54 protein-coding genes and 1 riboswitch (1 of these 55 running past the window's edge) are annotated in these 57,671 nt (G+C 53.4%); of the genes, 46 read left to right on the top strand and 8 right to left on the bottom strand.

Features of this window, described 5'->3' with window-relative positions; genetic code table 11:
* The 3 genes in view from ACFSX3_RS01605 to ACFSX3_RS01595 are tightly spaced (at most 2 nt apart) and all read left to right on the top strand, a layout consistent with a single transcriptional unit that may run on beyond the window.
* Window positions 1-874 carry the end of an ABC transporter ATP-binding protein gene (locus ACFSX3_RS01605; RefSeq protein ID WP_209989122.1) on the top strand. Its footprint begins 992 nt before the window's first position, so only the last 874 of its 1,866 coding nucleotides appear in the window; its start codon lies beyond the left edge, outside the window; it ends in the stop codon at window positions 872-874.
* Complete coding sequence (locus tag ACFSX3_RS01600; protein ID WP_209989119.1) at window positions 804-1,475, top strand: response regulator transcription factor; 672 nt, start codon at window positions 804-806, stop codon at window positions 1,473-1,475. The genes ACFSX3_RS01605 and ACFSX3_RS01600 overlap by 71 nt, the downstream gene beginning before the upstream one ends.
* 2 nt (window positions 1,476-1,477) lie before the next feature.
* On the top strand, window positions 1,478-2,545 hold the full coding sequence (locus ACFSX3_RS01595; RefSeq protein ID WP_339220803.1) for a sensor histidine kinase: 1,068 nt from the start codon (window positions 1,478-1,480) through the stop codon (window positions 2,543-2,545).
* 137 nt (window positions 2,546-2,682) lie between these two features.
* Here the strand turns inward: ACFSX3_RS01595 and ACFSX3_RS01590 are convergent, their stop codons facing one another.
* On the bottom strand, window positions 2,683-4,128 hold the full coding sequence (locus tag ACFSX3_RS01590; protein ID WP_379258547.1) for an aminotransferase-like domain-containing protein: 1,446 nt from the start codon (window positions 4,126-4,128) through the stop codon (window positions 2,683-2,685).
* 522 nt (window positions 4,129-4,650) lie between these two features.
* Here ACFSX3_RS01590 and ACFSX3_RS01585 point away from each other — a divergent pair.
* Window positions 4,651-5,268 (top strand): LysE/ArgO family amino acid transporter, encoded by a 618-nt coding sequence (locus ACFSX3_RS01585; RefSeq protein WP_209989113.1) that lies wholly within the window; start codon window positions 4,651-4,653, stop codon window positions 5,266-5,268.
* A gap of 25 nt (window positions 5,269-5,293) precedes the next feature.
* On the opposite strand, the gene ACFSX3_RS01580 is transcribed toward ACFSX3_RS01585, so the two are convergent.
* Together ACFSX3_RS01580 and ACFSX3_RS01575 are read right to left on the bottom strand one after the other, a co-directional pair.
* The gene (locus tag ACFSX3_RS01580) at window positions 5,294-5,677 is read right to left on the bottom strand and encodes a hypothetical protein (protein ID WP_209989110.1); all 384 of its coding nucleotides are present in this window, start codon (window positions 5,675-5,677) and stop codon (window positions 5,294-5,296) included.
* A complete protein-coding gene (locus ACFSX3_RS01575) occupies window positions 5,674-5,946 on the bottom strand; it encodes a hypothetical protein (protein ID WP_209989108.1) in 273 nt (90 codons plus the stop codon). The genes ACFSX3_RS01580 and ACFSX3_RS01575 overlap by 4 nt, the downstream gene beginning before the upstream one ends.
* Between ACFSX3_RS01575 and ACFSX3_RS01570 the strand changes: the two genes are divergently transcribed.
* The 4 genes from ACFSX3_RS01570 to ACFSX3_RS01555 all read left to right on the top strand — a co-directional run bounded on the left by ACFSX3_RS01570 (window position 5,930) and on the right by ACFSX3_RS01555 (window position 10,558).
* Complete coding sequence (locus ACFSX3_RS01570) at window positions 5,930-7,324, top strand: helix-turn-helix domain-containing protein (protein WP_379254600.1); 1,395 nt, start codon at window positions 5,930-5,932, stop codon at window positions 7,322-7,324. The two genes, ACFSX3_RS01575 and ACFSX3_RS01570, sit on opposite strands and share 17 nt — an antisense overlap.
* 331 nt (window positions 7,325-7,655) lie before the next feature.
* A complete protein-coding gene (locus ACFSX3_RS01565; protein WP_209989105.1) occupies window positions 7,656-7,835 on the top strand; it encodes an aspartyl-phosphate phosphatase Spo0E family protein in 180 nt (59 codons plus the stop codon).
* Window positions 7,836-7,910: 75 nt separating this feature from the next.
* Window positions 7,911-9,230, top strand: a complete 1,320-nt coding sequence (locus tag ACFSX3_RS01560; RefSeq protein WP_209989103.1) for a helix-turn-helix domain-containing protein — start codon at window positions 7,911-7,913, stop codon at window positions 9,228-9,230.
* A 5-nt stretch (window positions 9,231-9,235) separates the two neighbouring features.
* Complete coding sequence (locus ACFSX3_RS01555; RefSeq protein WP_209989101.1) at window positions 9,236-10,558, top strand: tetratricopeptide repeat protein; 1,323 nt, start codon at window positions 9,236-9,238, stop codon at window positions 10,556-10,558.
* A gap of 358 nt (window positions 10,559-10,916) precedes the next feature.
* On the opposite strand, the gene ACFSX3_RS01550 is transcribed toward ACFSX3_RS01555, so the two are convergent.
* Window positions 10,917-11,246 (bottom strand): hypothetical protein, encoded by a 330-nt coding sequence (locus tag ACFSX3_RS01550; RefSeq protein ID WP_209989094.1) that lies wholly within the window; start codon window positions 11,244-11,246, stop codon window positions 10,917-10,919.
* Between the two features lie 150 nt (window positions 11,247-11,396).
* On the opposite strand from ACFSX3_RS01550, the gene ACFSX3_RS01545 reads away from it, so the two are divergent.
* Entirely contained in the window at window positions 11,397-11,636 is a 240-nt protein-coding gene (locus ACFSX3_RS01545; protein WP_379312530.1) for a hypothetical protein, read from the top strand.
* Between the two features lie 412 nt (window positions 11,637-12,048).
* On the opposite strand, the gene moaA is transcribed toward ACFSX3_RS01545, so the two are convergent.
* Entirely contained in the window at window positions 12,049-13,050 is a 1,002-nt protein-coding gene (gene moaA / locus ACFSX3_RS01540; RefSeq protein ID WP_209989088.1) for a GTP 3',8-cyclase MoaA, read from the bottom strand.
* Window positions 13,051-13,375: 325 nt separating this feature from the next.
* Here moaA and ACFSX3_RS01535 point away from each other — a divergent pair, with 325 nt between their 5' ends.
* Window positions 13,376-14,071, top strand: a complete 696-nt coding sequence (locus tag ACFSX3_RS01535) for a TorD/DmsD family molecular chaperone (RefSeq protein WP_209989085.1) — start codon at window positions 13,376-13,378, stop codon at window positions 14,069-14,071.
* Between the two features lie 332 nt (window positions 14,072-14,403).
* Here ACFSX3_RS01535 and ACFSX3_RS01530 read toward each other — a convergent pair whose 3' ends face one another.
* Both ACFSX3_RS01530 and ACFSX3_RS01525 read right to left on the bottom strand, forming a co-directional pair.
* On the bottom strand, window positions 14,404-17,574 hold the full coding sequence (locus ACFSX3_RS01530; RefSeq protein ID WP_209989083.1) for an efflux RND transporter permease subunit: 3,171 nt from the start codon (window positions 17,572-17,574) through the stop codon (window positions 14,404-14,406).
* Between the two features lie 35 nt (window positions 17,575-17,609).
* On the bottom strand, window positions 17,610-18,548 hold the full coding sequence (locus tag ACFSX3_RS01525) for a TetR/AcrR family transcriptional regulator (protein ID WP_379254609.1): 939 nt from the start codon (window positions 18,546-18,548) through the stop codon (window positions 17,610-17,612).
* A 183-nt stretch (window positions 18,549-18,731) separates the two neighbouring features.
* Here ACFSX3_RS01525 and cls point away from each other — a divergent pair, with 183 nt between their 5' ends.
* The gene (cls, locus tag ACFSX3_RS01520; protein ID WP_209989078.1) at window positions 18,732-20,240 is read left to right on the top strand and encodes a cardiolipin synthase; all 1,509 of its coding nucleotides are present in this window, start codon (window positions 18,732-18,734) and stop codon (window positions 20,238-20,240) included.
* 60 nt (window positions 20,241-20,300) lie between these two features.
* On the opposite strand, the gene ACFSX3_RS01515 is transcribed toward cls, so the two are convergent.
* Window positions 20,301-21,848, bottom strand: coding sequence for a phospholipase D family protein (locus ACFSX3_RS01515; protein ID WP_209989075.1), 1,548 nt, complete (start codon window positions 21,846-21,848; stop codon window positions 20,301-20,303).
* Between the two features lie 288 nt (window positions 21,849-22,136).
* Here ACFSX3_RS01515 and ACFSX3_RS01510 point away from each other — a divergent pair, with 288 nt between their 5' ends.
* The 35 genes from ACFSX3_RS01510 to murA all read left to right on the top strand — a co-directional run bounded on the left by ACFSX3_RS01510 (window position 22,137) and on the right by murA (window position 57,219).
* Window positions 22,137-23,054 (top strand): MerR family transcriptional regulator, encoded by a 918-nt coding sequence (locus tag ACFSX3_RS01510; RefSeq protein WP_209989072.1) that lies wholly within the window; start codon window positions 22,137-22,139, stop codon window positions 23,052-23,054.
* 213 nt (window positions 23,055-23,267) lie between these two features.
* Complete coding sequence (locus tag ACFSX3_RS01505; RefSeq protein WP_379254611.1) at window positions 23,268-24,824, top strand: phytoene desaturase family protein; 1,557 nt, start codon at window positions 23,268-23,270, stop codon at window positions 24,822-24,824.
* On the top strand, window positions 24,821-26,341 hold the full coding sequence (locus tag ACFSX3_RS01500; protein ID WP_209989068.1) for a phytoene desaturase family protein: 1,521 nt from the start codon (window positions 24,821-24,823) through the stop codon (window positions 26,339-26,341). The genes ACFSX3_RS01505 and ACFSX3_RS01500 overlap by 4 nt, the downstream gene beginning before the upstream one ends.
* A complete protein-coding gene (locus tag ACFSX3_RS01495; RefSeq protein ID WP_209989063.1) occupies window positions 26,334-27,191 on the top strand; it encodes a phytoene/squalene synthase family protein in 858 nt (285 codons plus the stop codon). The genes ACFSX3_RS01500 and ACFSX3_RS01495 overlap by 8 nt, the downstream gene beginning before the upstream one ends.
* 2 nt (window positions 27,192-27,193) lie before the next feature.
* Entirely contained in the window at window positions 27,194-27,979 is a 786-nt protein-coding gene (locus tag ACFSX3_RS01490; protein WP_209989059.1) for a carotenoid biosynthesis protein, read from the top strand.
* Complete coding sequence (locus ACFSX3_RS01485) at window positions 27,948-28,688, top strand: lysophospholipid acyltransferase family protein (protein WP_209989056.1); 741 nt, start codon at window positions 27,948-27,950, stop codon at window positions 28,686-28,688. Before ACFSX3_RS01490 ends, ACFSX3_RS01485 begins: the two co-directional genes overlap by 32 nt.
* On the top strand, window positions 28,685-29,842 hold the full coding sequence (locus tag ACFSX3_RS01480) for a glycosyltransferase (protein ID WP_209989053.1): 1,158 nt from the start codon (window positions 28,685-28,687) through the stop codon (window positions 29,840-29,842). Before ACFSX3_RS01485 ends, ACFSX3_RS01480 begins: the two co-directional genes overlap by 4 nt.
* Complete coding sequence (locus ACFSX3_RS01475) at window positions 29,839-31,314, top strand: phytoene desaturase family protein (protein WP_209989050.1); 1,476 nt, start codon at window positions 29,839-29,841, stop codon at window positions 31,312-31,314. The genes ACFSX3_RS01480 and ACFSX3_RS01475 overlap by 4 nt, the downstream gene beginning before the upstream one ends.
* A gap of 125 nt (window positions 31,315-31,439) precedes the next feature.
* The gene (gene fni, locus ACFSX3_RS01470; protein ID WP_379258549.1) at window positions 31,440-32,576 is read left to right on the top strand and encodes a type 2 isopentenyl-diphosphate Delta-isomerase; all 1,137 of its coding nucleotides are present in this window, start codon (window positions 31,440-31,442) and stop codon (window positions 32,574-32,576) included.
* Between the two features lie 40 nt (window positions 32,577-32,616).
* Window positions 32,617-33,087 carry a GNAT family N-acetyltransferase gene (locus ACFSX3_RS01465; protein WP_379312528.1) on the top strand — a complete coding sequence of 157 codons (471 nt, stop codon included), beginning with the start codon at window positions 32,617-32,619 and terminating at the stop codon, window positions 33,085-33,087.
* A gap of 235 nt (window positions 33,088-33,322) precedes the next feature.
* Complete coding sequence (ychF, locus tag ACFSX3_RS01460) at window positions 33,323-34,423, top strand: redox-regulated ATPase YchF (RefSeq protein WP_209989044.1); 1,101 nt, start codon at window positions 33,323-33,325, stop codon at window positions 34,421-34,423.
* A gap of 288 nt (window positions 34,424-34,711) precedes the next feature.
* Window positions 34,712-35,779 (top strand): peptide chain release factor 1, encoded by a 1,068-nt coding sequence (prfA, locus tag ACFSX3_RS01455; RefSeq protein WP_209989026.1) that lies wholly within the window; start codon window positions 34,712-34,714, stop codon window positions 35,777-35,779.
* Window positions 35,780-35,783: 4 nt separating this feature from the next.
* Complete coding sequence (locus ACFSX3_RS01450; RefSeq protein WP_209989023.1) at window positions 35,784-36,869, top strand: N5-glutamine methyltransferase family protein; 1,086 nt, start codon at window positions 35,784-35,786, stop codon at window positions 36,867-36,869.
* A 181-nt stretch (window positions 36,870-37,050) separates the two neighbouring features.
* On the top strand, window positions 37,051-38,244 hold the full coding sequence (locus tag ACFSX3_RS01445) for an FtsW/RodA/SpoVE family cell cycle protein (RefSeq protein ID WP_209989021.1): 1,194 nt from the start codon (window positions 37,051-37,053) through the stop codon (window positions 38,242-38,244).
* Between the two features lie 229 nt (window positions 38,245-38,473).
* Window positions 38,474-39,640, top strand: coding sequence for an FtsW/RodA/SpoVE family cell cycle protein (locus tag ACFSX3_RS01440; RefSeq protein WP_209989018.1), 1,167 nt, complete (start codon window positions 38,474-38,476; stop codon window positions 39,638-39,640).
* A gap of 109 nt (window positions 39,641-39,749) precedes the next feature.
* Window positions 39,750-40,508 (top strand): stage II sporulation protein R, encoded by a 759-nt coding sequence (gene spoIIR, locus ACFSX3_RS01435; RefSeq protein ID WP_379312535.1) that lies wholly within the window; start codon window positions 39,750-39,752, stop codon window positions 40,506-40,508.
* 151 nt (window positions 40,509-40,659) lie between these two features.
* On the top strand, window positions 40,660-41,832 hold the full coding sequence (locus ACFSX3_RS01430) for an L-threonylcarbamoyladenylate synthase (RefSeq protein ID WP_209989012.1): 1,173 nt from the start codon (window positions 40,660-40,662) through the stop codon (window positions 41,830-41,832).
* 124 nt (window positions 41,833-41,956) lie between these two features.
* Window positions 41,957-42,550, top strand: a complete 594-nt coding sequence (locus tag ACFSX3_RS01425) for a manganese efflux pump MntP (RefSeq protein ID WP_209989009.1) — start codon at window positions 41,957-41,959, stop codon at window positions 42,548-42,550.
* Window positions 42,551-42,625: 75 nt separating this feature from the next.
* Window positions 42,626-43,213: a low molecular weight protein arginine phosphatase gene (locus tag ACFSX3_RS01420; RefSeq protein WP_209989006.1), complete on the top strand. Its 588-nt coding sequence runs from the start codon at window positions 42,626-42,628 to the stop codon at window positions 43,211-43,213.
* Window positions 43,214-43,262: 49 nt separating this feature from the next.
* Window positions 43,263-43,346: riboswitch (ZMP/ZTP riboswitch) on the top strand.
* A 137-nt stretch (window positions 43,347-43,483) separates the two neighbouring features.
* A complete protein-coding gene (locus tag ACFSX3_RS01415) occupies window positions 43,484-44,089 on the top strand; it encodes a TIGR01440 family protein (protein ID WP_379258551.1) in 606 nt (201 codons plus the stop codon).
* A 168-nt stretch (window positions 44,090-44,257) separates the two neighbouring features.
* Window positions 44,258-45,505 carry a serine hydroxymethyltransferase gene (locus ACFSX3_RS01410; RefSeq protein WP_209988999.1) on the top strand — a complete coding sequence of 416 codons (1,248 nt, stop codon included), beginning with the start codon at window positions 44,258-44,260 and terminating at the stop codon, window positions 45,503-45,505.
* 414 nt (window positions 45,506-45,919) lie between these two features.
* Complete coding sequence (gene upp / locus ACFSX3_RS01405; protein ID WP_209988995.1) at window positions 45,920-46,549, top strand: uracil phosphoribosyltransferase; 630 nt, start codon at window positions 45,920-45,922, stop codon at window positions 46,547-46,549.
* Between the two features lie 61 nt (window positions 46,550-46,610).
* Entirely contained in the window at window positions 46,611-47,786 is a 1,176-nt protein-coding gene (gene wecB, locus ACFSX3_RS01400; RefSeq protein ID WP_209988987.1) for a non-hydrolyzing UDP-N-acetylglucosamine 2-epimerase, read from the top strand.
* A 164-nt stretch (window positions 47,787-47,950) separates the two neighbouring features.
* Window positions 47,951-48,184 (top strand): ATPase F0F1, encoded by a 234-nt coding sequence (locus tag ACFSX3_RS01395; protein WP_209868447.1) that lies wholly within the window; start codon window positions 47,951-47,953, stop codon window positions 48,182-48,184.
* Complete coding sequence (locus ACFSX3_RS01390) at window positions 48,177-48,554, top strand: ATP synthase subunit I (RefSeq protein WP_209988983.1); 378 nt, start codon at window positions 48,177-48,179, stop codon at window positions 48,552-48,554. Before ACFSX3_RS01395 ends, ACFSX3_RS01390 begins: the two co-directional genes overlap by 8 nt.
* A gap of 29 nt (window positions 48,555-48,583) precedes the next feature.
* Entirely contained in the window at window positions 48,584-49,351 is a 768-nt protein-coding gene (atpB, locus tag ACFSX3_RS01385; protein WP_209988979.1) for a F0F1 ATP synthase subunit A, read from the top strand.
* Window positions 49,352-49,455: 104 nt separating this feature from the next.
* A complete protein-coding gene (gene atpE, locus ACFSX3_RS01380) occupies window positions 49,456-49,668 on the top strand; it encodes a F0F1 ATP synthase subunit C (RefSeq protein WP_036699216.1) in 213 nt (70 codons plus the stop codon).
* A 97-nt stretch (window positions 49,669-49,765) separates the two neighbouring features.
* Window positions 49,766-50,254 (top strand): F0F1 ATP synthase subunit B, encoded by a 489-nt coding sequence (atpF, locus tag ACFSX3_RS01375; protein WP_209988977.1) that lies wholly within the window; start codon window positions 49,766-49,768, stop codon window positions 50,252-50,254.
* Window positions 50,251-50,802 (top strand): F0F1 ATP synthase subunit delta, encoded by a 552-nt coding sequence (locus ACFSX3_RS01370; RefSeq protein WP_209988974.1) that lies wholly within the window; start codon window positions 50,251-50,253, stop codon window positions 50,800-50,802. The genes atpF and ACFSX3_RS01370 overlap by 4 nt, the downstream gene beginning before the upstream one ends.
* 11 nt (window positions 50,803-50,813) lie before the next feature.
* The gene (gene atpA / locus ACFSX3_RS01365) at window positions 50,814-52,325 is read left to right on the top strand and encodes a F0F1 ATP synthase subunit alpha (protein ID WP_209988970.1); all 1,512 of its coding nucleotides are present in this window, start codon (window positions 50,814-50,816) and stop codon (window positions 52,323-52,325) included.
* 70 nt (window positions 52,326-52,395) lie between these two features.
* Window positions 52,396-53,265, top strand: a complete 870-nt coding sequence (atpG, locus tag ACFSX3_RS01360; protein WP_209988967.1) for an ATP synthase F1 subunit gamma — start codon at window positions 52,396-52,398, stop codon at window positions 53,263-53,265.
* 52 nt (window positions 53,266-53,317) lie between these two features.
* A complete protein-coding gene (gene atpD / locus ACFSX3_RS01355) occupies window positions 53,318-54,715 on the top strand; it encodes a F0F1 ATP synthase subunit beta (RefSeq protein WP_036699208.1) in 1,398 nt (465 codons plus the stop codon).
* Between the two features lie 62 nt (window positions 54,716-54,777).
* On the top strand, window positions 54,778-55,194 hold the full coding sequence (locus tag ACFSX3_RS01350; RefSeq protein ID WP_209988964.1) for a F0F1 ATP synthase subunit epsilon: 417 nt from the start codon (window positions 54,778-54,780) through the stop codon (window positions 55,192-55,194).
* 193 nt (window positions 55,195-55,387) lie between these two features.
* Window positions 55,388-55,645: a DUF1146 family protein gene (locus ACFSX3_RS01345; protein WP_209988961.1), complete on the top strand. Its 258-nt coding sequence runs from the start codon at window positions 55,388-55,390 to the stop codon at window positions 55,643-55,645.
* 197 nt (window positions 55,646-55,842) lie between these two features.
* The gene (murA, locus tag ACFSX3_RS01340; RefSeq protein ID WP_036699206.1) at window positions 55,843-57,219 is read left to right on the top strand and encodes a UDP-N-acetylglucosamine 1-carboxyvinyltransferase; all 1,377 of its coding nucleotides are present in this window, start codon (window positions 55,843-55,845) and stop codon (window positions 57,217-57,219) included.
* Window positions 57,220-57,671: the final 452 nt, after the last annotated feature.

The raw sequence follows: 57,671 nt of genomic DNA, 5'->3' as shown, positions 1-57,671 counted from the left end.
AGGCGTGGAAGAGGCTGAAGGCACAGAGGGGCCAATCGCTGTGGAAGACCTCAGCTTCGGATACAAGACAGGAGAGAAGGTGCTCAGCAAGGTAAGCTTCACTATGCAGCCTGGGCAGGTGACTGCCATAGTCGGCCCGAGCGGCGGCGGTAAAACAACCCTGTTCTCACTGCTGGAACGGTTTTATGAGCCGCAGAGCGGAGTCATCCGGCTGGATGGCAAACCGGCGTCGATGTTCTCCCTGAAATCCTGGCGGAAGCAGATCGGTTATGTCTCACAGGAAAGTCCGCTGCTGGCCGGTACCATTGCCGAGAATCTCGGATACGGACTGGAACGCGAGGTCAGCAAGGAGGAGCTGAAGCGGGCTGCGTCCATGGCCTACGCTGACGGCTTCATTGAGGAGCTCCCGGACGGCTACAACACAGATGTCGGTGAACGCGGGGTGAAGCTGTCCGGCGGACAGCGGCAGCGGATTGCCATCGCCAGAGCGCTGCTGCGCGATCCGAAGATCCTCATGCTGGATGAGGCTACTTCAAGCCTCGACAGCCAGTCGGAGGCCGTGGTACAGAAGGCGCTGGGCAATCTGATGCAGGGCCGGACCACGATTGTAATCGCCCATAGATTAGCTACGGTGGTGAACGCGGACCAGATTATTTTTATGGAGAAGGGCCGGATTACCGGCAAGGGCACGCATGAGGAGCTGCTGAGGGACCATGAGCTGTACCGTGAATTCGCCGAGCAGCAGCTGCAGCTGAACACACCTGAGCTTCTGAGCCAAGGGATAGAGGAGGGTTCTACAGACTATGGTCAAAATACTGGTAGTGGACGACGATCCGCACATCCGCGAATTGGTGGGAGTGTTCCTGAGAGCTGAAGGGATGGCAGAGGTGCTGAGCGCTTCTGACGGACTGGAGGCGTTGCAGCTGCTCGAAGAGACTGCGGCGGATATGGCGATCATTGATATTATGATGCCGAATATGGACGGCTGGGAGCTGTGCCGGGAGCTGCGGGGGCAGTACGATTTTCCGATACTGATGCTGACGGCCAAGGGGGAGACCTCGCAGATTGTCAAAGGCTTCGAGCTGGGCACAGACGACTATCTGGTCAAGCCGTTCGAGCCGCCGGTGCTGATCGCCAGGGTCAAGGCGCTGCTGAAGCGTTACCAGATTTCGGCTGCCCAGAGTGTTACCGTTGGCAATCTGCGGATGAACCGCGCCACCTATGAGGTGCTGTCCGAGCATGGCGAGTTCACGCTGCCACTGAAGGAATTCGAGCTGCTCTTCAAGCTGGCCAGTTACCGGGGGCAGACGCTGACCCGTGACCGGCTCATTGAGGAGATCTGGGGATACGATTACGAAGGCAATGAGCGGACGCTGGATGTACATGTGGGCCGTCTGCGCGAGCGTTTTCCGCAGGAGAGATTCGGATTCTCCATTCGTACGATCCGGGGGCTTGGCTACCGGCTGGAGGGATAGGCATGAAGCGTAGAATCATGAAGATATGGGATAAAATGGATATCGCCGGACCTATCGCCGGAATGCTGATTATGCTCTATATCTCCTGGAACGGGAGCTATTTCGGATCAAGACTGCTGGTCCGTCATTTCGGCTGGTCCTTCTCTGAATACGGGTATCACCTGTTTGTTATGGCTATGCAGATTATCATCTTTTTCGTCTGCGGGGCCACTATTGCCTACGCTACACGCGGAAAGGATCAGAACTTCTATAGGCCGATCCTTACGGCTATGCGGCAGATCTCCCAAGGCGATTTCAAGGTTGAACTGGAGAACAGCGGCCAATACCGGCAGTTCGGAGGGATTGTGGAAGGGATCAACGAAATGGCGAGTGAGCTGAGCCGGATGGAGTTGATGCGGCAGGACTTCATCGCAAGCGTATCCCATGAGATCCAGTCCCCGCTGACCTCGATCCGCGGGTTCGCTGCCGCGCTGCAAGAGGAGAACCTCAGTCCGGATATCCGCAAGCATTACCTGGATATTATTGAAGCGGAGAGCCGCCGTCTGTCCGGTCTGAGCGACAATCTGCTGAAGCTGTCCGTGCTGGAGGCGGAGAGCTTCCCGTTCGAGCGGAAGCCTTATAGGCTGGATAAGCAAGTGCAGGTGATGATCCTGGCCGCAGAGCCGCAGTGGCTCGGCAAGGAGATTGAGGTAGAGGCTGAGCTTCAGGAGACCACCGTAACTGCGGTACAGGATCTGCTGAGCCAGGTATGGACCAACCTGCTGCATAACAGTATTAAGTTCACCCCGCAGGGCGGACGGATCATCGTCACTGTGCGCAGCATGGGGGAGTGGGTGGAGGTGGAGGTCAGGGACAGCGGGATCGGCATGACCGAAGAGGAGCTGGAGCGGATCTTCGAACGGTTCTATAAGGCGGATAAGTCCAGAAGCGTCAACAGCGGCAGCGGAAGCGGGCTGGGACTCCCGCTCGTGAAGAAGATCGTGGAGCTCCACGAAGGCAGCGTACACGTAACGAGCCGTCCCGGAGAGGGGACGGCATTCGTCGTGCGTCTGCCGCAGCAGAGCGGATGAATTCGCCGTTGATGTGAATGACCTGTCCCGGTAATGCAGTCCGAGCTTTCAACGGCCAGGCGTCCGACAGTATAGCCCCGAACCATGACACACAGATGATGTTGTCAGGGGTTCGGGGCTATTTGTGCCGCCTCCAATCACAGTCCCCGCCGGATCAGCTCAGCCAGCAGGGGAATGCTGCGCTCCAGTTCTGCCGCAGAGGCATAAGCGTAGGACAGTCTGAGATGCCTGACGTCGCTGCGGTCATACAGATCGCCTGTATTCAGCAGCAGTCCGGCACTTAGCGCTGCACTGAACAGCTTGCGCGGAGGAACAGCCTGATGGAGAGAAAGCCAGATATAGAAGCCTCCTGCTGGCACATTCCAGGTTGCCAGTCCGGTGCAATGGAGCTGCAGCAGCTCAAGCATATAGTCACGGCGCGTGCGTAGTCTGCCGCGCAGCACATACAGATGCTCCTCATGATAGCCGCCCGTAAGCCAGCTTGCGGCCGCCAGCTGGGACAGGGAGCTTGCGCCATAATCGCTCTGCATCTTGATGTCGGCCAGCCGCCGGACGACCGGCTCCGGTCCGGCAATCCAGCCGATGCGCAGGCCAGGGCTGGCTGCCTTGGACAGGGTGCCCAGATGCAGGACCCGTCCCTCCTGATCCAGCGCCTTCAGCGGTGGTGGAGGCGGTGTGTCCAGCCATAATTCCTGGTAGGCCCCATCTTCCAGAATGGGCAGCCCAAGTCTGCCTGTGACCTCCATCAGCTCCTGGCGGCGCCCCTTATCCATGAGGATTCCGGTCGGATTGTGAAAGGAAGGGATGCTGTAGAGCATCGCCGCCTTAGTGCGGATCGCCTCAGCCGTGAGGTATTCCGGGATCAGGCCACGCCCGTCCATAGGCAGGCCGCTGAATTTCACCCCCGCAGACTGAAAGGCATGAATCGAATACAGATAAGACGGCTTCTCCAGCAGAATAGACGAGCCGCGCGGCAGCAGCCCGAGGGCAATGAGCTGCAGCCCCTGAAGGGCACCGGAGGTAATCAGAATGGAGTCCGGTCCAGCGGTAATGCCGCTCCGGGCTAGTAACCGGCTAACCGCCGCCCGCAGCGCCGGACTACCGAGCGGCTCCTCATAGGAGAGTGGAGGAAGAACGCGCTGCGCGAGTCCGGCCAGCACCTGGTTCATTGCTGCCCCGGGCAGCAGCTCGGGCGCTGGCTCACCCGTTCCAAGGCGGATCAGGCCCGGTTCGTATTCGAGCCGGTTAATCTCCTGGATGGTGGGCAGGTTGGGATAGTGAATCCCCTCCTCCACATAATCATTCCAGTTGCCGGAGCGTTCAGGCCCAGCTGGAGCCGCTGCGGCTGACGTATCTGTATGGCCGATAGGCAGCCGCGTACCTGTAACTATCGTTCCGCCGCCGCGTCTGCCTTCAATCAGGCCCATGGCGGTAAGCTGACCCAGCGCTGTAACCACCGTACTGCGGTTCACTCCAAGCTGGCGGGACAGCTCCCGCTGCGGGGCCAGCCGCATACCGGGAGGCCAGGCTCCGGTGCTGATCTTGGTCAGGAAGTAGCCGGAGATCTGACCATGCAGCGGCAGCGGAGAAGCCGGGTCCGGCTTCCAGTTCTCCGGTAGGCCGGAGCCAGCATCAGCTTGCTGCGCTCCAGGAGCTGCGGGCCGGGAAGCCTTCGTATGTACGGATGGGCCGGGCGTTCTTAAGTCTGCATGGTTGGAGCGTTGTGGATGTGTCAAGGGCAGGCCCCTTCCGGACGAATTATTGTACAAAAGCGAAAACCGAGCACATTATCCACTGCGTAGGTAATCGGACCAATTGTATGCGGAAAACCGAATACATTATGTTACTGCGAAGGCAACTGAGCGAATGCCCCCATAGCCGCTATTGACTAGCATTAGCTCTCCTCTCTCTCCCTCTCGTTCCTTCTTTCTTCCAGTCTACCATGATTCCTCCTCTTTCATTCGTCTTGGTTGGTGTGTGTCGAAGAACTTGGATGGTTACGGCAGCCGCTATGGCAGGGTACGATCAGTAGGTTATAACCGGAGGAAGCCTGAGAGGTTTGTTTATCGCGAAGCATCATAAGGAAGATCAAAGGGGGAAAAGAAATGGTGCAAGCCATTTTACATGGAATTATCCTGGCCTTCGGGCTGATTTTGCCGCTGGGCGTACAGAATATATTCGTCTTCAATCAAGGGGCACAGCATGCCAGATTCCGCAGTACGCTGCCTGTCGTTCTAACAGCGGCAGTCTGCGATACACTGCTGATCTCTGCGGCAGTCGGCGGAGTTTCCTTGGTCATTTTATCGCTGCGCTGGGTCACGCCTGTTATATATGGGGCGGGCATTCTGTTCCTCACCTTCATGGGGTGGAGAATCTGGCGCTCCGCTCCCGCGAAGGATGAGTCGGGCCGACTCTCACCGAAGGGGCAGATACTCTATGCGCTGTCTGTGTCCCTCCTGAACCCGCATGCCCTTCTGGATACGGTGGGCGTGATCGGGACCAGCTCGCTGCAATACGATGGGGTGGTGCGCTGGGCCTTCGCGGCGGCGACAGTGACCGTCTCCTGGCTCTGGTTCCTGGGTCTTGCTGCAGCGGGCCGACAGCTTGGCAGGCTGGATGCGTCCGGCAAGGTCATGAAGGGGCTGAATACCGTTTCGGCCCTGCTGATCTGGGCAATCGCCGTTTACATGGGAGTTCAGTTGTGGTGGCTGTTGTATGGCTAAAGCAATCCTCATTTAACTGACTATTTTAGTTTGTACTTACTTTACTCAATAGATCTGTTAATTCTCTAGAACTGCGATCTTTTAATTTCAACATTTTTTCGCTATTACTATCCTTAATCAAAAATCCACTTTTGGTCTCAAAATCTAAATAAAGGCTGAATTTCACAACTTCGGTATCCGCGTAAGTAACATTCATTCGATACGTTGGTGGACCCACATCAACAGCCCCGCGTACTTTTTTCACAGTTCTTATAGCATCTTTGAATATTCGAATGCTATCGTTATCAGTGTAAGCAGTTTCAGCTGTTTCGGAAATAAGACTGACGCTAACAATCTCAGGATTTGGTCTGACTAAAATATATATAAAAACAAGTAATATCATCAATGAAATGATGCCGATTTTTCTCATAAACTATCCCTCCTTACAGAAATGTTCCTGGCCTTTATCTTTTGTTCACCAAAATCGACTAAACCATTTGATTCAATAACTTCACCTCCTATGGTTCGGCAAGCAGGTTGCCAAACTGTTTCTATTTCTTCACACTTTCGAGCTATAGTTGTTTTATTTGACTCTATTCTATTGACGGTTGAAATCCCATCCTCTACCATACAGATATAAACATAATGTTCTAAATTATGGAATGTGGGAGGTGGTGTTGCTTTGAAGCCTGCAGTCATGATTCGAGACCAGCTTGCAGATTATTTAACCCAGCATGGGCTGTCCATTAATCAGTTCGCCATAAGCTCCGGTATTAATTCCGGGACACTGAGCCGGATTATTAATGGCCATCAGCCCATTGCCATGAGCCATCTGGAGTTAATCACTGCAGGAATGGGGCTCAGTGAGGATTTTTTTTACAGCTTGTATGTGGAGGAATGTTTCTATTATTCGGCACCGACCTGGCGGCGGCTTCGCCCGTTCATTGTGAAGTGTGCGGAACTGGGGCGAACGGATTGTATTGAGCGTCTGGTGGAGAACCTGCTTGATAATCTGACCTATGTTCCCATGTTGTATGAAGTTGCGGAAGGCTTGTTCCAGCAGGGCCACTGGCCGGCGGCTGCACTGCTCTATGAGAATGTAAGCGCCAGTGAGAAATACCAGTATTCCGAACGTCTGGCCACCTGCCAATACCGCCTGTTCCAGATTGCCCTGGGTGATGACCAGAGCACGAACCTGCGCGCGGCCACTTTGTTTGAGAGTTACGTTCCGCGGCTGAATGAGGCGGATCAGTTGGATGGGTTGAAGGATTTGTTGGAAGTCTATTATTCCTTGCAGCAGTGGCCTAAAGTTGATGAACTCGCAGAGAAGATGCTTGGACTGGCTACACTACGGTATAATCTCCAGCTCCAGTCAAGCCTTAATCGAGGTAACATTAAAACTTCTAAAACTCCACTATATCTCTATATTTTGCGCGCTCATCTCTTTCTCTCTAGTATTTGCATGGAATACGGGGATTATAAATCTGCTATAGAACTTGTGCCGCGCTATATGGACGGAAGCTGGATAAAGGAAGATGATGAAGAAGCGAGACGGACGTTAGTTCAGTTTAGAGAATGGGGTACTGCGAATATTTATTTATACCGCATGCTGGACGGACAAATAGAAGTGCTAGACGAGTATGTCGAATATATATCTGCACAAACTGACGAGATATTTACGGCGATGTACAATATTATCCGATGTGCAAATTGGTATAATTGGAATGTTGATCACATTCTGGAGCGCTTCTCTGCCTATATCCCATATCGAACTTATAAATCAGAATTTGGTCAATACAACTCACAGATTATGGCAGACAAACACGCCAGATTTCTCGCTGAATTGGCAAACTATTATTTACATAATAAGAGAAACAGAGGGATAGAATTCTTACTAGAAAGTTTGGAATCTTCATCTATTATAAATAACGAGAGTGTAGTAATCACTTGTGTCAATTTGTTTGAACAATACAGGGATGCTGCCAGTGGAGAAGAGATGGAAAGATACAAACTTTTAATCAGAGAGGTGTGCAAACCAAATGAAACAACAATTTATCAAGCTTCTGGTTCTATGTAGCTTATCTGTCGTAATTTTGTCTACAATTTCAACTAGTGGAATTGTAAAAAATAGCAGCATTCAGTCTTTAATCCAAACTAATTCACATGGTATTGGTGGTTAACTGACCCCTCAACTAACGTTCCCGTTTATTCCGGGAACGTTTTTTATTTGCTGATTTTTAAAGGGAATATATTCATAACCTAGCCTGTCGTGTAGACGGTTTAGTTTGGCTGCGCCATGGTTTTGAAATTATTGTATCTATAACCAATATAGTAGACAATGCAAAGAGACCTGTTTTGTGTAATTTTACATAAAAATCTATAATGTTGCATAAGGAGGCGGGATTCCCATGCATAGTCCAGCAATCGTTAGAATTCGTATTGAGCGAGCCAGAAGCAAGCTTTATAAATTACATAGTCAATATGGCGGTTTTGATCATCCTGTGGTCTTGCAGCAATCCATAGTACTGGATGAACTGCTCAATGCTTACGACAATGCCTACCGGATGATGACAATGCCGCCTGCTTAAGCATTGATCTAGAAAATACTGCAAATTCAAATATAAAATCCATTGGACACGTGTATAAAAAAGGTGGTAAATGCTGTGGAGCATACAGTCAAAATCAGGGATGAAATAGCAGCGTATCTCACAAAACATAAACTATCTATTAATCAGTTTGCAATTGCCAGCGGAATCCATTCCGGTACACTCAGCCGGGTGATGAAAGGGCAGCAAGCCTTGGCGATGAATCATTTGATTCGCGTGACAAGCGGGATGGGGCTGCCGGAGGACTACTTTTACAGTAAGTATGTGGATGAATGTCTATATGATTCGACACCGACTTGGCGGCGTCTGCGGCCGTTCCTGCTGCAATGCGCAGCGTTATCGCGTCTGGATTGTATTGAGCGGGTGGCACAGAATTTACTGGATAATCTGCTGTATGCACCGCTGCTGTTCGAGGTTGCCGAGGAGTTATTTGAGCAGAAGAACTGGCAGGCCGCAGCATTAATCTATGAAAATGTGGGAGCCAGCGAGAAATATCAGCATTCCGAACGTTTGGCGCTCTGTCAATATCGGCTCTTCCTGATTAATTTGGGCGATGATCCGCAGCAAAATTTAATTGCAGCCTCATTATTTGAGAATTATGTAGATAAGCTGGATGAAATCAATCAGTTGGATGCGTTGAAGCAGTTGGCCCACACTTATTCGTCCTTGCGGAAGTGGGATAAGGTAGGTAAATTAGCAGAGGAAATTCTGAGGGTCGCTGCAAATCTGTATGATCTTCATAAAGAATCAAATCGTAAGCCAAATAATGGACAGGTACACAAAAGGCCGCTGTACGCCTATGTTCTTTACGCCCAGCTTCTTCGTGCGTATGTGCTCGAGGAGTGCGGAGATCACAAGGCTGCGCTAGAAATAATACCTTTATATATGGATGGAAACTGGATACGGGAAGATAATGAAGAAGTGAGGCGGATTATTGCCCAATACCAGGATTGGGGTAGAGCCAATACTTATCTCAACCGTCTAATGGATGGACAGTTCGAGGTGCTTGGTGAATATGTAGAATATATTTCGACCCGTGAGAATGAAATATTTATAGCATTATTTAGGATTGTCCAGGCGGCCAATCGCTACAATTGGAATGTGGATAATGTTCTTCAAAGGTTTTCTGGGTATATTCGTCATCGTAAATATTCAAGTATTTTTGGAGAGCGTAACAACCAGATGATGAGTGATCAGCATAAGCAGTTCTGCAGCGAACTGGCGACATACTATCTGTCCCGCAATCGGTATAAAGGCGATGAGGTGTCTATGCAAGGAGTAGACTTATCCGCCAAATTAGACAGCGAGCATCATGTGATTCGGGGGACGATATCCGTGGATTTCGAGATTGCGATCTCGGATGAAAAAAGGTGGTAAATGCTGTGGTACATACAGTCAAAATTCGAGACGAGATAGCGGCGTATCTTACAAAACATAAACTGTCTATTAATCAATTTGCAATTTCCAGTGGAATTCATTCTGGTACACTCAGCCGGGTGATGAAGGGACAGCAGGCCTTGGCGATGAATCATTTGACTCGCGTGACAAGCGGGATGGGACTGTCGGAGGACTACTTTTATAGTAAGTATGTGGATGAATGTCTATATGATTCGACACCTACTTGGCGGCGTTTACGGCCTTTTCTGCTGCAATGCGCAGCGTTATCGCGTCTGGATTGTATTGAGCGGGTGGCACAGAATTTACTGGATAATCTGCTGTATGCACCACTGCTGTTCGAGATTGCCGAGGAGTTATTTGAACAGAAGAACTGGCAGGCCGCAGCATTAATCTATGAAAATGTAGGAGCCAGCGAGAAATATCAGCATTCCGAACGCTTGGCGCTCTGTCAATATCGGTTATTCCTAATTCATTTGGGCGATGATCCGCAGAAAAATTTAATCGCCGCTATTTTGCTGGAGAATTATGTCGATAAGCTGGATGAAATTAATCAGCTGGATGCGCTGAAGCAGTTGGCGGATATCTATCACGCGCTTCAGGAATGGGATAAGGTATCTGAGGTTGTAGAAGAAATGCTCCGAGTGGCCTCCTTCCATTATGACCTTCATGATGAATCATGCCGTAGGCATAGAGATCATAAGTTATATAAAAGGCCGCTTTATACCTATATATTACATGCTCAGCTTATGAGGTCCTGTAATTATGAAGAGATGGGGGATTACAAAACTGCACTGGACACGTTACCTCAGTATATGGATCATAGCTGGATAAGGGAAGATGACGAAGAAGCAAGGCGTATTAAGGCTCAATATATAGAATGGGGAACGGCTAATACGTACCTGTACCGCGTAATGGATGGACAGATTGAGGTCCTTGACACATATGTGGAATACATCTCAAATCACGAAAATGAAATATTCATGGCGCTGTTTAAGATCGTTCAATTGGCTAATCAGTATAAGTGGGACGTGGATCATGTGATACAGAGATTTGCGGACTACATTCCTTACCGGAAGGTTTACAGTATCTTTGGTGAACACAACAAATTCATTCATGAAAAAAACTACACACAATTCTGCAGCGAGCTGGCGACTTACTATCTGTCCCGCAATCGGTATAAAGGCGATGATGTAATTATGCAAAGCGTAGACTTATCTGCCAAATTAGACAGTGAGCAACAAGTGATCCGGGGGACGATATCCGTCGATTTCGAAATTGCGATTTCCAATATTCCGAAGTCGTGCTGAATTATACACATACACAATCCTTGTACAACGGCTGAGAATCCTTCTGGAATCTCGGCCGTTGTACGTTTGACCAAGATAGAATAATATAACTAATTTCCAAAAAAAAATGAAATATATTTGATGCCTTTATGTGAACTTTCCCACTTTAACAATAAGCATCGAACGTAACGAAAGTTAAATAAGCTACCTCCGGTTGGGTACCGGGAGCAGCTTATAGCCTAGAGTCTTTTTTTCGCACATCCAAAATTGGTTATGGTAAAGAGCGAATTTGTAATTACAATCTTGCGAGTAACATCAAAGTCCACACTTCCGTCTCGTCTTGCTTTGTGCCACTGAATGCGTCACGAAAAAGCCGAACTTATTTCTTCTTGATTTCTGCTTTTGACAAAATCCTTTTGTCGCCAACGAAAGCAATAATAACATTTAAGATTATGAGCACACACAACATGACTCCGATATTAATTCCTACGAGATAGAGCACTCCGATGGTAACCATGCATAGTAAATAACATACCGTTGGAACGAGCTTTTGCTTAAGAAGTACGATGCGTTCCACACTTTCATCAGTTGAATCCTTATGGGCTTGTTTTAATATAGCCCTTGCTTGTGCCAATAGATATGTGTAGTATACAACAACTAAAGATATTAATGTAACTAAAACTATTCTAACGTAAGTTTCTACCATCATTTAAAATATCCTTATTATTCTATTATTTTGATTTATTTACCTATACTAGTCTTAAATAAATATTTCGTCAATGCAAATTACTTTCTCTTCTCTGTGACCTTAAGAGCCTATACTTTTAAAATAGAGACAATAATAAACGCTGGAGGAACAATGATGAACTTCTTCCACTGCTCCAGCATTTCCGAAATGGAAAAAGAAAATACTGGTGTTGTAACTGAAGACAAACTCACCAAATTGACGTATACCTATCAACAGAAGAAGGATATTTTGGCAGCAGCTGAAAAGGAGGATAAGCTTTATAATAAAGCGGAAGGTAAAAAAACAGTTATACTTAACGATGAGACTACGGGTAAATGGATTCCAGAGGCCTTTCTTCGAAGAACGATTTGAAGCTTCAGCACGATTAATGACACCTATAGAAATAGCTGTAAACCAAGCTGTAGCAGCTGGACAACCAACGGGAACGGCTATCTATTTTCAGTTGACTATGATGCAACTGCTAGTGACTTGAACAACATCCTTATTCCTTACTTTAAGACCGTGAAAACCTACCTGGATAGCGGAGGCTGGAAACTTTAATTGTTAGCATAATAATATTTGGGCTACTGATTGAAGGTAGGATAAAACCTTCAATTCAGTAGCCCATCTTTTTGTTTAAGTTTGTGCCAAGTCTAGCATAAACGTATCCTCTTTCTAAAAGATTGGTACGTTCAGCAGGCTATTTCCATTCGTCTACTTCGTGAGGATTAAAGCCTAATGCTCACATTATTCTAGCAAGCTCCCATCCTTAACTACCAGCGCCCTACCCGCCAATCTGCGACATGCGGCGGGCGGTTGGCGTGTGACTCTGGGTTTTGTGCTCCAGGGCCAGTGCCATTTCGTGGTTATGCGGCTTGTTGCCGAGCGCCTGGCGGAACAGAGCCTGCACCGCAGCGGGGTCGCTGATCAGCGGGCGGACATTATATTCGTCCTGCCAGTACAAGCAGGCTTTGATGTTGCCGTCGGCGGTCAGGCGCAGCCGGTTGCAATTGTCGCAGAAATGCTCGCTGACCGGGTGGATCAGCCCGAAGGTTCCCTTCGCGCCGGTGACACGCCGGTTCTGGGAAGGGCCATTCCCGGAGGGCATGTCGGCCTCTTCGGTGGTCCAGCCAGCTTCCTTACAGGCCTCTACTACAGTCTCCAGCGGCAGATAGGTCTGCCGCCAGGCATCGCTGGCGCTGCCAATCGGCATGTATTCAATGAAGCGCACATTGAGCGGGCTGTTCAGGGTCAAGGCGATGAAATCCTTGATCTCGTCATCGTTAATGCCTTTCATCAGCACGACATTCAGCTTGATCGGGGACAGGCCAGCAGCTTCTGCGGCTTCAATTCCCTTCAACACCTTGGCGACATCGCCGCCGCGGGTAATCATCGAGAAGCGCTCCGGCCGCAGCGAATCCAGGCTGATGTTCACCCGTGACAGCCCGGCCTGCTTCAGGATAGCCGCTTTGGCTGGCAGCATCAGGCCATTCGTAGTCAATGATATATCATCGATGCCGGGTATGACGGCGATCATAGAGACCAGCTTCTCCAGATCCTTGCGCACCAGCGGTTCTCCCCCGGTCAGCCTGACTTTCCGCAAGCCCAGCGGTGCAAGAGACTCCACCACAGCGGTAATTTCCTCATAACTCATAATCTCGTCCTGCGGCTGGAATTGCATTCCTTCTGCGGGCATACAATAGATACAGCGCAGGTTGCAGCGGTCTGTAACCGAGATACGGAGGTAATCATGTATGCGTCCAAAAGGATCAGTTAGCGGCTCCATAACGTTGCTCCTTCACCTGTTCATTTTAGTTTAAATTTTAAAGAAAGCAGTCCGCTGCGTCAATGCACAAGCGAATAACCTAAAGCATAGGGGGACAGAAGGCCAAAGCAGCATCCTAATTATGACAAAAGTGCGACAATTAACGGGAATGGTCATAGAATGCTCACCGAAAGCGTTTAACATATTCGATATAATTTAGGTGCGGAAGATTCAAACTTTAGATACTTTAACTTTTGCGAAGCACAGCTATGATTCCGGAAGGCTCAGGCGGCAATCCCAAGGATACCCCGGGCATCCGGCAAACTAAGTAGGGAGGATTTGCAAAATGACTATACCAACTGTTCCATCGCTTGTCGTGCCGGAGGCTTGCAGCCGCTGGCTGGAGAGTCGGGGATTAATATATCAGCTTCTGGTGGACTTCTATGGAAGAAAACCATCCCTCTCACTGGTCGCCCAATGGAGCCGTAACCGTGAGATGAGTGTTGCTGCGGAGATGACCGAAGGCGGCCGTGAGTTGAAGCGTTACCTGTGCAGCCAGGAGCCATCGATGCTCCCGGCCATCTGTGAGAAAGAGAAGCTCGAATACAAACGTCTGATGAACGAGCGCGCGGTCAGCTCCTTCGTAGCCCGTGAAGCCGCTCAACTCGGCCGTGAGGAAGAATTCTGCAACGTGCTGTCGGATGTGTACGCATCGGCGGGCATTGTCTTCAAGAAGTGCAGCGGCGAAGCCGACGACCATATTGCCATTGAGCTGGAATTCATGGCGGTGATGCACGAGCGGATGTTGTACAACAGCTTCTCGGTCCGCAGTGCCATGGAGCTTCTGGAGATTCAGGAGAAGTTCCTCGAAGAGCATCTGCTGAAGTGGACTCCACAATTCTGTGCGAGAATGAACGCTGCCACCGACAGCCCGCTGTATCTGGGACTCAGCCATATGCTGGAGGAATTCCTGCCGCAGGATCTGCACATGCTGCGTGCCTGGAAGGCTTCGCTGGAGAGCAGCGCAGCAGCCATGGCTTAATTATGCATCCATACTCAATTAATAAGGCGCCCTTCCATCAATCGGAAGGGCGCCTTATTTCTGCTCCGGGGGTCTTGAACTTAAGCTTTCACTTTATATGTTTTGATCTGGAGAATCTCCTTCAGGGAGAGTGGCGGAGGAGAAGTTTGGAACTGTAGGAGCGATAGCGTTCGCCTTTAGGTTGGAAATTCTACCGCGAAGAGCGGTTCGAATCAGGAATTTCCAACCTAACAGCGACCGGAAGTCCAAACATTCTCTGCAGTCACGGTCCTGCCTGAAGCGGAGGTGCCCCAGTTCACTCTATATAACTGAAACTGAAGTTCATCCCCTATTTATTCGTAAGTCTTCTTACCCCGAAACTTCATCAGGAACTCATACACCACCGGTACAACGACCAGGGTCAGCAGTGTGGAGCTGACGAGACCGCCGATGACGGTTACGCCAAGTCCCTTGGAGATGATCCCGGCGCTGTTCTCAAGGCCGGTAACCAGTGGCAACAGGGCGCCAATGGTTGCGAGCGCAGTCATGAGAATCGGGCGAAGGCGGGTAGCGCCGGCCTCAAGCAGCGCCTTGCGGGTAGACATTCCCTCTTGTTCCTTATGGATTACGCGGTCAATTAAGACAATCGCATTGGTGACCACGATCCCGATCAGCATCAGTGCGCCCATCAGTGCGGACACGTTCAAGGTCTCGCCAGCCAGGAGCAGGGCGACAAGAGCGCCGATGACTGTGAACGGCAGGGAGAACAGGATGGCGAACGGAGCCAGACCGCCGCCGAAGGTGACTACAAGCACGAAGTATACAATGGCTATAGCCGCCAGCATGGCGATGCCAAGCTGTCCGAAGGTCTCATTAATCTGCTCGGTGACTCCGCCGAAGGTGATGGTCACGCCGTCCGGGAGATCAAGGGCATCTATTTTGTCCTGAACAGCATTTGCGGCACTATTAATGTCACTGGAGATAATGTCGGCGGTTACCCCGACTTTCATTTTGCCGTCTTCACGGGTAATGGAATCCGGGGACTGGCCCTGTTCAATGCTTGCTACCTCGCCAATCGGTACGGTAATGCCCAGCGGCGAAGTGAGCGTGGCCGCCTTCATTTCTTCAATACTGCTGTAGGAATCCTTGTCCGTCTCAATGTAGACCTTGTAATTCTTGCCGTCCAGCTCTACCTCAGTGAGCACAGGCCGGGTTCCGGCAGGGCTCAGCTTCATCGCAAGCTGTCCGGCCGTTAAGCCCAGTGAGCTAAGCTTGGCTTGGTCAGCTACGATGGTGTATTGATCATAGGCTTCAGAGAGGCTGGTCTTCCCGTCTTTGAAGTTCTTGGTGTCTGCCTGAACGATCCCGGCAATTTCATCGGCTACCGGTTTGAGCTGCTCCAGCGTATCGCCGTAGATATTGACAGTAAGTGTACTGCCGCCGAGTCCGCCTCCGGCCATGCCGGACAGATCGCCCCACACGCCATCCGGTACCTCTTGGGTTAAGCCTTCAATTAACTTCTCCTTCACGGTATCAAAATCAGGCGTGTTGCTGTCATACGTGACATAGAACAGCCCGGAATTGCCTGAGCTAAGTCCGAACGGGCTGCTGCCGCCGATGGAATACTGCATTTTATCCAGATGCTTCTGCGCCAGAATAAACTTCTCAGCCTTCAGGCCCAGCGCCTTCACATCCTCCAGCGTCTGACCGGCCTTCGGGGAGAAGGTCAGCGTAACATTCTTCTCTTCCTGGGAAGGCAGGAAGCTGACGCCGATCGGCTTGATCAGGAACAGACTGCCTGCCAGCAGCAGGACAGCAACACCCAAGGTGATCAGCTTATGCGAGAGACACCAGTCCAGGATACGGACATACCCGCCCGCCAATGCGCCGGGCTTGTCTTCGTGCCCCTTTTTCCCCTTCTTCAGTCCATTACGGAACAGGGTGTGGGCCAATGCAGGCACCAGGGTAATGGCAACCACCAGTGAAGCCAGCAGCGCGAATACCATTGTGAGGGCGAACGGCAGGAACAGCTCACCGACCATACCGCTGACAAAAGCGAGCGGCAGGAAGACGGCAATCGTCACAATGGTTGAGGACATAATCGGCACAAACATCTCACGAGTAGCGGCGCTGATCAGCTCTCTGCCGCGCAGCTTCTCCCCGGACAGCGTAAGCCGCCGGAAAATGTTCTCAATGACGACGATGGAGTCATCGACTACCCGCCCGATGGCCACGGTCATGGCGCCGAGCGTCATCATATTCAGTGTAATATCCATTTGCCGCAGGCATAATATCGCAATCAGCAGTGATAATGGAATCGAGATAATGGAAATAATGGTAGAACGGATATTGCGCAGGAACAGCAGAATGATAAGCACGGCGAACAGGGCGCCGAAGGCAGCCTTGGATAGCATCGTGTTCACGGAATCCTCAATCGGCTTGCCTTGATCCAGCAGCACGGTGAGGTCCATCGACTTGTATTGCTGCTTCAGTTCTTCGGTCTTATCCTTGACCCCGTTCACGACATCGACGGTGTTGGCATCATTGGCCTTCACAATCTGAATCCCGATCGACTCTTTGCCGTTGGTGCGGGAGATCGATTCCGATTTGCCGACCACTTCAATAGTAGCAAGCTCGCTCAGCCTCACGGTCGGCAGCCCGGTCATGGCACCCGCGCCAGCGCCGGTATTGCCAGCCGCAGCTCCGGTACCGCCCGCAGCAGCACCTTCACCGCCTGAAGCTGCGCCGCCAGCCGCGCCCGCAGCGCCTGCGGCAGAGGGAACCAGCGGAATGCTGACATTCTGCAAGTCCTCCACCGTAGTGATGTTGCCGTCAACGACAACAGCCTTCTGTGCTTTGTCCATCTCGAACAATCCGAGCGGCACCCGCAGGGAGGAGGCCTGGATGATGCCTTTGATCGTATCCTCGGTCAGTCCGTACTGCTTCAGCTTCTCCTGATTGAACTTCAGGGAGACTTCCTTGACATATTGTCCGGCAATCTGCACAGAGGCGACGCCTTCGATATCCTCCAGCGCCGGGCGGATATCGTTCTCCGCAACCCGTGTCAGCTCCTCAAGATCGCCGGAGCTCTCATCAGAGATACTGAGGGAGATGACCGGCAGCGAGCTGAGGCTGAAGCGTGAGATTTGCGGCTTTTGCACATTATCCGGCAGAGTCACCTCGTTGAGCGCCTCGCGCACCGCTGCTGTCGCATTGTCCAGGTTGGTGCCGTAGTTGAATTCTATGGTTACACTGGAGGCATTCTCAAGTGATGTAGAGGTCAACATCTTGACCCCGTCCACATTGCGGAGCTTCTGCTCCAGCGGCTTGCTGACGTCATTCACGACACCTTCCGGCGCAGCTCCGGGATAAATAGTAGTAATGCTGAGATAAGGGATACTAATATTAGGCAGGGTCTCCTGCTTCATAGTCAACCCGCTGTACAGACCAGCGAAGACAATAATGATCGTCAGCAGCCAGACGGCGAATTTGTTGCGGAGCGAGAAATTAATTAGGCTTTTCATCAGTAAATGGTCCTCCAGTACAATTAATCTTGATATTACAATCGTGCTGCATCTGTCCTTGAGTGAAGTCCGCAGGAAGTGTGCATATAAGGTGTGAATACTTTCTTCAATTGACTTAGCTCGCCGGACAGCTCGGGATACCCCTCGAGATTAGCCATCATCCCTTGAATGATCGCTTTACGGGGCTGGGAGGTAAGGATTTCGCTCTCCAAAATGCCCAGGGACTCGAACCCGTCTTCGGTATGCTCCGGGTGAAGACCCTCAGCTTCACTGAGCAGGAGCTTCATCGCCTTGATCAGCTGAAGCGGGCTCTGGCGCGGTCCTTCTCCTTGAGCCTCAGCCCATCCGGCCAGGACTGCGGAAGAGATCAGAGGGACTGGCTGCCTTGCAAGCAGGCCGGAGACCATAATGTCCAGCCAGTCCACCAGCCGGTCAGCCAGTTCTGGGATGGAAATAACGGTCTCCTGACCGAATAGCAGCTTAATGCTGGAGCTGATCATGCCGTGGCTGAGCACGCACAGCTCGCCTGCATAGGGCAGAATCTCTGGCCCGTACATGAGCTCCAGCTTCTGCTGGAACCAGCGCAGCAGGGCGGCGTTGTTCTGCTTCACCCAATCGGGAATCTCGGCCACACCTCTGCCGGCCAACTCCTGAAATTGGCGCTGCAGGAATTCGCGCAGCTCGTATACATGACTAAGCAGAATTTCGAGCTGGTTGCGCAGCTTCTCCCGTGGAGCTAGGCCGGTCTCTTGCTCCTCCCGCTGTAGGGGGTCATGGATCATCCGGAAGCAATAGATGTATATGCTGCGCTCCAGCTCTTCTTTGGATTTGAAGATCAGATAGAGACTTCCCTTGGAGATCCCGCATAATTCGGCAATCTCCTGCATCGAGGTGGAGGAGGAGCCTTTTACAGCAAATAACTGCATGGCGGTCTTGATGATTTGTTCTTTTCTGGTCATGCTTTTGGCGGTCAAGGCTATATAGGCCTCCGTTCTGACTTGAAAGTTCTGTATTTGACTGAAAGGTCAGTGCGATTATATTATATATCCTGCAGCATTACAAATTTGCAGGTTTCAGTAGGAAGAAACGGATTCTTCATGTAAGATATAAATGTGTCAGTTTGGTGAGGAACGGTAGAATGAGAAGGTAGGTTGCATATGAGAAGAGGACTGCAGGCTATAGTCATCATAGGAGCTATGCTGGCTTTTTATTATTTTGGATTTGGCGTATTCGGCAGTACAGCCGGCACGATTATAAGTATTTTTTCCACATTGACGGTCATCTCTATCGCATTGGGTATTTTCATGGAGAACCGCAATCCTTCGACCACCGTATCCTGGATTCTGCTGCTTGCGCTGATTCCGGTGCTGGGACTGGTATTCTACTTCCTGTTCGGACAGAATGTGTTCAAACGGCGCAAGTATGACAAAAAAGCCCAGCGCGATCTCATGGCCTATGAACGGATTGAGAATGACGCCCTGCGGATGCACCAGGATTGGTCGGTGTTCAGCCCTGCGCGGCAGAAGCTGCTGGGTCTGTCGCAGAGATTGGGCCGGACGCCGATTTCGTTCAGCTCGGAGACGCGCATCCTAACGAACGGTGAGGAGACCTTCGGTACGCTGCTGCTGGAGCTGCGGCAGGCGCAGCATCATATTCATATGGAATATTATATTTTCCGGGCGGATCATATCGGCACACGCATTCAGCAGATTCTGATTGAGAAAGCCCGCGCGGGCGTGGCGGTCCGGTTCATGTATGATGCGGTCGGGAGCATGCAGCTCTCCAGAGCCTTCCTTAAGGAACTGAGTGATGCGGGTGTGCAGGTGGCTGCTTACGGCAACTCTACCTCCTTTTTCTCCAGCAGGGTGAATTACCGGAATCACCGCAAGATCGTAGTCATCGACGGCGATGTCGGCTTCATGGGCGGGCTGAATGTCGGGGACGAGTACTTGAGCCGCAGCAAGACCTACGGGTTCTGGCGGGACACGCATATGCTGCTGAGAGGCGAAGCGGTGCGGACGATGCAGATTATTTTCCTGCAGGACTGGATGCACACCACCGGCGAGAAAATCCTGGAGCAGGATTACCTCTCCCCGCAGCTTCGCTTCACTACCGGAGACGGGGCGGTGCAGATTATTGCCAGCGGCCCGGATAATGAGCGGCGTGCGCTCAAGAACATTTTCTTCTCCATGATTACTACTGCGGAAAAATCCGTCTGGATCGCCAGTCCATACTTTATCCCCGATGAGGATATACTGACTGCGCTGCGTGTGGCGGCAATGTCGGGGCTGGATGTCCGCCTGCTGTTCCCGGCCAAGCCGGATAAATGGATTCCGTTCCTGGCCTCCCATTCCTACTTCCCGGCATTGCTGGAGTCTGGCGTGAAGATCTATGAATATGAGAAGGGCTTCATTCACTCCAAGCTGCTGATTGCAGACGGGGAGATTGCTACGATCGGAACAGCGAACATGGATATGCGCAGCTTCCATCTTAATTTTGAGGTGAACGCATTGCTCCTGCAGACCGAGAGTGTCTCGCGCATTGTTGCAGACTTCGAGCGTGACCTGCAGTCCACGCGGCAGATTGTCCATGAGACCTTCATGGAGAAAAGACTGCTGGAGCGGCTGCTGGAATCCGCAGCCCGGCTGATGTCTCCGCTGCTGTAAGCGGACAAGCAGAACAAAAAAACGGTACCGTCCTTTGGGGAACGGTACCGTTTTTTTGTTTCAGAAGGTAGTGAACCCAAGCCGGGTCTGCATCCGGTAGAGGATGTATTTCAACCAGGTGATCTCACTCTGATATTCCCCCAGCGGCAGGCTGTACTCGGCCCCCTCGTTGTTCCACAGCCGCTTGAAGTAGCCCTCCACCTCCGCATACAGCGGCTGTTCCCGTGGAACGGACACCCAGAGGTCATTCTCCAGGTTATAGTCGTCCAGATTCCGGGCTGTGAAGTTCGTCGATCCGCCTAGGATAATGGAGTCGCCTGACGCCTTGGCAATGAACAGCAGCTTGCTGTGATATTGCTCCTGGCCTGTGTTGTACCAGCGGATCAGGATATTTCCTTCCGAGCGGCGGTCCAGGTCCATCGCAACGGGGCGGTTCGGGATGCCGATTTTGTCCCGTCCGAAGGCATTCTGGTTAGGATCAAGCAGCAGCCTGACCTGGGCACCCCGTGCATCAGCGGCAAGCAGGGCATCAATAATTCTGTCGTCCGCCAGATAGAACATGCTCATCCAGATGACGTCCCCCGGTCCCGCAGCAGCGATTCCTTCCAGCGCATATTTGTACACCTTGCCTTCGGTCAAATAGCGGACTTCAAGCGGAGCCCCTCCGGCGGTGGCGGAAGGCTTCCCGAAGTCAGGCTGCTTGCTCAGCAGGGGACCGGCTCCCGACAGATTAGCCGCAGCTTGCTCGCTCTGCAGAATATCCGCCAGGATGGGGCCTTGTACCTCCAGGGCAATATTGGAATGATAGGCACTGGCATCATGCACATTGCCGGAGGAGATCAGCGCGGTGTTCTCACTGAGTACAACCTTGCGGTGGTTCGCCTTGACATTCAGCAACTTCAGATAGGATCGTGCGGTAATATCGGGCCCTCCGCTGGCCATCAGATTCGGAATCCAGCCTGTGCCGGATTGACCGAACCACTGGATGAAGGTACGCCAGACCGCCGAATAAGCCGGTGTCGAATCCCGCAGATCGTCTACGTCCGTCAGGATGACCTTAATCCCGGCTGCGCTCAGCTCATCCAGTAGGGCATTCGGCGCAGAGCCGTAATTCGTATTCACCTCATCGGTGATGAAGACGATCTCCATGGCGGGATAGGCGGCTTTCTGGGCGAGCAGCTTATCGGTAAGCTGTCTGCTGACAGCAGGGAACTGTTGGTCGGTATGGGTATAGTTATTGAACAGGAACAGATCGATCACAAGGAATTGTCTGGACTCTTCAATAATCTTCAGGATTCTGGGCAGAATCTGTTCTTCCCTTGCCTGCTTCCCGCTGTTGTCCTGGTAGGTCAGATCATGCCAGAAGGCGACCGTATTCACCTTATAAGCAGGACTCTCCACAGAAAGTCCGGGCGGCAGCGGTTTGTGGGTCTGATAGAGCATCACTCCGGCCAGCCAGAGGAGAAGAAGGATCAGGGCAATCAGGAGCTTGGAGCGTCGGCGAAGGAAGAATAACGTCCGCCGCTTGTGGCGGGATGCTGTAATCGCCCCTGAAGCCAGCGTAATCTGTAACTGTTCGGGTGTGACGGGATGGCGGCCTTGATTCATATTTATCCTCCTGGGTCTACTGCCGGGTCAGCGCGGTTATATGGTGGCCCGGCATGGTAAGTACCTATAACGCCAGCTAAGGAGAAGTGAAGCAGCTCAGTGCAAAATCCCTGGAAAATCTAGTGTTGCAAAAACCGCTCCATTTCATCCGCACCGTACCTGCGAGCTGCATAATACAAGTTCTGGTGACATAACACAGAAGCAATTGTATAATGAGTGTAAATAATTTGTATAAGGTTTGAATCTTCAAATGTATTCAGTGTAAACAGGAAGGCAGTGAGATACATCGTGTATTCCATCAAACAGGTCGTCGAAATGCTCGATATTCCCTCTGTCACGCTGCGGGCATGGGAGAACCGGTATCAGGCTGTCGTCCCGGAACGTACCGAGTCCGGCTATAGACTGTACAACCAAGAGAATATTGAGGACCTTCGCTGGTTGAAGGAACAGACCGATAACAAGGGCATCAGTATCTCACATGCCGTGCGGATGCTGAAGCAGCATAAGCAGAAGGACCTGGATGAGCGTCTGTCTGTTGCGGGCGGTGACCCCAAGGATGCTTTGGACAAAATGAGACAGCAGATCTATGCAGCGCTGCTCGACATCCAGGGTGAGCGGGCCGATGCCCTGATCGATTTCGGGTTCTCCCTGTACGGCTATGAGGCGATGGTTCATCAGGTGCTGGTGCCTGTTTTGGTAAAGGTTGGTGATGCCTGGGAGCAAGGGAAGGCAACAGTGGCCCAGGAGCATTATATGACACATATGATCTCGAACCGGCTATCCCAATTTTTTCACGTGTTCCCGGTGTATGCCCATCTACAAAAGGTGATTGCCTTCTGCCCGGCGGGAGAGCATCACCAGATCGGCCTGCTGCTGTTCTCGCTGTTCCTGCGCAGGAACGGGGTTGAGGTCATCTACCTGGGGTCCAATACCCCCGAGGACGGTGTGATGGAGCTGCTGGCGAAGCAAGAGCGGATCGGAGCCGTCTGCCTGTCCGTTACGAATGGCACGCTGGTCCCTTATACGGAGAAGCTGCTTGAGCGGATCGGCAGCCAGTACCCGGAGATGCAGCTCATTGCGGGCGGCAAAGCGTATGAGGCAATCAGCCTCCAGGAGACCAAAGCCACCTATGTGATGGCGGAGCCGCCGGAGCGCTGGCAAGCCTGGTTCGATCAGGAATTTGCCGGAATCAGGCATAGAGCGTAGCAGTTATATTGAATTTTAATAGTGTAGGAGATTCTATGGAACCGATCAGAACCCGTTTGCGGGGCTGGCCGGTTCTTTTGCTATGGACAAGTCTAGCAATCAAATTACTGGAAGTCCGGGTGATGATATTTACATGGCCCGGCAAAGTATGTATGATACTTGTATCACTATTGTATAGTTTTTGTATAACGTTTGAATGAAGGAGGATGCCGCTTGATCCGAACCACAGACACCGCAAAAGTCGCAGTAATCGGCGCAGGGCCGGGCGGGCTGGCCGCCGCCATGCTGCTTGCCGCCGAAGGATATGAGGTAGATCTCTATGAACAGCAAGCGACGGTGGGCGGAAGGTCAGGAGAGTTGAAGCTGGGAGACTACCATTTTGACCGGGGAGCCACCTTCTTGATGATGCCGCATTTGCTGGAGGAGCTGTTCACTCTGGCTGGGCGTTCTGTGCATGACTATGTTGACCTTACGCCGCTTGATCCGCTGTATTCATTGCATTTTGGAGATACCGTATTTAGGCCTTCTACGAACCAGGATCAGACGGCTGAGGAGATTGAGCGGCTGTTCCCCGGCAACGGCAGCGGCTACCGCCGGTTCATGGCAGATGAAGCCGACAAGCTGGAGCGGGTGATTCCGCTGCTGCAGCGTCCGTTCCAATCGCTACGGGATTATGTCAAAAGAGATGTGCTGCACGCGCTGCCCAAGCTGAACGCTACAGACACCGTGTACAACCGGCTCTCCCGTTATTTCGATGATGAGCGGCTGCGGTTCTCGTTCACGTTCCAGGCCAAGTATCTGGGAATGTCGCCCTGGGAATGTCCGGGCACCTTCACGATTCTGTCGTACATGGAGCACCGTTACGGCCTGTACCATCCGACTGGCGGAATTAATCGCGTGCTCCAGGCTATGGCTGAGGTCATCCAGGAGCATGGCGGGCGGGTTCATACTGCAAGCGGAGTGAAGCGGGTTATCGTCAAGGACGGGCAGGCCACAGGCTTGCTGCTGGAGAACGGGGAGAAGGTGGATGCGGATTATATTGTGATTGGTGCAGACTTTGGCTCTGCGATGACACAATTATTCGAACCCGGACTTCTGAAGAAATACACCCCCGCCAAGATTGCCCGTAAAAGATATTCCTGCTCCACAGCCATGCTCTATCTCGGTGTGGATGGTGAGGTAGACCTGGATCATCATTCGGTTCATTTCGCCGCCGATTACCGGCGTAATGTCAAAGAGATTACGGAGCTGGGCGTTCTGTCGGAGGATGCCTCTATCTATATCCATAATCCGTCGGTTATCGATAAGACATTGGCTCCTCCCGGCAAATCCTCGATCTACGTGTTGATGCCGGTGCCTAATCTGAGTGCGGATATCAACTGGGAGCAGGAGCGTGCGGAGGTAGAGGACTGGATGATGGAGCGGCTGCAGCAGATTCCGCAGCTGTCCGGAATCGCCGGACGGGTGGAAGAGAGCCTGTTCTTCTCTCCGCTGGACTGGCAGAACCAGCAGAATGTATATAACGGGGCCACCTTCAATCTGGCCCATAATCTCGGGCAGATGATGCATTTGCGGCCGCATAATACCTTCGAGGAGGTACGCGGCATCTGGCTGGTCGGCGGGGGAACCCATCCGGGCAGCGGTCTGCCGACGATCTTCGAGTCGGCCAAGATCAGCGCACGGCTGCTGCGGGAGCATGACCAGGCTGTGCGGGGCCGGTTCACCGTACAGGCGGGCGCGCCCGGCACAGGTGCGGGGGTTCCGTTATGAGCCGCATGGCCATCGTAGGCAGCGGCATTGGCGGGCTGACGGCAGCGCTGCTGCTTACCCGTCAGGGACATGAGGTGGTGATGTATGAGCGGGCAGCTCAAGCGGGCGGGCGTGTGGCCTTTGAAGAGCAGGACGGCTACCGGATTGACCGCGGCCCTACCATCGTGCTGCTGCCGGAGATGCTTCTCAGTATTCTGGAGGAAGGCGGCCTTCCGCGATCCAGCCTGGAGCTGCTGCGCTGTGATCCGCTCTACCGGGTTCACTTCCGAAGCGGGCGTGTATTAACCAAATTCCCGGATACTGCGGCGCAGGCGGAGGAGATTGACCGGCTCTATCCCGGAGAGGGCAAGGGCTTCACCCGGTTCATGAAGGACATGTCAGTGCTGTATCCGCAGGGGCGGAAGTCGTTCCTGGAGCGGGGGTATGCCAGCGGGCGTGAATTCTTCAGTCCGGCTAATCTGTCGCTGATGCTCCGCCTGCGTGCTTACCAAAGCCTGCGCTCGGCTATCGGCCAGTATTTTCGCAATGAGGAGCTTAGAGACGCGTTCTCCCTACAGAGCCTCTATATTGGGGGAGCGCCCTTCCGCACACCCGGCATCTACACCATGCTTCCTTACGCCGAGCATGCCTTTGGCATCTGGATGCTGAAGGGCGGATATGGGACGCTGCCGCAGATCATTGCCCGGGAGCTGAAAGACCGCGGGGTACAGATTCATACGGGCACCGAGGTGGAATCCTTGCTTGTGGAAGGAAGACGCTGCAGCGGAGTTGTTGTTCAGGGGCAGCCGATTCCCTATGATGCTGTACTGTACAATGGAGATTTCCCGAATGTAGAATCATTGCTGCCGCCTGGTGTATTCAAGCAGGAACAGGCACCGGTTGTGACGGCGAATAAGGGCAGACCCGTATCGGCCAAGGCCATAAAACGCGGAAGCTGGAAGCCCTCCTCGGGCTGTCTGCTGATCTATGCAGCCACGGATAAGCGCTGGCCGGATTCGCTGGTGCACCAGTTCTTCCTGCCGGACAGTCTGAATAGCAGCCTTCACGAGCTGTTTGACCGGGGACAAATTCCCCAGGATTCATCTTATTATGTATTTAATCCGGTAGCACTGGACGATAGTGCAGCCCCTCCCGGACAGAGCGTGCTGTATTTCCTTGTTCCCGTCCCGGCGGTGCCCGATCAGAAGTGGGAGGAAATAGCCGGAGCGCTGGCCGATAAAGTTATGGCGGATGCCGAGAAGCGGGGCTTCCCCGGGCTTGCCGCGAGTGTGATCTGGCGCAGGCTGAGAACGCCTGCCGATGCGGAGCAGGAAGGAATGTATGGCGGGGGCAGCTTCGGTATTGCACCGCTGCTGACCCAGTCGGGGGTATTCCGGCCCCAGCCGAAGCCTTATCCGCTCAAGGGGTTGTATGCCGCAGGCGCTTCCGTCCATCCCGGCGGCGGTGTGCCGATTGTCATGCAGGGTGCGAAGCTTGCCGTTCAGGAAATGATAAAGGAGATGAGCGTACATGGATGATAGGATACTGCAGCAATGTGAGGAACTGATGAAGAAAGGGTCCACTTCGTTCCATAAGGCGTTTGATGTTCTGCCAAGTCCCAGGCGTGAAGCGGTGCATGTTATTTATGCCTTCTGCCGGATTATAGACGATAGTGTGGATGAGCCGGAAGGCGCGCCGTTCAGCATTCATGAGCTGCGGGAGCATTTCATGAATCTGGAGCAGGCAGACGGGCACTTCATCTGGCCGGCGCTGCGCTGGCTGTTCAGCGGCTTCCCGCAGCTTCAGCGTGAGCCGTTCCTTTTGCAAATGGAGGGACAGCTTAGAGATCTTACCTTCACTGCCTATGACACGATGGAGCAGCTTAAGGATTACTGTTATCTTGTAGCGGGAACGGTAGGGGAGATGCTGCTGCCTGTCCTGCGGGATGATCAGAGTGAAGCGGCACGGACATCGGGAATTGCGCTGGGGATAGGAATGCAACTGGTGAATATCATCCGCGATGTGGGTGAGGATCTCCGAAGAGGACGCAGATACGTGCCGCTTGAGGTGATGGGCAGACATGGCTACAGCCAGCAGGAGCTGGAGGACGGGGAGGTCAATCACCGTTTCACCGCTGTGATCCAGGAGCTGCGGACAGAAGCGCTGGACTGGTTCCGGCAAGGACTTACGCATGTAGACACGTATCCTTTGGAGAGCGGTCTTGCCATTGAACTTGCCGCATCCTTCTATGCCGCTATTCTGGATGCAGTGGAGGCAGACGAGTATGATGTTTTCCGCAAAAGATCCTATGTCAGCGATGAAGCCAAGCTCCAGCTGTTCCAGCGTACGGTCGTGCGTTATGCCGGTGTAAGAACTGCGGTGGTCTAGCGATGGTCCGAACGCTTTTTTGGATCTGGTATACCATCGGTGCGCTGCTGTTGATCGTGTTCGGCATTCCGGATAGCCTGAAGTTCTCTAACGGATTGTTTCTGGTATTCTACGGCGCATATGCCATGGACTTAGTATCTAAGGGGCAAGTCAAACCCTTCATGTCTGACTGGTCAGTCAATTCTTCTGGAGGCCGGATGACCAAGCGATTCTGGTATGCTGCGGCTCTTATCTGGTTAGGCGGAATGGCGGTCGAATGGGTAGGCGTGCATTCCGGCCGGTTGTTTGGAGATTATAATTATTCGACTATTCTAGGGCCTTTATTATTTGGTGTGCCGGTTACCCTGGGCTTCGCTTGGATTGCTGTTGTGTGCAATGCCGTGCTGATCAGTCATGATTTCGGACAGCGCGGCCTCCGGCTCCTGCTGCTGCGGGCCGTGCAGGTGGGCTTCTGGACAGTGCTGATGGATCTGGTGCTTGACCCTGTGGCCCATGCCAGAAACTTCTGGCACTGGGAGGGCGGCGGGGGCTTCTATCAGGTGCCCTGGAGCAACTTCGGCGGCTGGCTGATTGCAGGCGCTGCCTTGTCCATGCTGCTCCCGGCTGTGCCGTTCACCCGCCTGGCTGCCCGCCGGGGCACCCGCCTGTATCAGGCAATCCTGATCCTGTTCGGCCTGATCAGCCTGACAGAGGGACTGCCAGCCTGTGCGGTGATCGCCGGGGCAGGCGCCGCTCTGGCCGAAGGGAGTCTGCGCTATGCTGGAAGCCGTTCCATCGGGAAGGTTTGACTGGTTATTCTACCGTTATAATTCCATGTATCTGCTGCGCAGACATTTCCACTTCATCGGGATCAGCGGAGAGCTTCAGCCCGCTGCCGCTGCCGGCCGGGGGATTCTCTATCTCATGAATCACAGCTCGTGGTGGGACGGCCTGCTGGCCTATCACGCCGCCGGGAAGCTGCCGGGGAAGCGTCATTATTTCATGATGGAAGAGGAGCAGCTCCGTAAGTATGCCTTCTTCAGAAAGCTTGGCGCGTATTCGATTAACCCAGGAAGTCCAGGAGATGCGCGGGCTTCCCTGCGGTATACAGCCGGGCTGCTGGAGGCGGGGGAGAGTGTCTGGATGTACCCTGAAGGAGAAATTCGGCCGTTGGAGCACCGGCCGTTGAGTCTAAAAGAGGGGGCTTCCCTGGCGCTGCGGCTCAGTCCGCAGACTGCCGTGGTGCCGGTGACGCTATACCATGGCCTGTTCCGGCATACCAAGCCGGAAGCCACACTGCTGGCCGGGGCGCCGCTGCTGCTCCCTTGGGCGGAGATGGACCGCTCAAGGGTAGCCCGGACGCTGGAGACTGTTCTTGGCGGACAACTGGAGTCACACCGCAGCAGGGTGCTTAACCATCAAGGCTATATGCCGGATGAATTCAGACCGCTGCTCCGCCGGGGGAGATCAACCAATGAATGGCTTGACCTGTTGCGGCCGGGCGGGGGGAGAGGATGAACGTGTTCTTTCAGGCTGTAACCGGTATTGTACTGCTTCAGCTATTGTTCGCAGTATGGAATGCAGCGCAGCTCCTCAAGCTGGGGACAGCGCCCGGAACAAGAGCAGAGAAGGCGCTGCCAGCACCGGCGTCCCCCCGGGCCTTACGCTTGTCGGTGCTCATCCCCGCCCGGAATGAAGCGGATAATATTGGGGACTGTCTCTCCTCTGTGCTGGCCTCAAGCACCGGCGGAATCGGGGCGGAAATTATTGTACTGGATGATTCATCGACGGACGGAACGGGGACTATTGCCGCAGCAGCGGGCGGCGGCAGAGTACGCGTTCTGAAGGGAAGAGAGCTGCCGGAGGGCTGGCTGGGCAAGTCCCATGCCTGCGCTCAGCTTGCAGAAGCGGCAAGCGGGGAATGGCTGCTGTTCCTGGACGCGGATGTCCGTCTTCAGCAAGGGGCGCTTCAGGCGGCACTTTCTGCTGCTGCAGCAGCGGGAGGCGGCATGATTACCGGCTTCCCCCGGCAGATAACCGGAAGCTGGCTGGAGCGGCTGGTCGTTCCCCTGATGGTCTTCACCATCATCTGTCACCTGCCAATTCCGCTGGTCCGCAGCTCCCGAGATCCGCGGTTTGTTGCGGCGCATGGGGGCTTCATCCTGATTCATCGGGATAGTTACTATGAATGCGGCGGGCACGAGGCCATCCGCAGCGAACTGGTGGATGATATGGCGCTGGCCCGCGCCGTGAAGCGGTCGGGCGGGACGGTGACGCTCATGGATGTTACGGAACAGGTGTTCATGCGGATGTATCACAATGCCCGGCAAGTATGGAACGGCTACCGGAAGAATATCTATGCCGGTATCGGCCGCCGCCCGGTGCTGCTGCTGGCTGTACTTATTGCATACTTGTCGCTGTACGTGGCACCGGCCGCCGCAGTTCTGTACTATGGCCTAAGCGGGCAGCCGGGCGCGCTTCTCTGGCCCGCTGCTGCGCTGCTTGCCGGTTTGGCCGTAAAACGGACCAGTGATGCTGCCGGACGGCAGCCGTTCTGGTTCTGTCTCTTACTCCCTGTGAGCATGCTCTGCCTGTCGCTGATTGCTGTGGCGTCCTGGCGCGGAAGCCGTTCGCGCGCAGGCTATGAATGGAAAGGAAGGCGTTATGGATGAAACCGAAGGCAGTAATCATTGGCGCCGGATTTGGGGGGCTGTCCTGTGCGGTCACCCTTGCCGCTGAAGGATGGGATGTCACTGTGCTGGAACGCCAGCAGCAGCCGGGCGGCAAGCTGCAGCGTGTGCAGGCGGGGGGCTACACCTTCGACCGTGGCCCAAGTACGATTACGATGCCCCATGTCTTCCGCTCGCTCTATGAGCTTGCGGGAGCCCGCATGGAGGATTATGTCCAGCTCTATGAGCTGGAGCCGCGCACCCGCAATGTGTTCGCAGACGGCAAGGTTGTCGATTTCTCAAGGGACACCGGAAGAATGCAGGAGCAGATGGCCTCCTATAGCCCGGCAGATGCTGCGCGGTTTCCGGACTTTCTGGCGGAAGCCGCGCGGTTGTATCAGCTCAGTGAGAAGCAGTTCCTGAACAGGCTGCTGCTGTCCTGGAGGGATAAGCTCTCCCCTTCACTTGTGCGGGATCTGGTACGCGTAAGGCCTTTTCTCAGCCTGCATGACCTGCTGCTCCGCTACTTCAGCCATCCGAATACCCTGGCTATGCTGGGCCGCTATGCCACCTATGTCGGATCATCGCCGTATCGTTCCCCCTCCATCTTCGCCATGCTGGGTCATCTGGAGATTCAGGAGGGCGTATACGGGGTGAAGGGCGGCACCTATGAATTAATCAGCGGCCTGACTGCGCTCGCCCAGAATCTGGGTGTGCAGCTCCTTACAGGCACGGAGGTGACGGGAATTTCCGTAGTCTCCGGTGCGGTAGAAGGTGTGGATACGGCGCAGGGCTTCTACCCGGCCAAGACCGTGATTGCCGGTGGCGATGTTCTGAGCATCAACAAGATGCTGCTGCCTGAAGCGGTTCGTCCGGGAATGACGGACCGCAGGATTGAAGCCTACGAACCCTCCCTGTCCGGGCTGGTAACGCTGGCAGGCGTGCCGCGCACGTATGATGCGCTGCTGCATCATACGGTGTTTTTCCCGGAGAACTATGAACAGGAATTCAAGGATATCTTCGAGCATAAGCGTCCGCCGCAGCAGCCGACAGTGTATATATGCCACTCCGGTTATTCCGAGCCTGAGATGGCGCCTGCAGGCGGGAGCAACCTGTTCATTCTGGCTAATGCGCCTTATCTGAGCCCGGCCTGTGACTGGAGCGAGGAGAGTGCTGCGTACGGGGAGCGGGTATTGTCCCTACTGGATAGCCACGGAGTGAGCGGGCTGTCGTCCGCAGCTGTGCTGGAGCGGTATACCCCGCAGGATATCGCCCGCGATACACTGGCGCATCAGGGAGCCATTTACGGGATATCCTCCAATACGGTAAAACAGACCTTCTCACGCCCGGGCAACCGTTCCAGCGATGTTAAGGGGCTGTGGTATGTGGGCGGAACCACGCATCCCGGCGGGGGAACACCCGTAGTGTCGTTGTCCGGCAGACTGGTGGGCGAATATATTGCAAGCCATGTATGAAGAGAGAGGACCCCGCCAGCGCGTTCAGTTGCCGAGCGGGGTTGTGCTATAATGAAATGTACTTGTGGGGCCGGATATATTTTGAGATAAGTAAAGCAGAAACGGAGGAAGACAGCATGAATGATATGCCGCGAAACGGTGTGCCGCAGAGCGCAGTGGAGCACTCAGGCGGAGGGTCCCAGCCAGGGCAGCAGGCAGCAGGCTCAGGTATTGCCGGACATAAATCTCTGCTGCCCGACTCCAGAACCGGAGAACGGAAGCTTGAGCATGTGCGGCTCTGCCTGAATGAAGATGTGGCTGGCAGCGGAATTACAACCGGGTTCGAGCAGTACCGGTTCCGTCATAACGCGCTGCCGGAGCTGGATTATGATACAATCTCACTGAATACTGAATTCTTGGGCCGTACACTGCGTACCCCGCTGCTGATCAGCTCCATGACCGGAGGGAGCGCGGCTACGGGCAAAATTAATGAGCGGCTGTCCGAAGCGGCGGAGCGCCGGGGCTGGGCGCTTGGAGTCGGCTCGGTGCGCGCGGCTGTAGAACGCGCGGAGCTTGCGGAAACCTTCCATGTGCGGGCCAACGCACCCACGATTCCGGTCATTGCGAATGTCGGAGCCGTGCAGCTCGCCTACGGCTTCGGGGTAGAGGAATGCCGCCGGGCGGTTGACATTGCCGGAGCGGACTGGCTGGTTCTCCATCTGAACGGGCTGCAGGAAGTATTCCAGCCCGAGGGTGACACCGGCTTCGGTTCCTTACTGAAGCGGATAGAGGCATTATGCCGGAGTCTTGAGATCCCGGTGGGGATCAAGGAGGTCGGCTGGGGGATTGATGGCGATACGGCCGCCCGGCTATATCAGGCTGGCGCTGCCTTCATTGATGTTGCCGGAGCTGGCGGCACCTCGTGGAGCCAAGTAGAGAAGTTCCGCAGCATCGATCCGGTGCGGCGTGCGGCAGCGGAGGCCTTCGCCGACTGGGGCATTCCCACGGCGGAGTGCATTGCCGAGGTCCGCGCGGTCTCCCCGCGCGGCGCGCTGATCGGCAGCGGCGGGCTGAAGCACGGAGTCGATGCCGCCAAGGCGCTGGCCCTTGGCGCTGATCTGGCGGGCTTCGGACGCGGGCTGCTGGGTCCGGCCGTCAGCTCCGAGGAGGCGCTGGATCAGGCGCTGGCCCAGGTAGAGCTGGAGCTGCGGACAGTGATGTTCGGCATCGGCGCGCCGGACCTTGCAGCGCTGCGGGGAACGCCGCGGCTTGTCCGGCGATAGGCGAGACGATTTTAACATGGCGAAGGAAGGGCTAAACTCAATGATTACACTGGTTCAAATGGACGAATCGACATTTCAATTTTTTATGAAGCAATCCACCCGTGACTACGCGGAAGACAAAATCAAGACCGGAGCCTGGGACGCGGAGACCGCGATGAAATTATCCCAGGAAGCGATGACGCGGTTTCTGCCCAAAGGGTTACACACAGAGGGGGCTTACCTCTATTCTATAGTTGAGGCTGAGACACAGACCCAAGCCGGGTATATCTGGTTCAACGTGAATGAGAGCCGCGGTGTACGGGAGGCCTTTATTTATGATATTTATGTATTCGAGCCCTTCCAGGGCAAAGGCTACGGTACACGGGCCCTGACCCTGCTGGATGAAGAAGCCCGGAAGATGAAGGTGACGAAGATCGGACTGCATGTTTTCGGGCAGAATGACCGTGCTTTTAAGCTGTACAAGAAAATGGGCTTCATAGTCACGGATATTACAATGACCAAAATGCTATAGAGCACCAGGATGAAGGCTCCGCGAGGGGGCTTTTTGAAAAGAGATCTTCCTGGGTCCCCCCGAAGTACCTGTGCATGCATCGCCTTGAAGCTAAAGCCTCACTTTGTGGGGTTATTTTGCAGTCCCCTTGACATCTGCTGTTGCTGGAGAATTTGTTCTAATATATAATGGTTTGAGATCAGTTCGGTAATTCATGCGGTGATCAAACCAACCGAAAATAGGAGTTGTCATATAAATGGCTTTGAAAGCAGGTATCGTTGGACTTCCCAACGTGGGCAAATCGACATTATTCAATGCAATCACACAAGCGGGCGCAGAATCCGCCAACTATCCGTTCTGCACCATCGACCCGAACGTCGGGGTTGTAGAAGTACCGGACGAACGTCTGGATAAACTGGTGGAGCTGGTTCAGCCGAACAAGACGGTTCCGACCGCTTTTGAATTCGTCGATATTGCCGGACTGGTGCGCGGCGCGAGCAAGGGCGAAGGCCTGGGCAACAAGTTCTTGGCTCATATCCGCGAGGTGGATGCCATTGTTCATGTGGTGCGCTGCTTCGTCGATGAGAATGTAACCCATGTGGACGGCAAGGTGAATCCGATCAGCGACATCCAGACGATTAACCTGGAGCTGATTCTGGCTGACCTGGAGAGCGTGGAGAAGCGGATTGAGCGTTCCCGCAAAAATATCAAGGGCGGCGACAAGAAATACGCCCAGGAAGTAGAAGTACTGGAGCGCGTGAAGGAAGCCCTGTATCAGGACCAGCCTGCACGCAGCCTGGAGTTGTCTGAGGATGAGCGCCAGATCGTGCGTGATCTTCACCTGCTCACCCTGAAGCCGGTGCTGTATGCGGCGAATGTGGGCGAGGATGAAGTGGCGTCTGCCGAGGAGAATCCTTATGTGAAGCAGGTCCGCGAATTCGCAGCCGCCGAGAATGCTGAAGTCGTGCCGATCAGTGCCAAGGTGGAAGCGGAGATTGCAGAGCTGGAAGGCGAAGACAAGGAGATGTTCCTTGAAGAGCTGGGTCTGCAGGAATCCGGGCTTAACCGCCTGATCAAAGCGGCTTATAAGCTGCTGGGCCTGTACACTTATTTTACTGCGGGCGTTCAAGAGGTTCGTGCCTGGACCATCCGTAAGGGAACGAAGGCTCCTGGAGCGGCGGGCGTGATTCATACGGACTTCGAGCGCGGATTTATCCGGGCGGAGGTTGTAGCCTACACCGATCTGGTAGCGGCAGGTTCAATGAACGGCGCCAAGGAACGCGGGCAGCTGCGTCTGGAAGGCAAGGAATATCTGGTGCAGGACGGCGACGTTATGCATTTCCGGTTCAACGTATAGATACTTTTCGCTTGTTATAGAGAGGCCATTCAGGAGTAGAGGTATTTGCTTGCTGGATGGTTTCTTTGTGTCATTCGGACCCGGTGCCGGCGCATAAGCTGGCTGGAGGTTCAACATCATAAGATCATGCAGTTTCGTATCAAAAGATTTCTCCCCGTCCCCGCCGCATGTACTGTAGCCAATTGAGGCTTGTGGTGGTATAATATAAAGTCGTATATCTATTTCCGTTGTGCTAACAATTTAAAGTAATATTGAATGAAGAATTTGAATCAGGAGAGGTGAATTCCCTTGTTGGACCGATTGCAATCCCTGGCGGACCGCTATGAGAAACTCAGTGAACTGCTATGTGACCCGGATGTTGCAAGCGACAGTAAGAAACTGAGGGACTATTCCAAAGAACAATCCGACTTGCAGCCCGCCTTCGAGGCGTATAGCGAATATAAGAACGTAATGGAAGAGCTTGAAGCCGCGAAGATGATGCAGGCCGAGAAGCTTGATGATGAAATGAAAGAAATGGTCAAGATGGAGATCGATGAGCTGTCCGAGCGGCAGGCCCATCTGGAGGAGAAAATCCGTCTGCTCCTGCTGCCTAAAGACCCTAATGATGACAAGAACGTAATCGTGGAAATCCGCGGCGCAGCCGGCGGGGACGAAGCAGCCTTGTTCGCCTCTGACCTGTACCGGATGTATACCCGTTATGCCGATACCCAGGGCTGGCGCGTGGAGCTGATGGATGTGAACACGAACGATCTCGGCGGCTTCAAGGAAGTGATTTTCCTGATCAACGGGCGCGGTGCTTACAGCAAAATGAAATTTGAAAGCGGCGCACACCGTGTGCAGCGCATACCTACCACAGAATCCGGCGGACGTATCCATACGTCTACCTCTACCGTGGCCGTAATGCCGGAAGCGGAAGATTTTGAAATTGAGATTCATGACAAGGATATCCGTGTCGATACCTTCTGTTCGAGCGGCGCGGGCGGACAGTCAGTTAACACGACTAAATCAGCAGTACGTGTAACCCATGTACCTACGGGGATCGTGGCTACCTGCCAGGACGGCAAGTCCCAGAACTCCAACAAGGATAAGGCGCTGAAGGTGCTGCGTACCCGGATCTCGGATTTGAAGCGTCAGGAAGAGGAAGCGAAGTATTCCGGAGAACGCAAAAGCAAGGTGGGGACCGGTGACCGCAGTGAGCGTATCCGTACTTACAACTTCCCGCAAAGCCGTGTGACAGATCACCGGATCGGCTTAACCCTCCACCGTTTGGATCAGGTGATGAACGGGGATATTACCGAGATCATCTCGGCACTGTCGATTGCGGAACAAGCAGAATTGATGGAAAAAGGAGAATAATGCTTTGAAACACGACTCTTACGTCATGTCGGAATTGCAAAGCATCCGGGAAGCCTTTGCGGAGGCTTCTTCTTTTTTGGCCGGGAACGGATGCAATGAGCCGCAGCGCAGCAGCCAGCTTCTGCTGGAGCATGTGCTGGGCTTGTCCGGGGCGGCTTATTATATGGCGCTGGCTGATCCGTTCCCGCTGGCGCGCAAGGCCGATTGGGAAGCGCTGGTGACCCGCCGGGCGGCGGGAGAACCGGTGCAATACATCACCCGGGAGCAGGAGTTTTACGGCCGGGCCTTCGAGGTCACGCCCGATGTGCTGATCCCCCGCCCGGAGACGGAGCTGCTCGTCGAGGCGATTCTGAAGTACGGCGCGGAGCTGTGGCCGGACGGGCTGGTGGCGGTGCGGGGCGAGGCCGCACCGGAAGCTGAAGGAGACGAGCAGTGGACAGCTGCGGGCGGTGAGGCTGGGGCGGTGCGGGGCGAGGCCGCACCGGAAGGTATGGCGGCTGCGGATGAAGCCGCCGCCCACAGCGCGGCGGGCCGCAGCGCCGCCCGCCGGGAGAGCGGCGCGGGCTTCGCTGGCGCCGCACGGCCGCTGACCGCCGTCGATATCGGCGCCGGCAGCGGAGCGATCTCCGTCACGCTGGCGGCGGAAGCGCCGGCGTGGCGGGTCTGCGCCGGCGACATCTCGCCCGGCGCGCTGGCCGTAGCCCGGCGCAATGCGCAGCGGCACGGCACGGCGGTGGACCTGCGGCTCGGCGATCTGCTCGAGCCGTTCGCGGGGTTGGAGACGGATATCCTCGTCTCCAACCCGCCGTACATCCCCGGCGGCGACATCGCCGGGCTGCAGCGCGAGGTGCGCGATCATGAGCCGCGCACGGCACTGGACGGCGGCGGGGACGGGCTGGACCCGTACCGCCGCATGATGGAGCAGCTGCCGCTGCTCCCGGCTCCGCCGCGCCTGGTCGGCTTTGAGCTCGGCCAGGGGCAGGCCGAGCAGGTAGCCGGACTGCTGCGGGCAGCCGGACATTGGGACGAGATCATCACCATCGATGATCTCGCCGGGATTCCCCGGCATGTGCTCGGGATTGCACGCTAGAGGACATTGGAGCATACACACAGCACAATCTCCTCCTCCAGGCGAAGCAGAAGAACGCCAATCCTTGGTAAATTGTATTTAGGCGGCCGCTTCCTTTACAATAGACATGACGGAACTTCTGCCTGGGCTGCTGCCGGGGGACAAGAACGGGAAGAACCAGTACTGAGTAAGGAGACAGAATATGCTTCAGAAGATTAAAAAGATTGACGGCGTCATCCTGGTGATTCTTGTGCTGCTGATGGTGGTCAGCATTTTCTCCATATACAGTGTGACCCACGGGCGCGACAGGCTGGACGGCTCACATATTAAGATGATCAAATTCTATATCGTGGGCTTTATTGCCTTTATCGGGCTGACATTCGTGGATTATCGCCTGCTTGTAAAATATGCGTTATATGTGTACATCACGGGGATTGGCATTCTGATCCTGGTCAGCTTCGTCGGCACAGAGCAGAACGGTGCACAGGGATGGATCAAGTTCGGCAACAGCTTCAGTCTTCAGCCGGCTGAGTTGTTCAAGCTGATTCTGATTCTGTTCCTGGCAGCTGTGCTTGTACGCAAAAATAAAAATAAGCTGCTGTTCTGGCGTGATGTGGTTCCGCTGGGATTATTCAGTCTCATGCCGTTTGTCATCGTAATCAGCCAGAATGACCTGGGCAATGCGCTCTCGTACATCGTTATTCTGATCGGTCTCCTGTGGATCGGCAATATCAAATTCACCCATGCGCTGATCGGACTGTTGGTTATAGGCGGCTCTGCGGCTGCCGGAATTATGAGCTATATTCATTATCATGATGAAATTAAGGATTTCCTGGTAGATATCAAGCGTTCGCACTGGATCGAGCGCTTCGACCCGTGGCTGGTGCCGGATAAGGCGACGGCCAAGGCGATCTACCATACGAAGAACGCCAAAATGGCCATCGCCTCCGGCGGAATGAGCGGTGAAGGCTACATGACGGGCAGCTCGGTGCAGACCGACCGTGTACCATACACCTATTCGGACTCCATTTTTGTGCAGATTGCGGAGGAATACGGCTTTGTCGGCTCGGCACTGGTGCTGCTGCTGTACTTTATCCTCATTCACCGGATGATACTAATTGCACTGGAGTGCAAGGATAGGGGCGGGCCGTTCCTGATCGTCGGGGTGGTGGCGATGCTGCTGTACCAGATTTTCGAGAATATCGGGGCTTTCCTGGGTCTGATGCCGCTGACCGGGATTACGCTGCCGTTCATCAGCTTCGGGGGAACCTCACTGCTGATCAATATGGCGAGCATAGGACTTGTCATGAGCGTGCGTCTGCATGGACAAGATGTGGAAGAGGATCTGCCAAGTCCTGCACTGTATTCTTCCCCGGCTCCCGCCAAGAGAAGCTGACCGCTTAAGAATAGCTTCATCCCCACACTGGAATTCTTCGTTTACGAAGGGTTCCGGTATTTTTTTTGCGGCTGGCGTGCTTAGAGGACGGGTGAAGTGGGTCAGCTATGCAGAAATAGAAAATTTGAATAAAAGCTCCCAATTGAATTACAATGGAAATTAGTGGATTGCAGCCTGGGCTGGGTGTAGCGGGCGGATTCCTAATCCGGAGAGGTTGAGGGGTTTCCTTATGTTGCAGAGAATTAAAAGAATAGACGGCAGCATTGTGCTTATTCTGATTGTGCTGATGGGGATCTGTATCTTCTCCATTTACAGCGTGACTCACGGGAGAGACGGCCTGGATGGTATGCATATCACCATGCTGCAGTATTATGCGCTGGGTTTTATCGCTTTTATCCTGATCTCCCTGTTCGATTACCGCTTGCTGGTGCGGTATGGACTCTATATTTACATTGCCGGAATCGGTATTCTGCTGTCGGTCAGCTTCATCGGCAAGGTGAAGAACGGTGCCCAGGGCTGGATCGGTATTGGAGATTTAAGTATTCAGCCGGCGGAGCTGTTCAAGCTGATTCTGATTATTTTTCTGACCACCATGCTTGTCCGCAAAAAAAGAAATCCGCTGCGTTTCTGGCGGGATGTCGTGCCGCTCAGCCTAATCGCGTTAATGCCGTTCGCGCTGGTTATTCTCCAGAATGATCTGGGCAATGCGCTCAGTTATATCGTGATTCTGCTTGGGCTTTTGTGGATCGGGAATCTTAAATTCTCCCATGCTCTGATTGGGATGATTATTGCGGGCGGAATGATTCTGGGCTTCGTTCTGAGCTATATTCACTACCATGAGCAGATGGTTCATTTCATCGAAAAAGGTCTGGGCAAGGAACATTTCATCAAACGGTTTGATCCTTGGCTGGTACCTGAGCTGGCCAGCAGCACTGCGAGCTATCAGACCAAAAATGCCCAGACGGCAATTGGTTCCGGCGGGCTGGATGGAGAAGGTTATTTGCAGGGCAGCTCGGTACAAAGCAACCGTGTGCCGTATCTGTATTCGGAATCGATTTTTGTGCAGATTGGGGAAGAATTCGGCTTCCTGGGCGCAGCGGCGCTGCTGATGCTCTTTTTTATCCTGATCCACAGATTAATTGTGATTGCCTTGGAATGCAGGGACCGCGGCGGGCCGCTGCTGATTGTCGGGATCGTGGCAATGCTGCTGTATCAGATTCTGGAGAATATCGGAGCGATGACCGGACTGATGCCGCTGACCGGTATTACCCTGCCGTTCATTAGCTACGGCGGGACCTCGCTGCTGATTAATATGGCCTGTATGGGGATTGCGATGAGCGTGAGGCTCTACGGGCAGGATGTGGAGGACGATCTCCCGCTTCCGCTAAAATCATAGATTACTAGGTTTGCAGTCTCTCATTCCTGGACATACTGGGAACATAAGAGTTTCAGAGGGAGAGGGGCTGCAGAAGATGGATGATTATAAGCTGGAGCAAGGGGATTCCTTGCGGATTACCTTTAAGTATACTGCCATTTTAATTTGTTTTTTTATGATTCTGATGATGGCCTGGGAAGGGCAAAAAAGCGATGCCGCCGTAGCGGAGGTATCCATCCCGCAGGAGTCGATCCGTCTGCGTATTCTGGCGAATTCGGACGGCACCGGGGATCAGCTGGTCAAGCGCCAGATTCGTGACCGGATCGTGGAACAGATCAATCAGTGGGTGGCCGGGCTGGAAGATCCGCAGAGTCTGGAGCAGGCCCGCGCCCTGATCCGTAATCATCTGCCGGAGCTGAATGAGCTGGTGGGCAGAGAGCTGGCGCAGCGCGGGATTGAATACGGCTATCAGGTGGAGCTGGGCACGGTTCCTTTTCCGACCAAAATGTATGGCGGCCGGGTCTATCCTGCCGGAGAATACGAGGCTGTACGGGTCACGCTTGGAGCAGGCAAAGGGCAGAACTGGTGGTGTGTGCTGTTTCCGCCTCTCTGCTTCATCGATGCGGGAACAGGGGATGCTGCGGCTGCGGAACCGGCTGCTGCCAAAACAGGGGCTAAGGATGCGGCTCAGGTCTCGGCCAATGCTTCGGGAGACGGGGCGAAGGTGAAGGCTGCGGATGGAACAGCGCAAGGGGCAGTATCCAGTCTCTCTGATTCTGCTAACAAGGAAGGAAGTTCGGGGGATGCTGTTGAGGCACCGAAGGTGAAGTTTTTCGTATGGGAGCTCTTGAAGAATATCTGGAGCTGGATCTGCGGGCTGTTCGCCTGAATGTCCTGTGAGGCATGGCGTAAGTGTATATTGGATTCTACAGTTTTTGCGCCGGATATGGTACGATGATTGCAGCACTTGAGCAGAAGCGGCTCCACCTGGTGGGGCCGTTTTTGGCGTAATAATTCAATCAGAAAGCTAGTGATGATAGATGACAGAAGATAAGCATTCACCGTTTGCGGCCCAGCGCCGCAGCGGTCATATAGAGTCTACTCTGTACTGGAGCCTTGCTTCCGGCAATGAGGGAACGGATGGCGGAACGGAGAGTTCTGACGGTTTGCCGGTGAGCGGGAGTGACCTGGGCATGATCTCGGAAGCGGCAGCGCTGCTGCGGAGCGGGGAGACGGTGGCCTTTCCGACGGAGACGGTGTACGGACTGGGTGCAGATGCGCGGAACACCGCAGCGGTAGAAGCGGTATTCGCAGCCAAAGGCCGTCCCTCGGATAACCCGCTGATCGTGCATATTGCCCGGCGGGAGGATCTGGATCGACTGGTGACGGAGGTGCATCCGGTGGCCTCGGCGCTGATCGGCGCCTTCTGGCCCGGCCCGCTGACGCTGGTGCTGCCGGTGCGTCCCGGTGTCCTCTCGCCGCTGGTGACGGCGGGCCTGGATACGGTTGGCGTGCGCATGCCGGATCATCCGGTCGCGCTGGCGCTGCTGCGCGCGGCGGATTGTCCGGTTGCTGCGCCCAGTGCCAACCGCTCCGGGCGGCCGAGTCCGACGCTGGCCGCCCATGTGCTGGAAGACCTCGCCGGATATATCGGCGGGGTTCTGGACGGCGGTGCGGCCGGGGTCGGCCTGGAGTCGACCGTGGTGCAGGTGCAGCCGGACGGGACGGTAGCCGTGCTCCGTCCCGGGGGCATCACCGCCGAGCAGCTCGCGGCGGTGACCGGCACTGAAGCGGCCGCAGCGAAGCCGGCCGCAGGCAGCAGCCCGGCGCCGCGCGCGCCGGGCATGAAGTACACGCACTATGCCCCGCGCGGCGCGCTTGGCATAGTACGCGGCTCCTCCGCGCAGCGCGTGGCGGAGACCGCCGCAGGGCTGCTGCAGGCGGCGCAGCGGGCGGGCGAGACCACGGGCCTGCTTCTCTTCGAGGAGCATAGGTCCCTGTATCCCGCCGACCCGGCCGCCTGCGTAGTGTCTCTCGGCTCGCTGTCCTCGCCGGAGGAGGCGGCCCGCTTCTTGTATGCCGCCTTGCGGCGTTTTGATGAAGCGGGGGCCACGTACATTCTGGCCGAGGCCTGCCCGGTCACGGGCCTCGGCGCAGCCATCATGAACCGGCTGATGAAAGCCGCCGGAGAATCGGTGATCGACGCCGGTTAGCAGGCTGCTGTTAGCATGAACCGTGTCCGTTCCCACCTCCCATCCACCTCACAGTCATGAATACCATCTTGTCCGCATATCGTTGTTGTACAAGAACTTACGGACTCAGGGTGGAGGGTTATTCATGGGCTGGGACGGAATATATGGAGGCTGGGGCGGAATATATGAGGGCTGGGGCCAGCTAGTAACAATAGCTATTATGGCAGTTGCGCTGGGGATGGATGCGTTTTCGCTGGGCGTGGGCATCGGGATGAGGGGCATCCGTCTGCTGCATGTGCTGCAGCTTAGCCTGCTGATAGCTTTTTTTCATGTGCTGATGCCGCTGCTGGGCTTGTTCACAGGCAGCTATGTCGGCCATTTGCTGGGACAGGTTACCACGTATGCCGCCGGAGCCCTGCTGGTTATGCTGGGCGGACATATGGTGTTTAATTCCTTCCGTCAGGATAACGGCAGCAGCCGGCAGATGGATCACCGGACGATCTGGGGGATGCTGCTGATCTCGCTCAGTGTAAGTGTAGATTCTTTCTCGGTGGGGGTTTCACTCGGGATGTTTGTGAATAGTATTATTCTAACCGTGCTGGCCTTCGGTGCCTGCGGCGGTGTCATGTCGATTACGGGGCTGCTGCTGGGCCGGCGGGTAAGCCGCGGACTCGGAGAATACGGGGAAGCGCTGGGCGGAGCCATCCTGCTGGCGTTTGGCTTGATGTTCATCTTTTGATACAATAACGGCAATACCCATAATTTTTAAGCTTGCTTAATACCGAAATAATAATGTTTACCGGAGGTGGAAAGGTTGCTGCATATTTTATTTGTCTGCACAGGTAATACCTGCCGTAGTCCCATGGCCGAAGGGCTTCTGCGGAAGCTTGCGAAGGAGCGGGGCATTCATGTGGAGGTGCGGTCTGCCGGAGTTTCTGCTGTCCCGGGTACTTCCATATCCAGACATGCTGGCGGCATTCTGCAGGATGAAGGGATTCAGGACCGCATCGTATCCTCACAGCTGGACGGGGAGGCAGTGGCCTGGGCCGATCTGATCCTTACCCTGACAGGAGCACATAAGCGGCACTTGCTGCAGTATTTTCCTAACGCGGTTACCAAGACCCATACCCTTAAAGAGTATGTCCAGACGCAGGAATCCGTGAATGCCGATATCCGGGAGCTGGACAGCTTGTATGCGGAGGCGGAGCTGAATCTGGCCTTGGGCACCGAGCCGGATGCTGCGGCTATGCAGCGGATGATTGAGATCCGCCAGCGTATTCCCAGCTTCGATATCAGTGATCCGTTCGGCGGCTCGCGTGAAGATTACGAGCTGACGGCTGCCGAGATTCGCACGGCGCTGTACGGTCTGCTTGATAAGCTTGAATCACTAAGACGGCTTTGAAGTGGTTGATTTTTTGCTGACTATCCCTTAAGATGTAATAAATATGATCCGGTTCCGGTGTAACTGGCGACAAGTGTGGATGAAACCACGATGGAGCACCTGGAATAAACGGCCGGTCGCCTGGGCAAAAGAGCACATCCGCAGTTCAACCTGCGGACTGCTCTTTTTTGTTTAAAAGTTGCATCTCCATGGAAATCAGAAACGGTTGAAGGGGGCGCTAAGATGGAGGAAGTCCTGAAGAAGAATTCAGGGGATGACCGCTTATCCGGTATGCCGGCTGCAGAGCAGCAGCTAACGGGCGGCGGGGAGCTTTCTTTGGCCGCTGCCACTGCTGCGGTAACGCGTGAACTTGCAGTAGCGGGCAAGCTTGGTCCGGGGAAGATACTGGTCGTCGGAGCCAGCACAAGCGAAGTGGCGGGGAAGCGGATTGGGACAGGCGGTGCGCTGGAGGTTGCGCGGCAGCTGCTGGAGGGGATTACGCAGATTGCGGATGAATTTGGTTTTCGCCCGGTCTACCAGTGCTGTGAGCATTTGAACCGTTCGCTGGTGATGGAACGCACTCTGCTGGAATCGCTTGGCCTTAGAGAGGTGTCAGCCGTGCCCATTCCGGGAGCCGGAGGCTCCATGGCTGCTGCGGCCTACCAGTCCATGACAGATCCGGTGCTGGCAGAGACCATTGAAGCACATGCCGGTATTGATATCGGGGAGACCCTGATTGGTATGCATCTGCGCCGGATTGCCGTCCCTTACCGGCCAAGCCTGCGATATATCGGGGCTGCCCGGGTAAATGCCGCGTGGAGCAGGCCGCCGCTGATCGGCGGGGAGCGTGCCGTGTACCGCGCGCCCGAGACTAGCGGTTCTGCGAATTGTGACTGAAGTAAGAGGGTTTAGCTAACGGTTTTTCTAAAGATAAGAATTATATGCTTCGCGCTATAATTATCCTTATCTTTCTCGCTGAAACGGTACCATCCTTAAAAGGACGGCAATGCCGTTTCCGCTTGTAATACCCACATAAATCAGAGTTACAGGGAGGAAATTAGAAACATGGAACAATTGCGTAAGAGTGACCCGGCAGTACTGGAAGCGATGGGCCTCGAACTGAGCCGCCAGCGTGCTAACATTGAACTTATTGCCTCAGAGAATATTGTAAGTGAAGCCGTCATGGAAGCTATGGGCTCCGTGCTTACGAACAAATATGCCGAAGGTTATCCCGGCAAGCGTTACTACGGCGGCTGTGAAGATGTGGATATCGTAGAGAACCTGGCCCGTGACCGTGCCAAGGAGCTGTTCGGTGCAGAGCATGCCAACGTGCAGCCGCATTCCGGCGCACAGGCTAATATGGCTGTATACCTGGCTGCGCTCAAGCCCGGCGACACCGTTCTCGGTATGAATCTGGCGCATGGCGGCCATTTGACCCACGGCAGCCCGGTGAATGCTTCCGGAATTCTATATAACTTCGTGGCTTATGGCGTACAGGAGGATTCCTTCCTGATCGATTATGATGAAGTGCGCAAGGCCGCCTTCAAGCACCGTCCCAAAATGATCGTTGCCGGTGCGAGCGCGTATCCGCGTACGATTGATTTTGCTGCACTCGGTTCGATCGCGAATGATGTAGGTGCCCTGTTCATGGTGGATATGGCCCATATTGCCGGTCTGGTGGCTGCCGGTCTTCACCCGAATCCGGTTCCTCATGCCCACTTCGTCACTACAACTACACACAAAACCCTGCGCGGTCCGCGCGGCGGGATGATTCTGTGCAGACAGCCATGGGCTGCCGCTATCGATAAAGCGGTCTTCCCTGGTTCCCAGGGCGGACCGCTGATGCATGTGATTGCGTCCAAGGCCGTGTCGTTCGGTGAGGCGCTGCAGCCTTCATTCAAGACTTACGCCGAGAACGTAGTTAAGAATGCCAAGGTACTGGCGGAGACTCTGGTCGGCGAAGGCATTAATATTGTATCCGGCGGAACCGATAACCATCTGATCCTGCTCGATACCCGCAACCTGAACATTACCGGCAAGGATGCTGAGAAGGTGCTCGACTCCATCGGAATTACAGTCAACAAGAACGCTATTCCGTTTGACCCGACCAGCCCGTTCGTCACCAGCGGTATCCGCATCGGGACACCGGCTGTTACGTCGCGCGGAATGGATGAGCAGGCTATGGTAACGATCGGTCAGATTATTGCACAGGTCCTGAAGAATCCGCAGGATGAAGCTAACTTGACCCAGGCGGCAAGCGAGGTAGCAAAGCTGACTGAACAATATCCGATTTACCCTGGATTGCAGTACTAATCCCCATCCCTCTAACATCGCCTTTGCGTGTCCGGTTCCGCCGGATTTACGCAAGGGCTTTTTGTTTGCTGTTACATAATGTTCACAAATAGCTGCTGAGAAAACGCCATGAATTATGTTGAAAACGTAATGAAAGTTCATGGAACTTTCATAAAAACTAGTGAAAGAACTGTGAATAGTATTAAAAGCGCTTAATCGTACAAACTAAGTTTTGTTTTATATCCAGAGCGGTGGCTGTATTCCCTTAAGCTTCCATGAGCCGTGAATCTTAAGGAAGCAGTAGGGCTGGCAGATTTGTCTATCTGTAGGTGAAAAGCAGTCCGGGTGATGATATAATAGATAGGATTTAGCCACCCGAGAAGCAGAACGCTTACTTTGGCTATAAATAAGACTTACAATTACCGGAGGGACAACATGGGAAAATTGGTGATTTGCGATCATCCATTGATTCAGCACAAATTGACATTCATTCGCGATGTGCGGACCAACACAAAAGACTTCAGGGAGCATGTCGATGAAGTAGCAACACTTATGGCTTATGAGATTACGCGTGACATTCCGCTGGAGACCATTACGGTGCAAACGCCAGTGGCAGAAACGCAGAGCAAGGTGATTTCGGGAAGAATGCTGGGACTGATTCCGATTCTGCGCGCCGGTCTGGGGATGCTCGAAGGCGTGCTCAAGCTGCTTCCTGCAGCCAAGGTAGGCCATGTAGGCCTGTTCCGTGATCCGGACACCCTGCAGCCGGTGGAGTACTACATTAAGCTTCCTACGGATGTGCAGGAACGCGAGCTGATCGTAATCGATCCTATGCTGGCTACAGGCGGCTCTGCCATTGCAGCGATTACCTCGCTTAAGAACCGCGGCTGCACCCAGATCAAGATGATGAACCTGATTGCTGCTCCGGAAGGCGTTGCTGCTGTACAAGCTGCACATCCGGATGTAGATATCTATGTTGCAGCGCTTGACGATCATTTGAATGAGCACGGGTATATCGTTCCGGGCCTGGGAGATGCCGGGGACCGATTGTACGGAACCAAGTAAGAGCCGCAGATCATAGAACGAACACAACAGACAGCAGTTTTCAGAAGAGAGGGAAGGGCTTATGTCCAAAATTAAAGTAATGACGATTTTCGGAGTGCGCCCCGAGGCAATCAAGATGGCGCCGCTGGTTCTGGAGCTGAACAGACATCCTGAGCAGATTGAATCGATTGTCTGTGTAACGGCGCAGCACCGGGAGCTGCTGGATCAGGTGCTTGAGGTGTTTAAGATTACCCCGGATTATGATCTGGATGTAATGAAGGACCGCCAGACGCTTAACGAGATCACCATCCGGGTGCTAGAAGGCCTGGAGCCCGTGCTCCGCGAAGTGAAGCCGGACCTGGTGCTTGTGCACGGCGATACCCTGACCACTTTCCTGGCCAGCTATGCGTCTTTCCTGCAGCAGATTCAGGTTGGGCATGTGGAAGCAGGTCTTCGGACATGGAACAAGCTTTCGCCTTATCCCGAAGAAATGAACCGTCAGCTGACAGGTGTGCTTGCTGATCTGCATTTTGCTCCGACCCATTGGTCAGCGGGCAACCTGAGACACGAGAACAAAAAAGAATCAAGTATTTATATCACAGGCAATACCGTAACCGATGTGTTTCAATATACCGTACAGCCGGACTACCGGCATCCGGTCCTTGATTTTGCTTCAGGAAAAAGACTTATTTTGATGACGGCGCACCGCAGAGAATCCCAAGGCGAACCGCACCGTCATATTTTCCGTGCAGTCAAAAGAATCGCTGATGAATTTGAAGATGTAGCCATTGTTTATCCCGTACACCCGAGTCCTGCAGTAAAGGAACCGGCGCATGAGATCCTCGGCGGACACCCTAGAATCAAGCTGATTGATCCGCTGGATGTCGTTGACCTGCATAACTTTTATCCGCATACCCACCTGATATTGACTGATTCCGGCGGCCTGCAGGAGGAAGCTCCCTCCTTTGGAGTTCCTGTGCTTGTGCTGCGTGATACAACCGAGCGCCCGGAAGGGATCGAGGCCGGAACACTGGAGCTTGTGGGAACGGACGAGGAGAAGGTGTATCAACGGACACATGCTCTTTTGACCGATCAGAACCTCTATCAGTCGATGAGCCGGGCCGCCAACCCGTATGGAGACGGCAAAGCCTCCGAGAGGATTGTCAATGCGATTTTGCACCATTTCGGAGCTGTTGATGAACGTCCGGAAGAATTTCACACAATGTTCACAAATGATAATTTAGGTAACGACAACTAATATACTAACGTTAATAAAAGCAGCATACAGTTAAACTGTACGGTTTATATGGTTTTGGTGTGTTTTGCTGTGATTATTTTCATATTTTCATGCGATTTTGGGCAATTTTCTGTGAATTGACAAAGAGTCTGGATATTCAGTAAAATTAGTTGGGATTGTAGCCTATGAAGGAACCAAAGAATGAGCCTGGACTGGGGCGCACAGCTCTAGTACTCGGGGGTGCGGGCAGCTTGCTCGCCGCTTACATTGTAATAGGCTTTTTTGTGGCAAAGTGGCTGCGTAATCTGATGGACGGACCTGCCTTTTGGCTGGCTATCGGAACAATTACCGGGTTGATTCTCGGAGTTGTGAATGTTGCTCTGCTAATCAAAAATTTTTTGGGGGAGCAAAATGGATAATATGACTCCCGTAATCAATATCGTCACCAGGGTGACAGTAATCATTATGGCGGGATTGGTAATGGGGTGGGCTCTCCATCATGAGACCCGTGCAGTTACTCTGGGTATGGCACTCGGCTTGCTGGCAGGACTAGTTAACTTCCGTTATCTTGCCCTCAAGGTCAGAAGAGTGACAGCGGCAGTGGCGAAGCAAGGGAAAAGCTCCTTCAGCCTTGGTTTTGCTACAAGAATCAGTTTTGCAATTCTGGTTACCATGTTTTCAGTCAAATATGAGCATTTCTCGCTGGAGGCAACGATTATCGGCCTGTTCATCCCCCAGCTTCTGGCTATTCCCGTGGGGATATATCTAGGAATCAAGAATAAGCTGTAGCCATATTAAAGAGAAAGGGGGATGATACTATGCACGATATGCCTTTAATCTATGTTGGCGGAATACCGATTGACCTGTCTGCTGTGCTGATGCTGGTAATCAGCTCGGTAATAGTGTTCGTACTGGTCATGCTGTCCGTCCGCAACCTGTCGGTTGAGAATCCGTCCAAGCTCCAGAATTTCATGGAATGGGTGGTCGAATTTGTACAGGGACTGATCAGCAGCGCCATGGATCTGAAGAAGGGAAAACCTTACATATCACTGGGATTGACGCTGATACTGTTTATCTTCGTCTCCAATCTCCTTGGTCTGCCGTTTTCCGTTATTACAGAAGCCCATGAGCCGGTTACAATCTTTGGACATGTTATCGAAGCAACCAAGAACCTGGCCGATGGTGCGCATGCTGAGATTCTGTGGTACAAATCGCCGACTGCAGACATCAACGTAACCGCAGGACTTGCGATTGTTGTGTTTGTACTCATGAACTACTTAGGCATCAAGCTGAACGGCAAGCATTATTTCAAGCATTATATTGAGCCGTTTCCAATTTTCCTGCCGCTGAACATCATTGAGAACCTGGCGAAGCCGGTGGCGCTTGCCATTCGTCTATTCGCTAACATTTTTGCCGGCGAGGTTCTGATTACCGTAATTCTGAAGCTGGGACTGTTCAGTATTCCGTTCTTGGCCATCTGGCAAGGCTTCAGTATCTTTGTCGGGGCACTTCAGGCCTTTATCTTTACGATTCTGACGATGGTTTACATCGCACAGATGACGATCCACGAGGAAGAAGCGCATTAATAAGCTGCCGTGAGGATAGCGGCAGGTGCCGGAATACTTCGCGGGAGATTTTATATTATTAAGTCATTACAAAAAGAACCGAAATTAAAGGAGGATATTTACAAATGGAATTTTTAGCAGCAGCAATCGCGGTTGGTTTGGGCGCACTCGGCGCAGGTCTGGGTAACGGTATGATCGTCAGCAAGACGGTGGAATCTATCGCCCGTCAGCCGGAAGCACGTAACGCACTGCAGACAACAATGTTTATCGGTGTAGGTATCGTAGAAGTTATTCCTTTGGCCGCTACAGTTATCGCGTTCCTGATCATGTTTACTTAATAAACCGTTTTTACGGTTTGGCGGGGAGGGCAAGTGCCATCCGCGCCTTACTTTTGTATATGTCCGCAAGCCGCGGTAACGGAAGGGAGTGACCTCAGTGGATATCATTTGGACAAATATATTATTTTCTATTGTTGCATTTGCAATTCTGTACTTCTTGCTCAGCAAATTTGCTTTCAGCAAGCTGTTCGGAATTATGGAAAAGCGCCGTGAAATGGTGCTGCAGCAAATGGATGAAGCAGCCAAGACCAGAGAGCAGGCGGTCGCTTATGTAGAAGAGCAGAAGCAGGCTCTGCAGCAGGCGCGCCAAGAGGCACAGGCTATCATTCAGCAATCCCAGGCTACCAGCAACAACCAGGTTGATAAAATTCTCGAGCAGGCCCACGTGGAAGCGAGCCGTCTGAAAGACGAAGCGGTACGTGACATTGAGAACGAGAAGAACAAAGCGGTCGAAGCACTGCGCAGCGAGCTGGGTACAGCCTCCGTCCGCATTGCCTCGAAGCTGCTTGAGAAGGAAGTTGCAGCTGACGGCGAGCAGGAACAGCTTGTTGATCAATACCTCAAAGAGGTAGGAGGCCGATCATGAGCCGCGATACGGTAGTTGCCGGGCGCTATGCCAAAGCCTTGTACGGTGCAGCATTCGATGAAGGCATTACGCTTCAAGTGGAGGAACAGCTCAAATTAGTCGTCGAAGTGCTTCATAACGATGTTGAGGTGAAACGGTTTATCCTCGCACCCCGCATCTCGCAATCCGACAAGCTGAATGTGCTGCGCGGGACACTTCAAGGTAAAGTCTCGGAAGCGGTCATGAACACGGTACAATTATTGGTAGAGCGGGGCAGAACCGATATTTTCGAAGAGTTGCTTGCCAAGTATATCAAGATTGAAGGGGATGCTCTTGGCATTGGCTACGCAACTGTCTATTCCGCTTATTCCCTGAATCAAGCTGAACAGGATAGTGTTGCGGCTGAATTCAGCCAGCTTACTGGCCGTAAGATTCGTGTAACCAATGTAGTGGATAGAAGCCTGCTCGGCGGACTGAAGGTCCTAATCGGCGATACGCTGTATGATGGAAGTCTGGCTGGTAAGCTTACGCGTCTTGAGAAATCCTTTAATGATAAGCAAAGAAGATAGGGGTGAGGATATTGGGCATCAGACCTGAAGAGATCAGCACTTTGATCAAAAGTCAAATTGAGCAATATAAAGCCGATATCGAAGTGGCCGAAATTGGCACCGTCATTCAAGTCGGCGACGGTATCGCCCGTGTCTACGGTCTGGAAAACGCAATGGCAGGGGAACTGCTGGAGTTCTCCAACGGGGTAGTGGGCATGGCACTTAACCTGGAAGAAAGCAACGTCGGTGTTGTTATTCTGGGGGAATACAAAGAGATCCGCGAAGGCGATCAGGTCAAACGTACTGGCCAGATCATGCAGGTTCCGGTTGGCGAAGCCATGCTGGGCCGCGTAGTCAATGCACTGGGTCAGCCGCTTGACGGCAAAGGTCCAATCGCTACTACAGAATTCCGTCCGGTTGAACATAACGCGCCGGGGGTTATCGACCGTAAGTCGGTACACGAACCGATGCAGACCGGTCTAAAGGCAATCGATGCCATGGTGCCAATCGGCCGTGGACAACGCGAGCTGATCATTGGTGACCGTCAGACAGGTAAGACAGCGATTGCTATTGATGCGATCATCAACCAGAAGGGCAACGGGATGAAATGTATCTATGTTGCTATCGGACAAAAACAATCTACTGTAGCACAGGTAGTTGAAACCCTCCGCCGTCATGGCGCGCTGGATTACACTATCGTTGTAACCGCGTCGGCTTCCGAGCCTTCTCCGCTGCTCTATATTGCTCCGTACGCAGGCTGCGCAATGGGCGAATACTTCATGTATAAAGGCGAGCATGTGCTTGTCATTTATGATGACCTTTCCAAGCAAGCTTCGGCTTACCGCGAATTGTCCTTGCTGCTCCGCCGTCCACCGGGCCGGGAAGCTTTCCCTGGTGACGTATTCTACTTGCACTCCCGTCTGCTGGAACGTGCGGCCAAGCTTAGCGATGCGCTTGGTGGAGGTTCATTAACCGCCCTGCCATTCATCGAAACACAGGCTTCTGACGTATCGGCTTACATTCCAACGAACGTAATTTCGATCACAGACGGCCAAATCTTCCTTGAATCCGATCTGTTCAACTCCGGGCAGCGTCCGGCGATCAACGTTGGTATCTCCGTATCCCGTGTAGGGGGTTCCGCACAGATCAAAGCCATGAAGAAAGTCGCCGGTTCCCTGCGTCTGGATCTGGCTCAATACCGTGAGCTTCAGGCTTTCTCCCAGTTCGGCTCCGATCTGGACAAATCAACACAGGCTCGTCTGAACCGCGGTGCACGTATGATGGAGATTCTGAAGCAGGGCGTGAACCAGCCGCTTGGCGTTGAGCATCAAGTGGTTAGTCTGTACACCGCCGTCAAAGGACATCTGGATGATATTCCTGTCAAGGACGTTAAGCGTTTCGAGAAGGAATTCCTGGCCTTTATCGACAGCAGTGCAACTGAAATCCTCAAATCCATCACGGATACCAAGGATCTGACGGCAGACAACGAAGCTGCTCTTAAGGAAGCCATCGATAAATTCAAAAGAGGCTTTGCTACAAGCTAATATATAGAGATTACCGTTTATGCTTACGAAGTTAGCTTTGGCTACGCCAAAGCTCTAAGGTGGTGAAATCATGGCAAGAAGCATGCGCGATATTAAACGTCAAATTAAGAGCGTTCAGAACACCAGACAGATCACCAAAGCGATGGAGATGGTCGCTGCGTCCAAGCTGCGCAAGGCGCAGGAGAAGGCAGAAGCAGCCCGTCCATATTCAGAGAAGCTTAAAGAGGTCGTCTCGAGTATTGCTGCCGGTACGCAGGATCTCCAGCACCCGATGCTGGTCAGCCGGCCTGTCAAAAAAACAGGTTATTTGATCATCACCTCGGACAGAGGTCTTGCCGGCGGCTACAATGCGAACATTCTGCGTAAAGTAACGATGCTGATCGCAGAACGCCATAAGTCCAAGGATGAGTATGCGCTGTTTGTGATCGGGCGCAAAGGCCGTGACTTTTTGCGGCGCCGTGAGTATCCCATTGTAGAAGAAATCACCGAGCTGTCCGATACCCCGAAATTTGCCGACATCAAGTCGATTGCTTATTCGGCGGTTAACCAGTTCGAGACAGGTGTCTATGATGAGATCTACATTTGCTACAACCAGTTTGTCAATGCGATCAGCCAGATTCCGACTGTAGACAGACTTCTGCCTATGGAAGGTGTTGGGGAAGGCGGGCATCACGGAGCAGCAGCCGCTTATGAGTACGAGCCTTCACCTGAAGGCGTACTGGAGGTTCTGCTTCCTAAATACGCCGAAACTTTAATCTATGGTGCTCTTCTGAACGGCAAGGCCAGTGAGCTGGGAGCCAAAATGACAGCCATGGGCAGTGCAACGAAGAACGCGTCAAAAATGATCGGAGAACTTAGACTTACGTACAACCGTGCCCGTCAGGCGGCCATTACGCAAGAAATTACCGAGATCGTGGCTGGTGCGAACGCGCAGTCTTGATATGAGTGGGCTTAAGGTCCATATGTAACAGCTTTCGAGGAGGGAAATGAAGATGAACAAAGGACGCGTTGTGAGCATTATGGGTCCAGTTGTCGATATTGAATTTGAACGCGGCCAGTTGCCCCAGATATTCAATGCCATCAAAATTGTTGCGAGCCTCAGCGATGGCCGCAACATGGATCTGACTCTTGAAGTTTCCAATCATCTTGGAGATAACCTGGTGCGCTGTATCGCCATGTCCTCTACAGATGGACTGGTTCGCGGGATTGACGCTATTGACCAGGGAGCGCCGATCTCGGTTCCTGTTGGTGAAGCAACACTTGGCCGCGTATTTAACGTACTTGGTAATCCAATTGATAACGGTGCTGAAGTGGTGGCTGCAAGAAACCCGATTCACCGTCTGGCTCCTACCTTTGATGAGTTGTCTACTCAGGCAGAGGTTCTGGAAACCGGAATTAAGGTAATCGACTTGCTGGCCCCTTATGCCAAGGGCGGTAAAATCGGCCTGTTCGGCGGTGCCGGCGTTGGTAAAACAGTAACCATCCAGGAATTGATCAACAACATCGCACAGGAGCACGGCGGGATTTCCGTCTTCGCAGGCGTTGGCGAGCGGACACGTGAAGGGAATGACCTCTATCACGAAATGACCGATTCCGGCGTTATCAAGAAAACGGCGATGGTCTTCGGACAAATGAATGAGCCTCCAGGCGCGCGTCTGCGCGTAGCACTGACTGGTCTGACTATGGCGGAATATTTCCGTGATGTGGAAGGCCGCGACACGCTGCTCTTTATCGATAACATCTTCCGGTTCACCCAGGCAGGTTCCGAAGTATCGGCTCTTCTCGGCCGTATGCCGTCTGCGGTAGGTTACCAGCCTACACTGGCTACAGAAATGGGCCAATTGCAGGAGCGGATTACGTCCACGAAGAAAGGCTCCGTTACTTCCATTCAGGCGATCTACGTACCTGCGGATGACTATACTGACCCTGCACCGGCTACGGCGTTTGCCCACTTGGATGCAACGACCAACCTGGAGCGTAAAATTTCCGAAAAAGGGATCTTCCCTGCGGTTGACCCGCTGGCTTCCAGCTCGCGGATGCTGGCACCGGAAATCGTCGGCGAAGAGCACTATAACGTGGCACAAGGCGTTAAGCAGCTGCTGCAGCGTTATACCGAGCTTCAGGATATCATTGCCATCCTGGGTATGGATGAGCTGAGTGAAGAGGATAAGGTGATTGTATCCCGCGCCCGTAAAGTTGAGCGCTTCCTGTCCCAGCCTTTCCACGTAGCAGAGCAGTTCACTGGCTTCAAAGGTAAATACGTGCCGATCAAAGAAACCGTACGCAGCTTCAAGGAAATCCTCGAAGGTAAGCATGATGATCTTCCTGAAGTGGCGTTCCTGTTCGTAGGCACGATTGAAGAAGCGGTGGAAAAAGCGAAAACGTTGTAACCCTAAGCATACTTATGCTGGGGATCGGGCTTTATTCTGTAAAGCTTTGAGGAGGAATGGAAGTGAATACCTTTTTGCTCGAAATAGTTACTCCGGAGCATCTGGTCTACTCCAAGCAAGTGAACAGCCTGACGGTACGCGGCGTGAATGGTGAACTGGGGATTCTGCCGGGACATATTCCGCTCGTCACCCCGCTTCAGGTTGCTCCGCTTAGCGTTAAGGCGGACGGCGTTACAGTCTCCATCGCTGTGCATGGCGGGTTCGTTGAAGTGCACAAAGATAAGGTAACGGTGCTGGCTGAAAGTGCTGAGCTGCCCCGGGATATTGATGTGGAGCGCGCTGAAGCGGCTAAGGAGCGGGCTGAGCGCCGCCTCAAGCTGCAAAGCAAGCAGGATGAGGTTGATCACCGCCGTGCGGAGCTGGCATTACAGCGTGCTGTAACGCGGATCAAAGTTTCGACCGGTAAAGGACAACAGTAGCAGATAAGCGGTCAAGCCCAGGGCTTGACTGCTTTTTTTGCTTCAATAAATCTAGCAAAGTATGAACATATCGTAATCAGATGTGTCTATAAAAGCCGAATTGTTTAAAATTTCGTAAAAGTACTGGATTCTTTTCCCCTGCACAAGTATGATATAAGAGTCGATTTCCGAGTACCTAACACAGGGGGCTAATATGAACACACGTTTATCCGCTGAGTTGTCGGGTGCGGTCGGCACCAGCAATATGATTTCGATGATTGTCTCTTTGATCTGTGTGGCAATATCCTGGTGGGCACTTCAGAACCTTAAGCTGGATTTGGTCATAAGATATCCCAAGAGCCCACAGGGCAGACTGCTGCACCTGTTGCTTGCGATTGTCCTGGGTCACTTCGTGGCCGGGTTCCTGCTTGACTACCTGGGCTGGAGCGGACTTACCCTGCGGATGTTTTAACGGCAACAGCTTTGGTTATATCTGTATAGGCCAACGCAGTGAAAAAAGTGTCGAATAATAAGGTTTTATTATGTCAACACTGAATTTAAGCAAGGAATCTGCACCTAAGACGCAATGACGGAATATTCAATATCTTAACAGATGAATTTTAACCTTAAAATTAATATCAGAAATAATGGACGCGGAGGGAAACCGAAATGAGCAAATTTATCGTCCGCGGTGGCAACAGATTGACCGGGAGCGTGAAAGTTAGCGGCGCAAAAAATTCCGTACTACCGATCATAGCCGCCTCTCTATTGGCAGAAGAAGGAGTTAGCGTCATTGTGGACGCACCTCCGTTAGACGATGTAATGACGATTAACAAGGTACTGGAATCTCTGGGTGCAGGTATTACATACCAGAACGATGTGATTGAAGTAGATGCGACCAATATTACCTCCTGTGAAGCGCCATATGAATGGGTACGCAAAATGCGGGCTTCTTTCCTGGTTATGGGCCCACTCCTGTCCCGTATGGGGCATACACGTATTTCCCTGCCTGGCGGTTGTGCCATTGGAACAAGGCCGATTGACCAGCATTTGAAGGGTTTTGAAGCGCTCGGCGCCGAGATTAGTCTGGGCCAGGGCTACATTGATGCGAAAAGTAACGGTCGACTGCGCGGAGCCAAGATCTATCTGGATGTGGCCAGCGTAGGTGCAACCGAAAATATAATGATGGCAGCGGCACTTGCCGAAGGCACCACAGTGATTGAGAACGCGGCGAAGGAACCTGAGATTGTTGACCTTGCCAATTACCTGAACGGTATGGGCGGCATTGTGCGCGGAGCCGGAACCGGAGTGATCCGGATTGAAGGCGTGGAGCGTATGCACGGCGTAAGACATCATGTTATCCCTGACCGGATCGAGGCTGGAACCTACATGGCGGCAGCAGCGATTACAGGCGGCGATGTGTATGTTGAGGGAGCTATTGCCGACCATCTGGGTCCGGTGATTGCCAAGATGGAGGAAATGGGCGTTACGATTATCCCGGATGAGAACGGAGTCCGTGTCATCAGCGATAAGCCGCTGAAGGCTGTCGATCTCAAGACATTACCTTACCCGGGATTCCCGACAGATATGCAGTCACAGATGATGGCGCTGCTGCTCCGCTCGGAAGGAACCAGCGTAGTGACAGAGACCGTCTTCGAGAACCGGTTCATGCATGTGGATGAATTCCACAACATGAACGCGGAGATCAAGATTGAGGGACGCTCTGCGATCGTGACCGGCAATGCCAGTCTGGTCGGCGCTAAGGTATGTGCTACGGACCTGCGTGCAGGGGCTGCGCTTATTTTGGCAGGACTTGTGGCTGAAGGCACTACAGAAGTTAGCGGAACGCATCACATTGACCGCGGATATGTGCACTTGGCTGAGAAGCTGTCTGGACTTGGTGCAGACATATGGCGTATTTCCATGGAAGAGTCGGCTGTTCCTGCTGCGAAGGAAGAAGCGCTTAAGCCTGAACCGGCCAGAAGCGAATCCTCCAAAGCCGAAGAGATCAGACCCCGCTTCCAGATTCAACCGTCTTGGGTATAATAGCTATTCTTAAAAATATTAGGACCAGCCGCTTAGCGGCTGGTCCTTTTTTTTGAAAATATAAGAATTTATTTGTTTCACATGATAACTTATCCTTCTATTTCTTGCTGAAACGGTACCGTCCTTTAAAAAGACGGCAAAGCCGTTTCCAATTGATATAACTTATATGTTTCGGGGGATTCCGCAACTCTCTTTCTCTCAAAATCCCGTTCTAGCAGGTGGCGGAAATTCATATCTATAAGAATCACCGGTGCTTACGGAAGGAGCCATAGAGATGAAAGAGTTAAACAACCTGCGGCGCATCCTGAAGCGTCCGCGGCGCTACGCGCGTGCGCGGCGCGGCGCACACCCGCTCCGGCGGCTGGTCCCCGCCGCCTGGCTGGCAGCGCCCCTGCTGGCGGCTCTGCTGCTGCCGCTGGCTGTTGTCCCGCAGCGCGGGGGACAACAGCCGC

This window comes from Paenibacillus rhizoplanae, assembly GCF_042684125.1.
GTDB classification, from domain to species: domain Bacteria; phylum Bacillota; class Bacilli; order Paenibacillales; family Paenibacillaceae; genus Paenibacillus_AQ; species Paenibacillus_AQ rhizoplanae.
The sequence above is the reverse complement of the archived record's forward strand: the minus strand, read 5'-3'. Positions and strand labels throughout refer to the sequence as shown.

Coding starts and splice junctions, on each gene's coding strand:
- ACFSX3_RS01600 (WP_209989119.1), top strand. CDS start 804: ATGGTCAAAATACTGGTAGTGGACGACGATCCGCACATCCGCGAATTG.
- ACFSX3_RS01595 (WP_339220803.1), top strand. CDS start 1,478: ATGAAGCGTAGAATCATGAAGATATGGGATAAAATGGATATCGCCGGA.
- ACFSX3_RS01585 (WP_209989113.1), top strand. CDS start 4,651: ATGGTGCAAGCCATTTTACATGGAATTATCCTGGCCTTCGGGCTGATT.
- ACFSX3_RS01580 (WP_209989110.1), bottom strand. CDS start 5,677: ATGAGAAAAATCGGCATCATTTCATTGATGATATTACTTGTTTTTATA.
- ACFSX3_RS01575 (WP_209989108.1), bottom strand. CDS start 5,946: ATGACTGCAGGCTTCAAAGCAACACCACCTCCCACATTCCATAATTTA.
- ACFSX3_RS01565 (WP_209989105.1), top strand. CDS start 7,656: ATGCATAGTCCAGCAATCGTTAGAATTCGTATTGAGCGAGCCAGAAGC.
- ACFSX3_RS01550 (WP_209989094.1), bottom strand. CDS start 11,246: ATGATGGTAGAAACTTACGTTAGAATAGTTTTAGTTACATTAATATCT.
- ACFSX3_RS01545 (WP_379312530.1), top strand. CDS start 11,397: ATGATGAACTTCTTCCACTGCTCCAGCATTTCCGAAATGGAAAAAGAA.
- moaA (WP_209989088.1), bottom strand. CDS start 13,050: ATGGAGCCGCTAACTGATCCTTTTGGACGCATACATGATTACCTCCGT.
- ACFSX3_RS01535 (WP_209989085.1), top strand. CDS start 13,376: ATGACTATACCAACTGTTCCATCGCTTGTCGTGCCGGAGGCTTGCAGC.
- ACFSX3_RS01530 (WP_209989083.1), bottom strand. CDS start 17,574: ATGAAAAGCCTAATTAATTTCTCGCTCCGCAACAAATTCGCCGTCTGG.
- cls (WP_209989078.1), top strand. CDS start 18,732: ATGAGAAGAGGACTGCAGGCTATAGTCATCATAGGAGCTATGCTGGCT.
- ACFSX3_RS01515 (WP_209989075.1), bottom strand. CDS start 21,848: ATGAATCAAGGCCGCCATCCCGTCACACCCGAACAGTTACAGATTACG.
- ACFSX3_RS01500 (WP_209989068.1), top strand. CDS start 24,821: ATGAGCCGCATGGCCATCGTAGGCAGCGGCATTGGCGGGCTGACGGCA.
- ACFSX3_RS01495 (WP_209989063.1), top strand. CDS start 26,334: ATGGATGATAGGATACTGCAGCAATGTGAGGAACTGATGAAGAAAGGG.
- ACFSX3_RS01490 (WP_209989059.1), top strand. CDS start 27,194: ATGGTCCGAACGCTTTTTTGGATCTGGTATACCATCGGTGCGCTGCTG.
- ACFSX3_RS01485 (WP_209989056.1), top strand. CDS start 27,948: ATGCTGGAAGCCGTTCCATCGGGAAGGTTTGACTGGTTATTCTACCGT.
- ACFSX3_RS01480 (WP_209989053.1), top strand. CDS start 28,685: ATGAACGTGTTCTTTCAGGCTGTAACCGGTATTGTACTGCTTCAGCTA.
- ACFSX3_RS01475 (WP_209989050.1), top strand. CDS start 29,839: ATGAAACCGAAGGCAGTAATCATTGGCGCCGGATTTGGGGGGCTGTCC.
- fni (WP_379258549.1), top strand. CDS start 31,440: ATGCCGCGAAACGGTGTGCCGCAGAGCGCAGTGGAGCACTCAGGCGGA.
- ACFSX3_RS01465 (WP_379312528.1), top strand. CDS start 32,617: ATGATTACACTGGTTCAAATGGACGAATCGACATTTCAATTTTTTATG.
- ychF (WP_209989044.1), top strand. CDS start 33,323: ATGGCTTTGAAAGCAGGTATCGTTGGACTTCCCAACGTGGGCAAATCG.
- ACFSX3_RS01445 (WP_209989021.1), top strand. CDS start 37,051: ATGCTTCAGAAGATTAAAAAGATTGACGGCGTCATCCTGGTGATTCTT.
- ACFSX3_RS01440 (WP_209989018.1), top strand. CDS start 38,474: ATGTTGCAGAGAATTAAAAGAATAGACGGCAGCATTGTGCTTATTCTG.
- ACFSX3_RS01430 (WP_209989012.1), top strand. CDS start 40,660: ATGACAGAAGATAAGCATTCACCGTTTGCGGCCCAGCGCCGCAGCGGT.
- ACFSX3_RS01425 (WP_209989009.1), top strand. CDS start 41,957: ATGGGCTGGGACGGAATATATGGAGGCTGGGGCGGAATATATGAGGGC.
- ACFSX3_RS01415 (WP_379258551.1), top strand. CDS start 43,484: ATGCCGGCTGCAGAGCAGCAGCTAACGGGCGGCGGGGAGCTTTCTTTG.
- ACFSX3_RS01410 (WP_209988999.1), top strand. CDS start 44,258: ATGGAACAATTGCGTAAGAGTGACCCGGCAGTACTGGAAGCGATGGGC.
- upp (WP_209988995.1), top strand. CDS start 45,920: ATGGGAAAATTGGTGATTTGCGATCATCCATTGATTCAGCACAAATTG.
- wecB (WP_209988987.1), top strand. CDS start 46,611: ATGTCCAAAATTAAAGTAATGACGATTTTCGGAGTGCGCCCCGAGGCA.
- ACFSX3_RS01395 (WP_209868447.1), top strand. CDS start 47,951: ATGAAGGAACCAAAGAATGAGCCTGGACTGGGGCGCACAGCTCTAGTA.
- ACFSX3_RS01390 (WP_209988983.1), top strand. CDS start 48,177: ATGGATAATATGACTCCCGTAATCAATATCGTCACCAGGGTGACAGTA.
- atpB (WP_209988979.1), top strand. CDS start 48,584: ATGCACGATATGCCTTTAATCTATGTTGGCGGAATACCGATTGACCTG.
- atpE (WP_036699216.1), top strand. CDS start 49,456: ATGGAATTTTTAGCAGCAGCAATCGCGGTTGGTTTGGGCGCACTCGGC.
- ACFSX3_RS01370 (WP_209988974.1), top strand. CDS start 50,251: ATGAGCCGCGATACGGTAGTTGCCGGGCGCTATGCCAAAGCCTTGTAC.
- atpG (WP_209988967.1), top strand. CDS start 52,396: ATGGCAAGAAGCATGCGCGATATTAAACGTCAAATTAAGAGCGTTCAG.
- atpD (WP_036699208.1), top strand. CDS start 53,318: ATGAACAAAGGACGCGTTGTGAGCATTATGGGTCCAGTTGTCGATATT.
- ACFSX3_RS01345 (WP_209988961.1), top strand. CDS start 55,388: ATGAACACACGTTTATCCGCTGAGTTGTCGGGTGCGGTCGGCACCAGC.
- murA (WP_036699206.1), top strand. CDS start 55,843: ATGAGCAAATTTATCGTCCGCGGTGGCAACAGATTGACCGGGAGCGTG.